45 protein-coding genes, 1 tRNA gene and 1 pseudogene (1 of these 47 running past the window's edge) are annotated in these 57,671 nt (G+C 71.2%); 36 read left to right on the top strand and 11 right to left on the bottom strand.

The genetic code is table 11. From position 1 onward, the window contains the following. Positions 1-945: 945 nt before the first annotated feature. From ACFYQA_RS30015 to ACFYQA_RS30040, 6 genes are all read left to right on the top strand, one after another. The gene (locus tag ACFYQA_RS30015) at positions 946-1,548 is read left to right on the top strand and encodes a response regulator (RefSeq protein WP_388924369.1); all 603 of its coding nucleotides are present in this window, start codon (positions 946-948) and stop codon (positions 1,546-1,548) included. Between the two features lie 214 nt (positions 1,549-1,762). Next, positions 1,763-1,945 (top strand): hypothetical protein, encoded by a 183-nt coding sequence (locus ACFYQA_RS30020; protein ID WP_388924372.1) that lies wholly within the window; start codon positions 1,763-1,765, stop codon positions 1,943-1,945. A gap of 208 nt (positions 1,946-2,153) precedes the next feature. Beyond that, the gene (locus ACFYQA_RS30025) at positions 2,154-3,122 is read left to right on the top strand and encodes a LysR family transcriptional regulator (protein ID WP_388924375.1); all 969 of its coding nucleotides are present in this window, start codon (positions 2,154-2,156) and stop codon (positions 3,120-3,122) included. Between the two features lie 179 nt (positions 3,123-3,301). Further along, complete coding sequence (locus ACFYQA_RS30030) at positions 3,302-4,687, top strand: hypothetical protein (RefSeq protein ID WP_388924378.1); 1,386 nt, start codon at positions 3,302-3,304, stop codon at positions 4,685-4,687. Beyond that, positions 4,687-6,894: a polysaccharide deacetylase family protein gene (locus ACFYQA_RS30035; protein ID WP_388924381.1), complete on the top strand. Its 2,208-nt coding sequence runs from the start codon at positions 4,687-4,689 to the stop codon at positions 6,892-6,894. Before ACFYQA_RS30030 ends, ACFYQA_RS30035 begins: the two co-directional genes overlap by 1 nt. Then, on the top strand, positions 6,891-8,222 hold the full coding sequence (locus ACFYQA_RS30040; protein ID WP_388924384.1) for an acyltransferase: 1,332 nt from the start codon (positions 6,891-6,893) through the stop codon (positions 8,220-8,222). Before ACFYQA_RS30035 ends, ACFYQA_RS30040 begins: the two co-directional genes overlap by 4 nt. A 1,013-nt stretch (positions 8,223-9,235) precedes the next feature. On the opposite strand, the gene ACFYQA_RS30045 is transcribed toward ACFYQA_RS30040, so the two are convergent. Together ACFYQA_RS30045 and ACFYQA_RS30050 are read right to left on the bottom strand one after the other, a co-directional pair. Beyond that, positions 9,236-10,261, bottom strand: coding sequence for a LacI family DNA-binding transcriptional regulator (locus ACFYQA_RS30045; RefSeq protein WP_388924386.1), 1,026 nt, complete (start codon positions 10,259-10,261; stop codon positions 9,236-9,238). A 181-nt stretch (positions 10,262-10,442) separates the two neighbouring features. After that, a complete protein-coding gene (locus ACFYQA_RS30050) occupies positions 10,443-11,831 on the bottom strand; it encodes an MFS transporter (protein WP_388924389.1) in 1,389 nt (462 codons plus the stop codon). Between the two features lie 142 nt (positions 11,832-11,973). Here ACFYQA_RS30050 and ACFYQA_RS30055 point away from each other — a divergent pair. The 4 genes and pseudogenes from ACFYQA_RS30055 to ACFYQA_RS30070 form a co-directional block, all read left to right on the top strand. Beyond that, positions 11,974-12,195 (top strand): annotated as a pseudogene (locus ACFYQA_RS30055) (LysR family transcriptional regulator); the annotation flags it as partial. 628 nt (positions 12,196-12,823) lie between these two features. After that, entirely contained in the window at positions 12,824-14,935 is a 2,112-nt protein-coding gene (locus ACFYQA_RS30060) for a transglycosylase domain-containing protein (RefSeq protein ID WP_388924392.1), read from the top strand. Positions 14,936-14,987: 52 nt separating this feature from the next. Beyond that, the gene (locus tag ACFYQA_RS30065; protein WP_388924395.1) at positions 14,988-16,271 is read left to right on the top strand and encodes a hypothetical protein; all 1,284 of its coding nucleotides are present in this window, start codon (positions 14,988-14,990) and stop codon (positions 16,269-16,271) included. 110 nt (positions 16,272-16,381) lie between these two features. Next, complete coding sequence (locus tag ACFYQA_RS30070) at positions 16,382-17,563, top strand: amidase domain-containing protein (protein ID WP_388924398.1); 1,182 nt, start codon at positions 16,382-16,384, stop codon at positions 17,561-17,563. A 159-nt stretch (positions 17,564-17,722) separates the two neighbouring features. Here the strand turns inward: ACFYQA_RS30070 and ACFYQA_RS30075 are convergent, their stop codons facing one another. After that, positions 17,723-17,893, bottom strand: a complete 171-nt coding sequence (locus ACFYQA_RS30075; protein ID WP_388924402.1) for a DUF397 domain-containing protein — start codon at positions 17,891-17,893, stop codon at positions 17,723-17,725. Between the two features lie 400 nt (positions 17,894-18,293). Here ACFYQA_RS30075 and ACFYQA_RS30080 point away from each other — a divergent pair, with 400 nt between their 5' ends. From ACFYQA_RS30080 to ACFYQA_RS30120, 9 genes are all read left to right on the top strand, one after another. Then, complete coding sequence (locus ACFYQA_RS30080; protein WP_388924405.1) at positions 18,294-18,803, top strand: DUF4157 domain-containing protein; 510 nt, start codon at positions 18,294-18,296, stop codon at positions 18,801-18,803. 300 nt (positions 18,804-19,103) lie between these two features. Continuing rightward, positions 19,104-20,459: an MFS transporter gene (locus ACFYQA_RS30085; protein WP_388924408.1), complete on the top strand. Its 1,356-nt coding sequence runs from the start codon at positions 19,104-19,106 to the stop codon at positions 20,457-20,459. Positions 20,460-20,630: 171 nt separating this feature from the next. Then, a complete protein-coding gene (locus tag ACFYQA_RS30090; RefSeq protein WP_388924411.1) occupies positions 20,631-21,893 on the top strand; it encodes a uroporphyrinogen-III synthase in 1,263 nt (420 codons plus the stop codon). Between the two features lie 183 nt (positions 21,894-22,076). Continuing rightward, a complete protein-coding gene (locus ACFYQA_RS30095; RefSeq protein WP_388924414.1) occupies positions 22,077-22,673 on the top strand; it encodes a CGNR zinc finger domain-containing protein in 597 nt (198 codons plus the stop codon). A gap of 323 nt (positions 22,674-22,996) precedes the next feature. Next, positions 22,997-23,593 carry a sigma-70 family RNA polymerase sigma factor gene (locus ACFYQA_RS30100; protein WP_388924417.1) on the top strand — a complete coding sequence of 199 codons (597 nt, stop codon included), beginning with the start codon at positions 22,997-22,999 and terminating at the stop codon, positions 23,591-23,593. Positions 23,594-23,643: 50 nt separating this feature from the next. Further along, positions 23,644-24,420: an anti-sigma factor family protein gene (locus tag ACFYQA_RS30105; RefSeq protein ID WP_388924420.1), complete on the top strand. Its 777-nt coding sequence runs from the start codon at positions 23,644-23,646 to the stop codon at positions 24,418-24,420. Between the two features lie 60 nt (positions 24,421-24,480). Continuing rightward, on the top strand, positions 24,481-26,844 hold the full coding sequence (locus tag ACFYQA_RS30110) for a HelD family protein (RefSeq protein WP_388924423.1): 2,364 nt from the start codon (positions 24,481-24,483) through the stop codon (positions 26,842-26,844). A 426-nt stretch (positions 26,845-27,270) separates the two neighbouring features. After that, a complete protein-coding gene (locus tag ACFYQA_RS30115; protein WP_388924426.1) occupies positions 27,271-28,695 on the top strand; it encodes an NAD-dependent malic enzyme in 1,425 nt (474 codons plus the stop codon). A 448-nt stretch (positions 28,696-29,143) separates the two neighbouring features. Further along, on the top strand, positions 29,144-29,425 hold the full coding sequence (locus tag ACFYQA_RS30120) for an HU family DNA-binding protein (protein ID WP_042173245.1): 282 nt from the start codon (positions 29,144-29,146) through the stop codon (positions 29,423-29,425). A gap of 316 nt (positions 29,426-29,741) precedes the next feature. Here ACFYQA_RS30120 and murA read toward each other — a convergent pair whose 3' ends face one another. Then, entirely contained in the window at positions 29,742-31,088 is a 1,347-nt protein-coding gene (gene murA / locus ACFYQA_RS30125; protein WP_388924429.1) for a UDP-N-acetylglucosamine 1-carboxyvinyltransferase, read from the bottom strand. A 319-nt stretch (positions 31,089-31,407) separates the two neighbouring features. On the opposite strand from murA, the gene ACFYQA_RS30130 reads away from it, so the two are divergent. The 10 genes from ACFYQA_RS30130 (at position 31,408) to ACFYQA_RS30175 (ending at position 44,700) form a co-directional block, all read left to right on the top strand. Further along, on the top strand, positions 31,408-31,980 hold the full coding sequence (locus tag ACFYQA_RS30130) for a YqgE/AlgH family protein (RefSeq protein ID WP_388924513.1): 573 nt from the start codon (positions 31,408-31,410) through the stop codon (positions 31,978-31,980). A gap of 29 nt (positions 31,981-32,009) precedes the next feature. Further along, positions 32,010-32,318 (top strand): DUF3039 domain-containing protein, encoded by a 309-nt coding sequence (locus tag ACFYQA_RS30135; RefSeq protein WP_388924432.1) that lies wholly within the window; start codon positions 32,010-32,012, stop codon positions 32,316-32,318. Between the two features lie 269 nt (positions 32,319-32,587). After that, positions 32,588-33,880: an extracellular solute-binding protein gene (locus ACFYQA_RS30140; protein ID WP_388924435.1), complete on the top strand. Its 1,293-nt coding sequence runs from the start codon at positions 32,588-32,590 to the stop codon at positions 33,878-33,880. A gap of 4 nt (positions 33,881-33,884) precedes the next feature. Beyond that, positions 33,885-34,862: a carbohydrate ABC transporter permease gene (locus tag ACFYQA_RS30145; RefSeq protein WP_388924438.1), complete on the top strand. Its 978-nt coding sequence runs from the start codon at positions 33,885-33,887 to the stop codon at positions 34,860-34,862. Positions 34,863-34,891: 29 nt separating this feature from the next. Beyond that, positions 34,892-35,737 carry a carbohydrate ABC transporter permease gene (locus ACFYQA_RS30150; RefSeq protein WP_388924516.1) on the top strand — a complete coding sequence of 282 codons (846 nt, stop codon included), beginning with the start codon at positions 34,892-34,894 and terminating at the stop codon, positions 35,735-35,737. Between the two features lies 1 nt (position 35,738). Then, positions 35,739-37,400 carry a beta-N-acetylhexosaminidase gene (locus ACFYQA_RS30155; protein ID WP_388924440.1) on the top strand — a complete coding sequence of 554 codons (1,662 nt, stop codon included), beginning with the start codon at positions 35,739-35,741 and terminating at the stop codon, positions 37,398-37,400. Positions 37,401-37,761: 361 nt separating this feature from the next. Continuing rightward, a complete protein-coding gene (locus ACFYQA_RS30160; protein ID WP_388924443.1) occupies positions 37,762-38,655 on the top strand; it encodes an FAD binding domain-containing protein in 894 nt (297 codons plus the stop codon). Then, entirely contained in the window at positions 38,652-40,628 is a 1,977-nt protein-coding gene (locus ACFYQA_RS30165; protein WP_388924446.1) for a 2Fe-2S iron-sulfur cluster-binding protein, read from the top strand. The genes ACFYQA_RS30160 and ACFYQA_RS30165 overlap by 4 nt, the downstream gene beginning before the upstream one ends. Further along, complete coding sequence (locus ACFYQA_RS30170; RefSeq protein ID WP_388924449.1) at positions 40,625-42,967, top strand: xanthine dehydrogenase family protein molybdopterin-binding subunit; 2,343 nt, start codon at positions 40,625-40,627, stop codon at positions 42,965-42,967. The genes ACFYQA_RS30165 and ACFYQA_RS30170 overlap by 4 nt, the downstream gene beginning before the upstream one ends. A 485-nt stretch (positions 42,968-43,452) precedes the next feature. Beyond that, entirely contained in the window at positions 43,453-44,700 is a 1,248-nt protein-coding gene (locus tag ACFYQA_RS30175) for an SUKH-4 family immunity protein (protein ID WP_388924451.1), read from the top strand. Positions 44,701-44,720: 20 nt separating this feature from the next. On the opposite strand, the gene ACFYQA_RS30180 is transcribed toward ACFYQA_RS30175, so the two are convergent. Beyond that, a tRNA-Cys gene (locus ACFYQA_RS30180) sits at positions 44,721-44,792 on the bottom strand. 231 nt (positions 44,793-45,023) lie between these two features. Between ACFYQA_RS30180 and ACFYQA_RS30185 the strand changes: the two genes are divergently transcribed. From ACFYQA_RS30185 to ACFYQA_RS30210, 6 genes are all read left to right on the top strand, one after another. Beyond that, positions 45,024-46,514 carry an MFS transporter gene (locus tag ACFYQA_RS30185; protein ID WP_388924454.1) on the top strand — a complete coding sequence of 497 codons (1,491 nt, stop codon included), beginning with the start codon at positions 45,024-45,026 and terminating at the stop codon, positions 46,512-46,514. Positions 46,515-46,562: 48 nt separating this feature from the next. Beyond that, on the top strand, positions 46,563-46,763 hold the full coding sequence (locus ACFYQA_RS30190) for a hypothetical protein (protein WP_388924457.1): 201 nt from the start codon (positions 46,563-46,565) through the stop codon (positions 46,761-46,763). After that, positions 46,760-47,170, top strand: coding sequence for a type II toxin-antitoxin system death-on-curing family toxin (locus tag ACFYQA_RS30195; protein WP_388924460.1), 411 nt, complete (start codon positions 46,760-46,762; stop codon positions 47,168-47,170). Before ACFYQA_RS30190 ends, ACFYQA_RS30195 begins: the two co-directional genes overlap by 4 nt. Positions 47,171-47,345: 175 nt before the next feature. Continuing rightward, positions 47,346-49,136, top strand: coding sequence for a DEAD/DEAH box helicase (locus ACFYQA_RS30200; protein WP_388924463.1), 1,791 nt, complete (start codon positions 47,346-47,348; stop codon positions 49,134-49,136). Positions 49,137-49,420: 284 nt separating this feature from the next. Then, positions 49,421-50,059, top strand: coding sequence for an IclR family transcriptional regulator (locus tag ACFYQA_RS30205; RefSeq protein ID WP_386402853.1), 639 nt, complete (start codon positions 49,421-49,423; stop codon positions 50,057-50,059). 78 nt (positions 50,060-50,137) lie between these two features. Continuing rightward, the gene (locus tag ACFYQA_RS30210; protein ID WP_388924465.1) at positions 50,138-50,929 is read left to right on the top strand and encodes a S16 family serine protease; all 792 of its coding nucleotides are present in this window, start codon (positions 50,138-50,140) and stop codon (positions 50,927-50,929) included. A 15-nt stretch (positions 50,930-50,944) separates the two neighbouring features. Here ACFYQA_RS30210 and ACFYQA_RS30215 read toward each other — a convergent pair whose 3' ends face one another. The 5 genes from ACFYQA_RS30215 to ACFYQA_RS30235 are packed head-to-tail and all read right to left on the bottom strand — an operon-like array spanning position 50,945 to position 55,304. Next, a complete protein-coding gene (locus ACFYQA_RS30215; protein WP_388924468.1) occupies positions 50,945-51,913 on the bottom strand; it encodes a glycine betaine ABC transporter substrate-binding protein in 969 nt (322 codons plus the stop codon). Further along, entirely contained in the window at positions 51,910-52,818 is a 909-nt protein-coding gene (locus tag ACFYQA_RS30220; RefSeq protein WP_388924471.1) for an ABC transporter permease, read from the bottom strand. The genes ACFYQA_RS30215 and ACFYQA_RS30220 overlap by 4 nt, the downstream gene beginning before the upstream one ends. Next, positions 52,815-54,119, bottom strand: a complete 1,305-nt coding sequence (locus ACFYQA_RS30225) for an ABC transporter ATP-binding protein (RefSeq protein ID WP_388924474.1) — start codon at positions 54,117-54,119, stop codon at positions 52,815-52,817. Before ACFYQA_RS30225 ends, ACFYQA_RS30220 begins: the two co-directional genes overlap by 4 nt. Then, on the bottom strand, positions 54,112-54,759 hold the full coding sequence (locus ACFYQA_RS30230) for an ABC transporter permease (RefSeq protein ID WP_388924477.1): 648 nt from the start codon (positions 54,757-54,759) through the stop codon (positions 54,112-54,114). Before ACFYQA_RS30230 ends, ACFYQA_RS30225 begins: the two co-directional genes overlap by 8 nt. A 44-nt stretch (positions 54,760-54,803) precedes the next feature. After that, positions 54,804-55,304, bottom strand: coding sequence for an Lrp/AsnC family transcriptional regulator (locus ACFYQA_RS30235; RefSeq protein WP_383811095.1), 501 nt, complete (start codon positions 55,302-55,304; stop codon positions 54,804-54,806). A 131-nt stretch (positions 55,305-55,435) separates the two neighbouring features. On the opposite strand from ACFYQA_RS30235, the gene hppD reads away from it, so the two are divergent. After that, positions 55,436-56,584: a 4-hydroxyphenylpyruvate dioxygenase gene (hppD, locus tag ACFYQA_RS30240; protein ID WP_386402836.1), complete on the top strand. Its 1,149-nt coding sequence runs from the start codon at positions 55,436-55,438 to the stop codon at positions 56,582-56,584. A gap of 90 nt (positions 56,585-56,674) precedes the next feature. On the opposite strand, the gene ACFYQA_RS30245 is transcribed toward hppD, so the two are convergent. After that, positions 56,675-57,671, bottom strand: the 3' portion of a protein-coding gene (locus ACFYQA_RS30245; protein WP_388924480.1) for a tetratricopeptide repeat protein. Its footprint extends 491 nt past the window's final position; 997 of the gene's 1,488 nt are visible here — the last part of the coding sequence; its start codon lies off the right edge, out of view — the gene reads right to left on this strand; its stop codon occupies positions 56,675-56,677.

The following is a 57,671-nucleotide window of genomic DNA, read 5'->3' on the forward strand; positions in this document are numbered from 1 at the left end:
ACCGCCGGCTTCTCCACGGACTCCTGCTCGACAACGGTCTCGGTCATCTCTGGCGTCTCCTTGATCATCAGATCCGCCGTTGATTAGACACTCCCGACGCTGGTGGCTGTCTGTACCTGTGTCCTGGGCGCAGTACTGCAGATACGCGGCAGCAAACAGCGCTGAGGGAGACCGCCAGGGGCCCGGCCGCAGCCATTGATGCTGTTGGTTAATTCGGTCCCTCGCGTGACGTCGGCTCCCAGGACCCGGTTGTGGTCTTGGGAGCCGACGTTGTCGTACGGGGAGGGTGTCGATGTCGATGCGGAGGGAGGGGCTTGGTGGGGTCCCGGTGGAGACAGTGCGGGTGGCGCGGGCGGCTTTCCCGAAGAAGAGTCCTGCGATTCCTTGTTTCGCAGGCAAGGAGATAAAAGCAGGCGTATGGCCACTGAGGGCTGATTCGGAACCGGGAATCGCCACCGTTTGTGATCGGATCTGTCACGGGCCGCACGGTCGCCGAGCCCGCCCGGGAGTTCGGGGTGAGTCCGGAGTGCCTGCGCAACTGGTGTCGGCAGGAGGAGGCGGACCGTTCTGACCGAGTTTTAGATCGAGAGGTGAAGACGTTCAAGGATAATTCGATTCTATTCTCCTCCTTGGGAGTCGTGAGTTTCGCTGCAGGCCTGGTGTTCGGCATGGTCGAGGGCAGGTGCAAAGCCATGCCGGGTTTCTCCGTTTCGGCAGCAGTTTTGCGGCGGCATGGCTTTACGAACGCCGTCGGCGAGACCTTGCCGCCCCGGTTGAGTCGCAGGAGACCACGCGGTGACAATTTTTCGCCAGTCTTCGGTGTGCTCGAGACAGCTCTGCCGTCGGCCCTCCTGGCCGGGGCGTGACACCTGGCTCCCGGCCCTCCCGTCTCCCACGCGACACGGGACCGCACCGGAAACGATCTTGGTGAGGGACAATCGGCCGGTGATCGAAGTGCTGGTGGTCGAGGACCACGCCGTGGTGCGGTCCGGGCTGGTGACGCTGCTCTCGCAAGAGCTGGGGATCCGGGTCACCGGCCAGGCCGGCGACGGCCCGGCCGCGCTGGCCGAGGCCGAACGGCTGCGGCCCGACGTCGTACTCCTCGACATCGACCTGCCTGTCATGGACGGCATCACCGTCGCCACCGCACTCACCGCGCAGGTGCCGGGCTGCCGCATCCTGATGCTCACCGCCCTGGACCGCCCCGGCCATCTGGGCCGGGCGCTCGCCGCAGGGGTCTCCGGCTACTTACTGAAAAGTGCCACCCTCGCCGAGACCGCGGACGCGATCCGCCGCATCGCCGCAGGTGGCCGACTGATCGATCCCCGCATGCGCGACCAACGGGCCGCCGAACTAACCCCCTTGACCGACAAGGAGGCCGAAGTGCTGCGGCTGGCGGCAACCGGCGCCCACGCCCGTGAGATCGCCGCCGAACTCTTCCTGAGCGTCGGCACGGTACGCAACCGTCTGTCGTCCGCCGTCGGCAAACTCCACGCCCGCACCCTCGTCGACGCGGTCCGCATCGCCGAACACCACGGCTGGCTGTGACCGGCAACACCCCTGACCGGGCGCACTCGTGAAGATTTCACTCCCCATGGCGTGCGCCGCGTGATCGGATCCATGTTGACCGATTCACGCCTGCAGTCGCTCACGGAGCGCGGCGCGGTAGGCGCGTGCAGGAGACGGGGAGCGCTCGGTTTCGATGGTGGGGCGGCGGAGTACGGTGCGGCGGGCGAGGGTGGAGTTGGCTGCGGTCTACGCCATGACCGTACTGGTGTACGGATCGGCTGTGGCGGGCGTGGTGCTCGGCGGGCCGTGGATGGTCGTGTGGTTCCTGCCCGCCATGCTGGGCTCGCTGGTGGCGATCTGGTGCGTGCGCTATGGAATCCGATGGGAAACGTCGGCGGCAAGGCGTGCGGCTGACGAGGAGGAGCGGCGGCGCTGACGTCACCTTTCTGTCCGTGCTTCCGCGCGAGGTGCGGTGCCGGCGCGTTCGGTCAGGTGGGGCGGTAGCAGGGCGGTCCGTGGTACGGGAGGGCGGGGGCGCCTTCGGAAGGTCGGTCGCGGCATGCGTTCACCGTCACCCGCGTCCTTGCCGCCGGTCCCACCCCTTCCCGGTGCCGATTCACGCACCCGCCTTGTAGGTTCGCGGGATGTCCGCCCCCGGTCATCTCGACCCCCGCATCCTGCGCGCCTTCGTCACTGTCGCCGAGGAGTTGCACTTCACCCGCGCCGCGATGCGCCTCTACATCGCACAGCAGGCGCTCAGCCGCGACGTACGGCGGCTGGAACGGGAGCTGGGCAGCGAACTGTTCGTACGGACCACCCGCCAGGTGACGCTCACCCCCGACGGCGAACGCCTGCTGCCGTACGCCCGCCGGGTCCTGGCGGCGCAGGACGACCTGCTCGCCGCCGCCGGACGGGCCCGGCCGCTGCTGGTGGACCTCAACTCCCCGGGACTGGTCACCGGGCGCCGGGTGCTGCGCCGGGCCCGTGAACTCGCCCCCGGGCACGAGCTGATGGCCCGCTACGAGAGCGGACTGACCTGGGCCGCAGGCGAGTTGACCGCCGGGCGGCTCGACGCGTCGTTCGGACGGTTCGCGGGGCTCCCCGCGACGCTGAAGGCCGGGCTCGACCAGCAGCCCGTACGGTACGAGCCGATGGCGGTGATCCTTCCCGAGGGCCACCGGCTGGCCGCACTGGCGGAGGTACCGCTCGACGCGCTGGCCGGCGAGGAGGTGTACGCCGGGGCGGGCAATCCGCGCACACCGGAGTGGACCGACCTCGCGGGGCTGTTGTTCGAGGGGCGGGGCATCGATGTCGCGTCGCCCGCGCCTCTGGCCGTCGGGGACGAGGAGTTCCAGCGGATCATGGCCCGCACGGGGAATCCGGTGCTCGCCGTGGTGGACTTCCCGCCGTTGCCCTCGATGGTGCTGCGCCCACTGGTCGACCCCGTCCCGCTGTCACCTGTATCGCTTGTGTGGAGAAAAGGGCTGATTCACCCCGCTCTGAAAGCACTTCGCAGGGCTGCGGCCGATATCGCCGCCGAGGAAGGCTGGTTGCTCCGGCCCGTGAACGGATGGGTTTCAGACAGTGATCTTGATGTCATGAGTTCTCCCTGATGTCTCATCATTGATAAGAATCACCTCCCGGCGAACACGGGACCTTCGCGTGCGCTACATTCGATGTCCGAGCACAGTGTGATAAACGGGGCGCTCGGGGAGGGTGGGCCCATTCCGGCGGCGAGTGCTCAGGCCGTACGCGCACCCGGAACAGTCCCGTGGGGGGAAGAAACGTGCGCGTGGAACAGTGGCGAGAAGACGCCCAACCTGAACGGCCCCGGACCGGGACCGAGGACGAAGCAGGCCTGGTCGAGGACGACCGGCCCGCCTCCGGAAGTTTTGCCACCGACCACGGAACGTGGTTCTCCCGAGGCGTGCCCGACCGCACCGCCGGGGCGAACGACGGCACCGTGGCGAGGACCGTATCCCGCGCGGCCGGCCCGGACGACCGGGCCGGCCTGAAGGACCGGGTCGCTCCGGACGACACGAAGGCCACGACGACCACGATGAGCGCAACGCCCCCACCGGACGGCACGGACAAGATGCCGGCACCCCTGGCGACTCCCGAGGACCCGGCGACTCCCGAGGAGACCAGGGCCCTCCGGAGCAAGCCCCATACCACCGCCACGCCCCCCTCCACCGGTTCCACCGGCTTCACCGCACGCCTCTCCACCCAGTCCCCCGGGACCCCCCGGCCGCCCCGCGCGACTCTGCGCGACCCCTGGCAGGAAGGCGACGGGACGACCGTCTTCGCCCCCGCCGCGGCCACCCTGTCCGTCCCCGCCACAGGCGCAGCCGCGGACATGGACGTGGACGCGGACGCAGGCACCACCGAGCACACCCACGACCCGCACGAGGTGACGATCCAGCTCGACGCCGTGCGGTTCGGCGACGGCGTACTGCGGGCAACGCCGGGCAAGCACCGTATCGGTGCGGGCCCCGACGTCGCCGACGGACCCGTGTTCGTCGACGAGTCCGGCCGCCGCAGCCGCCTCTACCGCCGGATCGGTCTGGCCGTGGGCCTGGCCTGCGCCGCGTACGCCATCGTGATCGTCGCCACGCTGCTGTCCGGCAACTCCAACGCCCCCTGGCTCCCCGTGCCCGGCCAGGACCAGGAGCAGCCCGCCGGAAAGGTCGAGACCTCGCCGCGGCCCGCCGAGCCGGACGCGTCGCCCGGCGCCGGTAGCGGTACCGGCCTGACCCCGGGCGCCGAGCCGGCCGTCGGTGATGCCGACACCCTTCCCTCGCCCGGCGCCAGCCTCCCCGCGGGCGGCGCGCCCGTCGCCGAGGGCGAGTCCGGCAGGACCACCGGCCCGTCGTCGACACCGACCCGGACCACCCCAGGGCCGGGCACCGGCGTCGGTGGCCCTACGACGACCGCCCCGGCCGTCCCCCCGGCCGCCTCGGCGCCCGCCGACCCGCCGGCCCCGTCCGGCAGCACCGACACCGGCACCGATCCGACCACACCGCCCGCCGGGGAGGACCCCGGCGCCGAGGAACCCGCCGGCGCCGACGACCTCGCCCACGGGCCCGCCGAAGCACCGGCTGTGGCCGCCGAGAACCCCGCCGCGCCGCCGAATCCGTCCACCGCACCCACCGCACCGTCCCCGGAGCACGTTCTCTGATGGCATCCCACTCCCGCCGCCCCGGGCCCGCGACCAGAGCCCGAGGCGGCTCCCGGCGTCGCCGTCTGCCCCTGCGTCTGCTGCTTCCGCTGCTCGTCCTCGTCGCCCTGGCGGCGATGCTCATGCTGCGCGGCTACACGCACAGCGAGATCCTCGCCGACCACCGCGTCCAGGCACCCGCCCCCACCGACAAGGTGCCGGAGAAGATCCGCGAGGGCGGTCCGGTGATCGACGCCCGGGGCGGCCGTACCGAGAGCCTGAGCGTGCCCGACCGCCGGATGGTCCTCACCTTCGACGACGGCCCGGACCCGGTCTGGACACCGCGCGTGCTGGACGTGCTGAAGAAGCACGACGCGCACGCGGTCTTCTTCGTCACCGGCACCATGGCCTCCCGCCACCCGGACCTCGTCCAGCGCATGGTCGACGAGGGCCACGAACTCGGCCTGCACACCTTCAACCACCCCGACCTCTCCCTCCAGTCCAAGGAACGCATCGACTGGGAGCTGTCGCAGAACCAGCTGGCGATCACCGGCGCGGCCGGCGTCCGCACCTCCCTCTTCCGCCCGCCGTACTCCTCCTTCTCCGGCGCCATGGACAACAATTCCTGGCCGGTCACCGAGTACATCGGCAGCCTCGGCTACATCACCGTCGTCACCAACACCGACAGCCAGGACTGGCAGCGGCCCGGCGTCGACGAGATCATCCGCCGTGCCATGCCGAAGAACGGCGAGGGCGCCGTCGTCCTGATGCACGACTCCGGCGGCGACCGCGGCCAGACCGTCGAGGCGCTGGACACGATGCTGCCCGACCTGAAGAAGGACGGCTACGAGTTCGACAACCTCACCGAGGCCCTGAACGCGCCCAGTGCGATGAGCCCGGTGACCGGCTCCGAGCTGTGGAAGGGCAAGGCATGGGTCTTCCTGGTCCAGGCCTCGGAGAAGGTCACCAGCGGTCTGGCGGTGGGTCTGGCGATCGTCGGCACCCTGGTCATCGGCCGCTTCGTGCTGATGCTCGTCCTCTCCGGCGTCCACGCCCGCCGGGTGCGCCGCCGGGGCTTCGGCTGGGGCCCACCGGTCACCGAACCGGTGACCGTGCTGGTCCCGGCCTACAACGAGGCCAAGTGCATCGAGAACACCGTCCGTTCCCTGATGGACAGCGACCATCCCATCGAGGTCCTGGTCATCGACGACGGTTCCAGCGACGGTACGGCGCGCATCGTCGAGGCCATGAGCCTGCCCAACGTCCGGGTGATCCGCCAGCTCAACGCGGGCAAACCGGCCGCGCTCAACCGGGGCCTGGCCAACGCCCGGTACGACATCGTCGTGATGATGGACGGCGACACGGTCTTCGAGCCGTCCACCGTCCGCGAACTCGTCCAGCCCTTCGGCGACCCGAAGGTGGGAGCCGTGGCGGGCAACGCGAAGGTCGGCAACAAGGACAGCCTCATCGGCGCCTGGCAGCACATCGAGTACGTGATGGGCTTCAACCTGGACCGCCGCATGTACGACATCCTCGGCTGCATGCCGACCATCCCGGGGGCCGTCGGCGCCTTCCGCCGCTCGGCACTGGTCCCGCTCGGCGGCATGAGCGACGACACGCTCGCCGAGGACACCGACGTCACCATGGCGCTGCACCGCGCCGGCTGGCGCGTGGTCTACGCCGAGAACGCCCGCGCCTGGACCGAGGCCCCGGAGACGGTCCAGCAGCTGTGGTCCCAGCGCTACCGCTGGTCGTACGGCACCATGCAGGCCATCTGGAAGCACCGCCGCGCCGTGATCGACAAGGGACCCTCGGGCCGCTTCGGCCGCGTGGGCCTGCCCTTCGTCTCCCTGTTCATGATCGTGGCCCCGCTGCTGGCCCCCCTGATCGACGTCTTCCTGCTCTACGGCATCGCCTTCGGCCCGACCCAGAAGACGATCATGGCGTGGCTGGGCGTCCTGGCCATCCAGGCGGTCTGCGCGGCCTTCGCCTTCCACCTCGACCGCGAACGCATGACCCATCTCCTCTCGCTGCCGCTGCAGCAGATCCTCTACCGCCAGCTCATGTACGTCGTGCTGCTCCAGTCCTGGATCACCGCGCTCACCGGCGGCCGCCTGCGCTGGCAGAAGCTGCGGCGCACCGGCGGAGTGTCCGCTCCGCCGGGAGGGGCGGACATCCCCGCGCAGCAGCAGCAGCCGCACGCCGTGGACGGGAGGCCGGTCGGATGACCGCTTCCCCGTACGAGCCCTGGAGCCCGGCATCGGTGCCGGTCACGCCTCCCGTATCCCAGAGGATTCCAGACATGACCGCGCCCCCGGTTCCCCCCGCAGAGGCGGACCCTGCCGGGCAGACGGCTGCCGGGCAGACCGCTGTCCAGGAAACGGCTCCCCGGCAGAAGAGCAAGGGCCCGGTCCGGGACCGCTACTTCGACCTGCTGCGGGCCGTGGCTCTCTTCCGGGTGGTTCTTTACCACTTGATGGGCTGGGCCTGGCTACCGGTCGTCTTTCCCTCCATGGGCGTGATGTTCGCCCTCGCGGGCAACCTGATGGCCCGTTCCCTCAAGCGTCCCCCCGCGCAGGTGGTGCGCAGCCGGATGCGCCGTCTGCTGCCGCCGCTGTGGTTGATGGGCGCCATCGGGGTCACCGGCATGCTGTTGCAGGGCTGGGGACCGAACGCCGACGGACACCCGGGATGGTGGTGGTTCCACCTCATCTTCTGGATCCTGCCGTTGAGCGACCCCCCGTTCGCCGAGGGACTGGCCGGCCTCCCCGGACTCCTGGGCGACAACTGGGCCGCGGACTTCGCGGGACCGTTGTGGTACATCCGCGCCTACCTCTGGTACGTCCTGCTCTCCCCGTTCCTCCTGCGTGCCCTGCGCGCCCTGCCCTGGGCGACGATCCTGGCGCCGCTCGCACTCTCGGCCGGCCTTGAGTTCGGCTACCTCAGCCTGCCCGGCGAGCGGTTCCCCTCGGCCCTCACGGACTTCAGCACCTTCGGTGCCTGCTGGGTCCTGGGCATGGCGTACCAGGAAGGCGTCCTCAAGCGTCTCCCCCGCTATGTGGTGCCCTCGGTGGCTCCCGTGATCGCAGCCCTGGGCCTCTGGTACGCGGTGAGCCAGGGCTTCAAGACCGGCTACGACCTGGACTCCATCCCCTTCGCCCAGGCCGTCTGGTCCTTCGCGACGGTATTGCTGCTCCTGCACGTCAGCCCGTCCTGGACGGAATGGCCGCGCTGGCTGCGCGGTGGGGACCGGCTGATCAACCTGCTCAATTCCCGGGCGGTGACGATCTACCTCTGGCACAACGTCTGCATCCTGATCGCGGCCACGATATGGGACCAGTTGTGGGGCGTTGACTTCATGTACCAGCACTTCTCCTGGCTCCTGGGAAGTCCGTGGCCGGTCCTGCTCTTCGCCTGGGTGCTCATCGGAAGCTGCATTGTCTGGTTCGGCTGGATGGAGGACGTGGCGGCGAAGCGCAAGCCGCAACTGTGGCCGGACGACGGGAAGCGCTCCGCCCGGAAGAATCCCCGGACCGGGGCGGCGCACCGGGGCTGACGTCCCACCCGTTCGCTTGAGCCCGGGCTGTGCGGTGACCATCGGGTCGCCGCACAGCCCGGGCTCAAGCGTCGAGGGGGCCCGAAACATTGCCATAGGCCCACCGGCCGTGGATTCCTGCCCGGCAGGTCACCCGAATCTGCCTTCGCGCACCTTCCCCGTACCGGTGCGATTGACGTGGTCATGGAATGTTCACCCGGCCTCTCCGGAAGGTTTCCGGCGCACCCGCGCGAATTCGGGTTCAATCTCGGCGACCGTCCTCAGGGTTCCGCTTGTGCGCGTACACCGGGGAAGAATCAGGACAGGGGAAGGCTCCCCTTCCGCCCACTGCTCGCCCTCAGGGCGGCGCCGGTAACATGGCTGCCGTCCGGACGCTCCGTCAGAGGGCCACGCCCGGGAACAGCCCGAACAGCCCGAACAGCCCGAACAGTGCTGGAACGGTAAAGACAACGCCGCGTTTTCTGGTGATCCCCGGTCCAGTAGTCACCGCATTAATTGTTGCGATTCATCTTGGCTTCAGCCTGCAAGGGGAGATGTTCTGGTTCCCTTTCGGATCGTTTTCAAATGGGAGTACGCCGAGGTGGAGACAATTATGGGGAAAAAGCAACGCAACCCTTTCGCGTCACGCATCACCTCAATACTCCCTCCTGTCGGAGATGCTGATCTTTTCGTGCCCCGGCAAGAGATGTTGAAGGTTCGATAAAATCGACCATTTTCACCAGATTTTCTGGCCGGTCGGCAGGATATCTTTTGTTCGTTGTGTTGTTTCGCCGGTAATCCGGCCTCTGGTCCGCCGGATAAGTCGCTATACCGTGATTCTCGCGGCGCCGGACCGCCCCGGACATCTGGGTCGTGCCATGCCCGTGCCCTCGTCGACGCGGTCCGTGTCGCCGGACGTCACGGCCGGCTGTAACCGCCGATATTCCTGAGCGGGCGCACTCGTGAAGATCTCACTCCTCGTGGAATGCGTTGCGTGATCGGATCAATGTCGACCGTTTCGCGCCCGCAGTCGCTCACAGGGTGCGGCGCGGCGTGGCGCGGCGTGGTGCGGTGCTGGTGCGTTCGGTCAGGCGGGGCGGTAGCAGGGTGGTCTGTGGTACGGGGATGCCGGACAGTTTCCGTACCAGCAGGTGTACCGCGCGGGTGCCCAGTTCGGTGGAGGGCACGGTGACCGAGGTGAGCGGGATACGGGCCGAGACGGCGACCGGCGTCGGGCAGACGGCGGTGAGGGAGAGGTCGTCGGGGATGCGTACCCCGAGCTCCTCGAAGGCGTCGATCAGCGGGTCGAGCAGCGGCTCGTTGTGCACCACCACCCCGGTCAGCGCGGGCTGGTCGCGCAGCAGCCGTTCGGCGAGCGTGCGGGCCGCGCCCCGGTCCGTTCCGCACGGGTACACGGCGGAGGCGAGCCGGTGCCGGTCCGCGGCGGCCGTGAAGCCCTGCACGAGCCGGCGGGCGAACGCCGTGCGCCGGACGTACACCTCCGGCGGCGAGCCGACCAGCGCCACCGTCCGGTGTCCGAGCCGCGCCAGATGGTCCACGCACAGCTCGCCCGCCGCGCCGAAGTCCAGGTCCACACAGGTCAGCCCGTCCGGTTCGGCCGGGACGCCGATCAGTACGGACGGCAGGGGCAGTGAGCGCAGTATCGGCAGCCGGGGGTCCTGGAGCTGTACGTCCATCACCACCAGCGCGTCCGCCAGTCCCGTCTCGGCGATCCGTCCGATGCCCTCCTCGCCCTCTCCCTGGGTGAGCAGCAGCACGTCGTGGCCGTGGGTGCGGGCGGCGGTGACCACCGACACGGCGAACTGCGTCACCACCGGCACATGGACGCCGGAGCGCATCGGCACCGCCAGTGCCAGCACCCGCGATCCGGCCCCGGCCGCGCCGTGAGCACGCCCGTGCGTGCGGTAGCCCAGCTCGCGGACGGCGGCCTGGACGCGGCGCCGGGTCTCGTCGGAGATCGGCCGCTTGCCGCTGAGCGCGTACGAGACCGTGCTGGGGGAGACCCCGGCGTGCCGGGCCACATCCGTGATCTTCACCATCGGGGGGTCCTCCACTGACACGGTTCGCGGGGGAGGTAACGGGAGGGGGAAGCGTGTCGAAGCGCTTCGACGGGTGAAGGTATGTGCGGGCAGCGGGGCCGTCAATGGTGCGGGCGGGATTCGGCGGAGTGGTTCGACGGCCCGAACGGACGGCGGTTCGATGCCTCGGACGGACGGCATCTCACCGGCCCGGACTTGCTGAACCCGCCATCCCGGGCCGGCGGGAGCCCAGCGGCCCGAACAGGACGAGTGCGGTCAGCAGGGCCGTCGCGGCCGCCGTCACCGGGACTCCGTACCCGGCCGCGGCCGAGGCGTGTTCCACGACCCAGCCGCCTGCCGCGCTGCCGCAGGCGATCCCGCCGAGCAGGCCGGTCACCGCGAGGGTCATGCCCTCGTTCAGCCGGCCCTCGGGCGTGAGGCGCTGGACCAGCGTCATCGTCGTGACCATCGTCGGCGCCGTGGCCATGCCGGCGAGCAGGAGCGCGCCCGCCAGCAGCAGGAGCGAGCCGGTGAGGGACGCCGCGAGCAGCGGCAGCACCATCAGCGCGGTCATGGCGGCCAGGCACCACGGCAGCCGGGACCACGCGGACCCCGCCGGGCGCATCGCCCCGTACGCGAGCCCCGCCGCGAAGGAGCCGGCGGCCTGGAGGGCGAGCACCCCGCCGGCCGCCGGACGGTGCCCCTGGGTGTCCGCGAACGCGATGGTGACGACCTCCATCGCACCGAACACCGCGCCGGTAGCGAGGCAGACGGCGAGCAGCGGGCGCATCCCGGGCGCCCGGAAGGGAGCCCGGCCGCCCGGCGCGTGGCGTCCGGCCGGCGGCTCGGTGGAACGCTGGGCGGTGAACAGCGTCACGCCCGTCAGCAGCAGCACCGCCCCCACCAGCGTGCCCGCCTCCGGGAAGAGCGCGGTGCACAGGAAGGCCGCGAGGACCGGGCCGAGCATGAAGCAGAACTCGTCCGCCGCCTGCTCGAAGGAGTTCGCGGTGTGCAGGGCCTCGGCGGCGGCCTTCGGGTCGCCTCCCGGCCCCCCGGTGCGGGAGTTCAGCAGGTACGCCCAGCGGGCCCGGGACATCCCGCCGGTGTTCGGTGTCGTGGCGGTGGCGGCGTAGGCGGCGAACAGGGTCCAGTCGGGGGCGTCATGGCGTACGCAGAGCAGCAGCGCGAGGGAGCCCAGCACGGCGAACACCGTGGCGGGCAGCGCGATCCGGGCCTGTCCGTACCGGTCGACCAGCCGCGCGGTCCACGGGGCGATCACCGCGGTCACCGCGAGTCCGGTCGCGACGACCGTGCCGGCCAGGGCGTACGACCCCCGGGTCACGGCGATCATCATGACCGCGCTCACGCTGAACATGCCCATCGGCAGCCGGGCGAGAAGGTTCCAGGTGGTGAACGCGCGGGCACCGGGCAGTGCGAAGAGGCGGCGGTACGGGCCCGGATCCTGGCCGCGGGCGCCGTCCGTCCGCCCGCGTGGCGAGAAGTCGACGGCGACCAGGGTGTCGGCGGTGACGGTGAGCAGAGGGGTGTTCCGGGAGGCCGGAGGGCGCCTGTGGAAGGTCGGTTGCGGCATGGACCCACCGTCGCCCGCGCCCGCGGCACCGGTCCAACACCTTCCCGGTGCCGATTCACGCATCCCCGTTGTAGGTTCACGGGACGCCCCCGCCCCCGGTCATCTCGACCCCCGTCTCCTGCGCGCCTTCGTCACCGTCGCCGAGGAGTTCGAGCGGCTCATGGCCAGGACGGGATGCCCGGTACTCGTCGTGGTGGACTTCCCGGCTGTGCCCGCGACCGTACGACGGCCCCTCGTCGACCCCGTCCCGCTGTCACCTGTGTCGCTGGTGTGGCGCCGGGGTCCGGCCCACCCGGCGCTGGACGCGCCGGGGCGGGCCGAGGTGGCGGCGGAGGAGGGGTGGCTGCGCGTGCCCGCCGGGGGCCCCGGCCCTCGACCGGAACCCGTGGAGTGCCGGTGCCGGTGCCTGTGCCGGTCCGTGAGTCATCACGTCGAAGTGCCTCACCGCGGAAACGCGAGTGGAGCGCGGAAAGCGGCAATGGAGTATCGCGCGCGCCGGTGAAGCGGTTCGACGAATCGAACGGCCTGCCGCCGACTCCTCCTGAGTGGGTGTCACCAACCGTGCCCTGGAGTGCTCTTCATCACCAGCTGTGCCTCATTATGCGCGTTTTTCATGTGTGGAGGTGTTGTGTAGGACGCTAGTATTTTCCAGTGTCTTGAACTGTGAGGTCGGCAGTCGGTCCGCAGTCGTGTCAACCACAACCAAGCCGTACGCTCGTACGTCTTGGTTGCGTGACTGGCGCCGAATGCAAGGGAGGGACATGGTGTCGCCGGAGGGGCGGGGGGGAGAGCCCGACGCCACTATGCAGTTGAAAGCGCTGGGCTCGTTCAAGGCGGAAGAGACCGTGCAGTTGCGCATGCCCGCGCAGCGCGCAGCCGGCACGGGGAACGAAAAATCCGAGACATCCGAGACATCCGAGACATCCGAGATATCAGGGATAGCCGGGATAGCCGGGATATCCGAGACGGCTGGAAAATCCGCCTCTTCAGCGGTGACCTCCGCGGAGCGAATACGCGGCGGTGAGAAAACCGGCCGATCGCCCCGCCCCAGAAACCGGAACCCCCGCAAGGCCCCACGCCCCTCCCTCCGCTCCCGCCTCGCCGCCGACCCCCGCCTGGCGTCCCTGCTGAACCTCCTCGCCGCGCAGGCCGCCCGCCTCGCGCCCTACGCCCGCCGCGTGAAGCCGGAATACCCCCGGCCCGGACGCACCGGCTGGCGCCGGTGGCTGCCCTCCTGGCGGCATTGGCTCGGCGGCACGTTCGCCGGTATCGGTCTCAGCAGCTTCTTCCTCGTCGTCGCCTACGCGGCCACCGACATCCCGGAAAACCTCAACTCGTACGCCACCCAGCAGGACAACGTGTACTTCTGGTCCGACGGGACGCCCATGGCCCGTACCGGCTGGGTGCAGCGGCAGGCGATGCCGCTGCAGGACATTCCCGAGGACGTCCGCTGGGCGGTCCTCGCCGCCGAGAACGAGAGCTTCTACAGCGACCCCGGCATCTCCATAAAGGGCATCACCCGTGCCGCGCTCCGCACGTTCGGTCAGGGGGACACCCAGGGCGGCTCGACCATCACCCAGCAGTACGTCAAGAACGTCTACCTGAACCAGGACCAGACGGTCCGCCGCAAGCTCACCGAGGCGATGATCGCCCTCAAGCTCGACAACCGGATGAGCAAGGAGGAGATCCTCGAGAGCTACCTCAACACCAGCTGGTTCGGCCGCGGCACCTACGGCATCCAGCGCGCCGCCCAGGCCTACTACGGCAAGGACGTCAACGAACTCAACGCCAGCGAAGCCGCGTTCCTGGCCTCCCTGCTCAAGGGCGCCGGCCTGTACGACCCGACCCTGAGCGGCGCCAACCGCGACCGGGCCGAGGAGCGCTGGACCTGGACCCTCGACCGGATGGTCGACATCGGCAAGCTCTCGCCGGCCGAGCGGGCCACGTACAAGAAGTTCCCCGATCCGCTGAAGAGCAACCCGCTGTACTCCACCGGTGAGCAGAGCGACTACCTGGTCGAACTCGTCTCCCAGTACGCCAAGAAGTCCGGGAAGATCTCCGAAAAACAGTTCGATCTCGGCGGCTACCAGATTTACACGACCTTCGACAAGAAGCGGGAAAAGCGGCTCACCGACGCCATCACCGAGGCGCGCAAGAAGGCGCTGAAGGACGACCCGAAGACCGCGAAGACCGTGCACTACGGGGCGGCCTCGGTGGCCGCCGACGGCCGGATCCTCGCCGTCTACGGCGGCCCCGACCACCGCAAGCAGGGCTACAACGAGTCCAACGCCACGACCGTCCCGGCCGGTACGGCCTTCACCCCGTTCGTGTACGCGGCGGGACTGGAGCACGGCGTCCGCACCACCCGTGACGGAGAGCCGACGCCCGTCACCGGCGAATCCCTCTACAACGGCGACGACGACGTGCCGGTGACCACGCCGGAGGGGCCGTACTGGGACCGCAGCGGCCGCAAGGCCGCCGCCAGCAACGACGGGGACAGATCCTACGGGCAGATCTCCCTGCGCCGGGCGATGGCACTCTCGGTGAACACGCCGTTCATGCAGCTCGGCATGGACGCCGGCCTGGACAAGGTGCGCGCCACCGCCGTGGCCTCCGGACTGCTGCCCTCCAGCATCGGAGCCCGGGTGCCCGCGCTGTCGATGGGCAGCTCCACGCCCAGCGCCATCCGCATGGCCGGCGGCTACTCGACGTTCGCCGCGGCCGGCGAGCACACCGAGCCGTACTCGGTGAGCCGGATCACCCTCAACGGCGCCAAGATCCCCCTGGACCTGCCCGAGCCGCGCCGGGCGGTCCGCGCCGACGTGGCCGAGGAGGTCACCTCCGCGCTCACGGACTCCTTCCGCACCGCCCACCCCGACGGTGCCCCCGCCACCGCGAAGGTGGCCGGGAAGTCCGGGACGACGGAGAAGGACACCGCCGCCTGGTACGCCGGCACGTACGAGTCCGTCTCCACGGCGGTCGTCGTCTACCGCATCGACCTCGCCAAGAGCCTCGAACCACTGCCGCTGGAGGGCATCGCCGGCACCGCCGACGACGGTGTCCCCTACGGCATCTGGTCCGGTGCCCTGGGCCTCCTCGGGTGACCACCGACCGGGCACCACAGTCCCCCCACCGACTCTGGAGAATGAGCCGCACATGAAGCCATCGTCGGGGCGCCGCCGCAAGGCCCGGGCACCGCGTCGCACCGCCCCCCTCCGCCCCGCGGTCCTGGCGCCGGCGGCGCTTCTCGTCGTCGCGGCGCTGACGGCGGGCTACCTGGTGCTGAACAGCACGGACAACACCGCGCCGACCGCTTCCTCGGGGGACCGGAAGAAGGCGGCGGACGCCGCCACCGAGGAGCCGGAATGGGACGGCAGGACCAAGGTCCTGGGGGACGGCTCCACCTCCTACACCGGCCCGCAGAAGGACCGGTTGAAGCCGGAGCCGCTCAAGCCGGGCCAGAAGCCGCCCCAGTTCGTCGTCTTCTCCTGGGACGGCGCACTGCAGGGCGACGACGGGCTCTTCTCACACTTCCTGGACGTGGCCGAGAAGAACGACGCCCACATGACGTTCTTCCTCACGGGGATCTACCTGCTGCCGCAGACCAAGAAGGCACTGTACGACCCGCCCCAGCACGACAGGGGATCCGCGGCGATCAGCTACCCCACCGACGAGCACATCCGCACCACGCTGGAGCAGTTGGGCAGGGCCTGGGAGAAGGGGAACGAGATCGGCACCCACTTCAACGGGCACTTCTGCGGCGAGAAGGGCGGCGACGACTGGAGCGTCGCGGAGTGGAAGAGCGAGATCGACCAGTTCAACTCCTTCGTGAAGAACTGGAAGACCAACACCGGCGCCACGGACCTGCCCGCGCTGCCCTTCGACGTCGACAAGGAGGTCACCGGCGGACGCGCCCCCTGCCTGGAGGGCCAGGAGAACCTGCTGAAGGCCATCAAGGACTACGGCTACCGCTACGACTCCAGCTCTTCGGGAGACTTCCAGATATGGCCGGTCAAGAAGGACGGCGTCTGGGACTTCCCGCTGCAGATGCTCCCGTACGAGGGCGGCAAGTACCAGGGCCTGTCCATGGACTTCAACTTCCTCTACAACCAGTCCGACGGCAAGACCGAGGGCGATCCGGCCATGTACCCCCAGTGGGAGGAGGAGACCGTCGACACCTACATGGCCGGATTCAACCGCGTCTACCACGGCAGCCGGGCGCCCCTGTTCATCGGCAACCACTTCGAGGAATGGAACGGCGGCATCTACATGCGGGCCGTGGAACGGACCATCGAGAGCGTGTGCACCAAGAAGGACGTCAAGTGCGTGTCCTTCAAGGAACTGGCCGACTGGATGGACGTGCAGACCCCCGCGACGCTGGAGCGGTTGCGCACCCTCGACCCGGCCCAGTCACCGGACTGGTCGAGCGTCGTGAAGTGATGCTCCGTCACCACTTGGCCAACAGGCCCTACCCTCTTCGCAGTAGCCACACATCTCATGCGAGGATGCGCCTCCCCGGTATCCCCCGCCGGGGCAAGAGGGGAACACCAGTGAAGTCAAGAAGAATAAGCCGCACGCGGCGTCGAGCCACCATATTCGGGGCGGCCACCGTCTCCGTCGTCGCCGGAGCGGCGATGCTGCCCACCTGGAACGCGGGCGCCGCGGTCACCAACGACCCGACGGTGAACGCCAAAACCAAGGCCACCTTCCAGCGGCTCGCGGACGCGGTCTTCACCGACCGCACGGAGGCCCTGGTCGGCAGCGGCCGGAAGGACCGGAACAAGCCGCTGACCGACGGCTTCTCCGGAGACGTCCGGCTGTCCTCCGGTACGGCCCGCAGCGAGGACGCCGCACTGTCGAAGCTGGACCGGCGCCGAAGCGAACTCGCGAAGCTGGGCGAGAAGTACAGCAAGGGCAACACGACCGTCACGCTGGGCGCCACGAACGTGAAGGGCCGCAAGGCGAAGGCCGAGGTCACCGAGACCACGACCCTCACCTACAAGAAGGTCCGCGGCAGCGAGCCGGGCACCACGGGGTTCCAGGCCCGCCACGAGCTGACGTTCACCGCGGACCGGCGCGGGAACTGGCAGCTGACCGGAATCCGCCCGGCCGACGAGGACAACCTCGCCGTGAACGAGACGGCCGCGCCGCCGGCCACCGCTTCCGTGTCCGTGAAGGCGGGCACCACCACGCCTTCGGCGCCCAAGGCCTCGATCGCGTACCCCGGCCCGGCGAACCCGAAGAACCTCACCGCCAGCGGTCTGGACTACAAGGCGATGGCCACCTACGCCAAGCAGTACTGGTCCGCCTACAACCCGGCCTACCCGAACTACAACGGGGCGGGCGCGGGCGGCGACTGCACCAACTTCGTCAGCCAGGCCCTGAAGGAGGGCGGCTGGAAGCACGTCCCCGGCTACGTGTACGACTACACCCGGTGGTTCGGCAACGCCGACATCCAGTCGCACTCGTTCGTCGGTGTCAACGAGTGGTCCTGGTTCGCCCAGAACTCGGAGCGGACGACCAGCCTCGCCAACGTCCACCAGATGGACATCGGCGACGTGCTCCAGATCGACTTCGACAAGGACGGTTCGAAGGACCACACCATGATCGTCACGTCCCGCAGCCAGGGCGTGCCGTATCTGACGTATCACTCCACCAACACCTACAGCAGGTCGGTGGCGAGCATCATCGCGTCGTACCCGAACGCGTCGTACTACGCGTACCGCACCTGATCGATCCGCTCCGGTCGTAGTGCGGCGGCCTCGCCCGCGCACGGGCGAGGCGTGGCCGTGCGAAACGGCCCGAGGGCCGTCGGACAACGGTTCCGACGGCCCTCGGCCGCTCACGGGGTGCCGTACTGGCGGCCGGTGGCCACGGAAGAGCCGGGGGGCTCAGGAATCAGGCCCTGGGGCCCCGGTCTCGTCGACGTACGCGACGAGGGCGGCCCACGCGGGGCGGGAGAAGCCGAGTCGGAGTCCGGCCGCGTCCTTCGAGTCGCGTATGAGGACGGTGGTCGCGGTGGCGGTTGTTTCAACGCAGTTGGAGATGTCCGGCTGCCGCAAGGGTGGTACCGCCTCGCAGGAGAGAGCGGTTGATGGCGAGCGGTGAGCCGGTGGAGCTCACCAGCCTGCCGGCAGCCCCGGCCCCCGCAAGGCTGACGGCGCCGCCCGGCACCTCGCCGTAGTCGCACCGGTCACGGATTTCTACCCGGCAGGTCACCCGGCTCTGCCCTCGCGTACCTTCCCCGTACCGGCGCGATCGACGTAATCATGGAACGTTCACCCCGCCCTTGCTGGAAGGTTTCTGGTGCACCCGCGCGAATCCGAGCTCAACGTCGGTGACAGTTCTCACGGTTCCGCTCGCGCACGTACACCGGGGAAGAAGCCGCCGGACAGGGACAGGCTCCCCTCGCACCCGCTGCTCGCTTTTCAGAGCAGCGCCGGCAACGCCGCTGTCGTCCAGATGCTCCGTCAGGAGGGCCACGCCTGGGCGCAGCCCGAACAGCACCGGCACGACGCCGGCTGCGGGCACCAGCAGGCCGGGCAGCCCCAGGTGCAGCGTTCCGCCGTCCACGACGTCCTGCGCGCCGGCGGCACACCCATGAACAGTGGGCTCCGGAAGGAAATGGAAGCCCGGCTCGGCGCCGACTTCTCCCAGGTACGCATTCACGACGACGGCGCTGCCCGGGCCTCCGCCGCCGAGGTCGGCGCCCGCGCCTACACCTCCGGCCATCACGTGGTCATCGGCGACGGCGGGGGCGACAAGCACACCCTCGCCCACGAACTGACCCACGTCATCCAGCAACGGCAGGGCCCCGTCTCCGGCACCGACACCGGCGCGGGTCTGAAGGTGTCCGACCCCTCGGACACGTACGAACAGGCCGCGGAACAAAACGCCCGCCAGGTCATGTCGGCGCCGGTCCCGGTACAGAAGAGGGTTTCCGGAGACCGGGAGGACCCCGAAGCGGGATAGTCCTCGACCGCGGAGACGCCTGGCCGGCGCGCCGACCGGAAGAACAATCCGACCGAGAGCGCCTTGGCCGCTCTGCGACCGTACGCCCCCTCGGCGTTCACCACGAACCGGACGGCCCGGTGCGGAAAAGCGGCCACGCGGACCCAGCACCGGAACGGGGCAGGGCGGGGCGGACCTCTCACCCCGCCGCCCCGCAGGGTGAGAGCAACGTTCCCTGGCGGTCACCCGCAGCCCCACCAGCCCGAAACGCGCCCTTCCTACCGTCGGTGCCATCGAGTTCCTGAGCACGGTGGAGGCGTCATGACAGTCCCTGGCGGCCGCTGGATCCAGTACTGGGATCCGGAGGACGAGGCCTTCTGGAACGAGACCGGGGAGAAGGTCGCCCGCCGGAACCTCCTCTTCTCGGTGCTGTCCGAGCACATCGGGTTCTCGGTGTGGACGATGTGGTCCGTGCTGGTGCTCTTCATGGGCCCGGAGTACGGGCTGAGCCCCGCCGACAAGTTCCTGCTGACGTCCGTGGTGACGCTGGTCGGCGCCGTGGTCCGGGTCCCGTACACCTTCGCCGTCGCGGTGTTCGGCGGGCGGAACTGGACGATCGTCTCCGCCGCGCTGCTGCTCGTCCCCACGGTCGCCGCGTTCGCCGTGATGGAGCCCGGGACGTCCTTCTCCACGTTCCTGCTGGTCGGACTGCTGGCGGGCATCGGCGGCGGCAACTTCGCCTCGTCCATGACCAACATCAACGCCTTCTTCCCGCTGCGGAAGAAAGGCTGGGCGCTCGGTCTGAACGCCGGCGGCGGCAATATCGGGGTGCCGGTGATCCAGCTCGTCGCCCTCGCGATCATCGGGGCGAGCGGCGGGCCCCGGGTGCTGCTCGGCCTCTACGTCCCGCTGATCGTCGTGGCCGCCGTGCTCGCCGCGCGGTACATGGACAACCTCGCCACCGCGCGCAACGACACCGGCGCCGCCAGGGACGCCGCGCGGGACCCGCACACCTGGATCATGTCCTTCCTCTACGTCGGCACGTTCGGCTCGTTCATCGGCTACAGCTTCGCCTTCGGGACGGTGCTCCAGAACGAGTTCGGCCGGACCCCGCTGCAGGCCGCCTACGTCACCTTCATCGGCCCGCTGCTCGGCTCCCTGATCCGTCCCGTGGGGGGCAGGCTCGCCGACCGGTACGGCGGCTCGCGGATCACGCTGTGGAACTTCGTCGGCATGGGCGCGGCGACCGGGGTGCTGATCGTCGCCTCCACGCAGAAGTCGCCGGCGCTGTTCACCGGTGCCTTCGTGGTGCTGTTCGTGCTCACCGGCCTGGGCAACGGCTCGACGTACAAGATGATCCCGGGGATCTTCCAGGCCAAGGCGCTGGCCCGGGGGCTGAGCGGCGAGGAGGCGGCCGCGTACGGGCGTCGGCTGTCCGGGGCCTCCATGGGGCTGATCGGCGCGGTGGGCGCGCTGGGCGGCGTCGGCATCAACCTGGCCCTCCGCCAGTCCTTCCTCTCCTATGGCTCCGGCACCGGCGCGTTCGCCGCCTTCCTGGCCTTCTACGCGGTCTGCCTGGTGGTCACCCGGGCCGTATACCTTCGCCGCCCGGCGCGGCCGGCCGTCGCGACGGCCGTCGCGGAGGAGGAGCACCGGCTCAGCCATGCCCGGGTGTGACGTAACACTGGTGACATGGAGCCGAACCGAGCCTGTCATGGAGCATTGACAGGCTCGGTCCGCATGAGGACGAGCCGTGCCTCACGCAGCACAGTGAACGCAACACAGTGAACGCAGCACCGTGGACGCAGCACACCGACTCGAGTGCGGGACGAGAGCGGGACGAGAACCATGTACGACGCACAGCAGAACCCGGACCAGCCGGACCAGCTGGACCAGCCGGGTCAGCCGGGTCAGCCGGGTCAGCCGGGTCAGCCGGACGGACCGACAGAGAGGAACCCCGGGCAGGCACCGGAGCACGGGCCGCTCGCGGGCTTCACCGTGGGCGTGACCGCCGCGCGCCGGGCCGACGAACTGGGCACACTGCTCCAGCGGCGCGGCGCCGCCGTCCTGCACGCACCCGCGCTGCGGATCGTGCAGCTCGCCGACGACAGCGAGCTGCTGGCCGCCACCAAGGAGATCATCGGGCAGGCCCCGGACATCGCGGTCGCCACGACGGCGATCGGCTTCCGCGGCTGGGTCGAGGCCGCCGACGGCTGGGGGCTCGGCGACGATCTGCTGGCGCGGCTGCGCGGGGTGCGGATCCTGGCCCGCGGCCCGAAGGTCAAGGGCGCGGTCCGGGCCGCCGGGCTGGCGGAGGAGTGGTCGCCGGCGTCGGAGTCGATGGCCGAGGTCCTCGAGCGGCTGCTGGAGGAGGGCGTCGGCGGACTGCGGATCGCCCTCCAGCTGCACGGCGAACCGCTGTCCGGGTTCGTGGAGTCGTTGCGGGCCGCGGGAGCGGACGTGGTGGAGGTGCCCGTCTACCGGTGGATGCCGCCGGAGGACATCGCCCCCGTCGACCGGCTGCTGGACGCCGTCGTCGCCCGGGCCCTGGACGCGGTCACCTTCACCAGCGCGCCCGCCGCCGTGTCCCTGCTGTCCCGGGCCGGTGAGCGCGGCCTGCTCGACGACGTCCTCGCCGCCCTCGGACACGACGTCCTGCCCGCCTGCGTCGGCCCGGTCACCGCGCTGCCGTTGCAGGCCCGGGGCATCGACACCGTCCAGCCGGAGCGCTTCCGGCTCGGGCCCCTCGTCCAGCTGCTCTGCCGGGAACTGCCCGGCCGGGCCCGCTCGCTGCCGGTCGCCGGGCACCGGGTGGAGATCCGCGGGCACGCCGTCGTGGTGGACGGCGAGCTGCGCCCCGTACCGCCCGCGGGCATGTCGCTGCTGCGGGCGCTGGCCCGCCGTCCCGGCTGGGTCGTCGCCCGCGCGGAGCTGCTGCGCGCGCTGCCGGGCACCGGCCGCGACGAACACGCGGTGGAGACCGCGATGGCCCGCCTGCGTGCCGCCCTCGGCGCGACCGGGCTGATCCAGACGGTCGTCAAGCGCGGCTACCGCCTGGCCCTGGACCCGCAGGCGGACGCGAAGTACGGGGACGGGGACGAGGGCGCCTGAACACGACCGGCGCCGGGCCGGGACGTCCAGGCCCGGGGCCCCGGGTGAGGGGTTACGGCCGAGGGGTTCCGGCCGGGGGAGCGGGCAGGCACTGTAGGGAGAGCGGATTCCCGGAACGGATTCCTCACTCGCATCGCCCCGGCCCCCACGCGACCGGAGTGAACCCTAGGCGGTGACAGGCACATGGCACTGGGTACGGTCACGGCGCCCCACGAGCTGCGGTTCGACACCGGGCGGATCTGTCTGGATCTCCTCGCGACCACGCATCCCGAGGAACGGCTCGGCTCCGTCGACGTGCTGAGCGCCTGGATCACCGGCTCCGGACTCGTCCCGGCCGGCACCCCGCTGGCCCACGCCGACGGCGCCTGGCCGGTCGCCTTCCGGGAACTGCGCGGCCACCTCGCCCGTCTGGTGCACGTCCGGCCGGCGCCCGGCAACGCCGCGTACGACCTCGCGCTCACCCGCGTCAACGAGATCGCCCGCGCCGCGCCCCCCACGCCGCGCGCGGTCCCCGGGGACGACGGGGCGCTGGTGCGGCGGCTGGAGACGCCGCCCGGCTGCGCCGCGCTGCTCGCGGCGATCGCCCGGGACGCCGTGGACCTGCTCACCGACCCGCACGCGCGCGCGTGCCTGCGGCAGTGCGAGGGCGACAACTGCCCGATCGTCTACCTGGACACCTCGCGGGGCCGCCGCAGGCGCTGGTGCTCCAGCGAGGTCTGCGGAAACCGCGAGCGTGTGGCACGCCACCGCCGCAGGGCCGCCGCCCTCACCCGCGCCTGACCCGGCCTCACTTCACGGACACCCCGAACTCCGCTGCCCCGTATGCGGCTTGCGCACCCTCTTCTGCCATTTCGTGATGCTTCCCGCTCCTCAAATCGTGAAGTGACTTCGCTCACGCCCGGTTTGACTTCCCGATGGCGCGGGCAACCCGGCCTGTCATCGGCATGTGGGGGGAATGTGAAGGAGAGGCGGGGGGAATGTGCTCTCATGTCCTGGTCTCCGCCCCGTCTTCCGGGAAACTGTCACCTCACGTTGAACACCCCACGCACCGCGTCCGTACCCGATGTCGAGCGACCGACGGGGGGATCCCCGGGACACCGGAGGTGGGCGTGCGCAAGGATGCGGCCGTGGCCAATGAACGTGGAGCGAGGGCCCGACATCGCATGTCTGCGTCCTCATCGTCTTCGTCGAACGAACCCGACGAGGAGTTGATGCGTGCGCTGTATCGAGAGCACGCCGGGCCTTTGCTCGCCTACGTCCTCCGGCTGGTCGCGGGCGACCGGCAGCGAGCCGAGGACGTGGTGCAGGAGACGCTCATCCGTGCCTGGAAGAACGCCGGTCAGCTCAATCGGGCGACCGGATCGGTACGCCCCTGGCTGGTGACGGTCGCCCGGCGCATCGTCATCGACGGCCACCGCAGCCGGCAGGCCCGGCCGCAGGAGGTCGATCCGTCGCCGCTGGAGGTCATCCCCGCGGAGGACGAGATCGACAAGGCGCTGTGGCTGATGACGCTGTCGGACGCACTCGACGACCTGACCCCTGCCCACCGGGAGGTTCTCGTCGAGACGTACTTCAAGGGACGTACCGTGAACGAGGCGGCCGAGACCCTCGGAATACCCAGCGGCACGGTGCGCTCCAGGGTGTTCTACGCCCTGCGTTCGATGAAGCTGGCGCTGGAGGAGCGGGGGGTGACGGCGTGATGAGCGTGTACGGGGGATTCGGAGCGGGCGGTACGGGTATGTCTGGTGCCATGCAGGAATCACCGGCGCCGAACGAGCACGAGACCGTCGGTGCCTACGCTCTCGGCATTCTCGACGATGCCGAGGCGACCGCGTTCGAGGGGCACCTCGCCGGCTGCGAGTGGTGCGCCCAGCAGCTCGACGAACTCGCCGGTATGGAACCGATGCTGGCCGCCCTCGCGGACCTGCCCGGCACCGGCACACCGTCGCTCGGCGAGTCGCTGTCGGCCAAGCCGGCGCCGCGCGTGGTGGAGAAGCTGGTCGACGAGGTCGCCGAGCGCCGCGCCAAGAAGCGCCGCCGCAACTTCTACATGGTCGCCGCCGCGGGCGCCCTGATCGTCAGCGGCCCCTTCGTCGCCGTCGCGGCGAACGGCGGGGGTGACAGCGGCAGCGGGGGCGGCGGCACCAACCGCACCCTGTCCGCCGACCCCGCGAAGGACGTCTTCGACCAGATCCCCGACAAGCTCACGGCCACCGACCCGGACAGCAAGGTCTCCGTGACCGTGGCATCCCAGGAGAAGGACTGGGGCACCGGCCTCGCCGCGCAGATCTCCAACATCAAGGGCCGTGAGAAGTGCGCCCTGATCGTCGTCGGCAAGAACGGCGAGCGGGAGACCGCGACCTCCTGGACCGTCCCGGAGTGGGGCTACGGCCTGCCGGACGCCACGACGGACAAGGCCAAGCAGCCGCTCCACGTCCAGGGCGGCGTCTCGTTCGATCCCGACGAGATCGACAGCTACGAGGTCGTGACGTTCGACGGCGAGAAGCTCGTCGAAATCGACGCGTAGCAGGACGGGCCCCCTTCGCGTACGGTTGACGGCTGCCCAGCACGTCAAGAAGGGGGCCCGGTGGCCGCTCAGGCTCAGCAGGAAACCGCGGTCGATCCGGTTCACGATTCCGTTCGCGACCGGGAGATCAGCGGCGAACAGGAACACCTCGACCGGGTGTACCGGCGGCTCGAGGAAAAAATCCACGAGGCCGAGTTCCTCATGCACGACGCCGCCCGGCGCGGCCAGGTCGGCACGCCCGGCGCACTCGCCGAACGGGACGCCCAGGTCTTCCGGGCCGGCGTCCACCTCAACCGGCTGAACAACGAGTTCGAGGACTTCCTCTTCGGCCGGATCGATCTGCTCCTCGGCGAGGACGGCAAGAAGGGGCCCGACGGTGCCTACACCGCCGTCGAGCCCGCCGAGGGCGCCGTCCGCCCCGACCACACCGCGGACATCGCCGAGACGCTGCACATCGGCCGGATCGGCGTCCTCGACGAGAGCTACACCCCGCTGGTCATCGACTGGCGGGCACCCGCCGCCGCCCCGTTCTACCGGTCCACCCCGGTCGACCCGGGCCGGGTGGTGCGCCGGCGGGTCATCCGCTCCAAGGGCCGCAGGGTCCTCGGCGTCGAGGACGACCTCATGCGCCCCGAGCTGACGGCCTCCCTGGACGGCCGCGAACTGCCCGTCATCGGCGACGGCGCGCTGATGGCCGCGCTCGGCCAGGCCCGGACGCACAGCATGCGGGACATCGTCGCCTCCATCCAGGCCGAGCAGGACCTGGTGATCCGCGCCCCCGCCGCCTCCGTGACCTATGTCGAGGGCGGCCCCGGCACAGGCAAGACCGCCGTCGCCCTGCACCGCGCGGCCTACCTGCTCTACCAGGACCGGCGCCGGTACGCGGGCGGCATCCTGATCGTCTCGCCCACCCCGCTCCTGGTCGCCTACACCGAGGGCGTCCTGCCCTCCCTCGGCGAGGAGGGGCAGGTGGCCATCCGCGCCATCGGCTCCCTGGTCGACGGCGCCGAGGCCACTCTGTACGACAGCCCGGCGGTGGCCCGTGCCAAGGGCTCGTCCCGCATGCTCAGGGTGATCCGGAAGGCCGCGCGCGGCGCCCTGGAGAGCGCCGGTACGCCGACCCGGCTGCGCGTCGTCGCCTTCGGCCGGCGGATCGAACTGGACGCCGACGAGCTGTCGGCCGTCCGCCACGCCGCCCTCGGCGGCACCGCCCCGGTGAACCTGCTGCGCCCCCGCGCCCGCAGGCTGCTCCTGGACGCCCTGTGGAAGCGCTCCGGCGCGGGCGGCCGGCACACCGACCCGGAGCTGGCCGCCGAACTGCGCTCCTCCTTCGACGACGACATCACCACCGAGGACGACTTCCTCGCCTTCTTCGAGGCCTGGTGGCCCGAGCTGACCCCGGCCGCCGTGCTGGACGCCATGGCCGACGAACGGCGCCTCGGCCGCTGGGCCCGGCACATCCTCAACACGGGCGAGATCCGCAAGGTCGCCCGCTCGCTGCGGCGCGGCGGCCGGTCGGTGCACGACATCGCGCTGCTCGACGAACTCCAGGCCGTCCTCGGCGCCCCCGCCCGCCCCCGGCGCAGGCGGGAGCTGGATCCGCTGGACCAGCTCACCGGTCTTGAGGAACTGATGCCGGTGCGCGAGGAGTCACAGCGCGAGCGGGCCGAACGCCTCGCCCAGGAACGCACCGAGTACGCCCACGTCATCGTCGACGAGGCCCAGGACCTCACCCCCATGCAGTGGCGCATGGTCGGCCGGCGCGGCCGGCACGCCACCTGGACGGTCGTCGGCGACCCCGCCCAGTCGTCCTGGTCCGACCCCGACGAGGCCGCACAGGCCCGCGACGAGGCCCTCGGCAGCAGGCCCCGCCGCCGCTTCGAGCTCACCGTGAACTACCGCAACCCGGCCGAGATCGCCGAACTCGCCGCCAAGGTGCTCGCGCTCGCCATGCCCGGCTCCGTGTCGCCGAGGGCGGTGCGCTCCACCGGCGTCGAACCGCGCTTCGTGACCACGGGCAGGGGGCAGGGGCAAGGTCAGGTGCCGGGTCAGGTGCAGGTGCAGGGGAACGGCGTCGGTGCGGGGTCGTCGCTCGCCGAGACCGTGCGCGCGGAGACGGCCCGGCTGCTGGAGCGGGTGGACGGCACGGTCGGTGTGGTGGTCGCCATGCAGCGCCGCGAGGAGGCGCGGCGCTGGCTGGACGGGCTCGGAGACCGGGCGGTGGCCCTCGGCAGCCTGGAGGCCAAGGGCCTGGAGTACGACGCGACGATCGTGGTCTCCCCGGCCGAGATCGCCGACGAGTCCCCGGCCGGCCTGCGGGTCCTGTACGTCGCCCTGACCCGTGCCACCCAGCAGCTCACCGTCGTCTCGACCGAACGCGACGAACCGGACGCGTCCGGCGCCCCGGACCTGCTGCGGGACTGATCCGACGGTTGACCGCCGGTCGGCCGGCGCCGATCGGCGTCCGTCGGTAAATGGCCCGCTCGCGGGAATGGTTCTACGCCATCCGTTTGTTAACCTGGCAAGTGACACCGGCCCGATCCAAGCCCCCGGGCCCAACCTTCGTCGCTACGAGCGACCACTTGCCGCGAGGCGAGCATGGCGGGTCGGTGTCACTGAACGACCGAGAGGCCCATGTCACTTCCGGGTGGCGTGGGCCTCTCGCGTTGACTTACGAACGGCCCCCGACTTCTCGTATGGTGGAACAGTCTTTCCGGAAGTTTTCGCAGTTACCCGCTTTCGCCGTGACCAAAACGTTCGCAATCGGATGCGGCTACCACGTACTCGGCGGTAGGTGCGACGATCAGACGGCACAAAGCAGCTACACGGTAAAAGCAGAGGAAGTCGGCCATGGCAACGGCGCCCAGCGTCTCCTACTCGATGACCATCCGGCTGGAGGTGCCGGCGAGCGGAGCCTCCGTCTCTCAGCTCACCACCGCCGTGGAGTCCTCCGGCGGCACGGTCACCGGCCTCGACGTCACCGCGTCCGGCCACGAGAAGCTCCGTATCGACGTCACCATCGCGGCCACCTCCACCGGGCACGCCGAGGAGATCGTGGAGAAGCTCCGCGAGGTCGAGGGTGTCAGCCTGGGCAAGGTCTCGGACCGTACGTTCCTGATGCACCTCGGCGGCAAGATCGAGATGGCGTCCAAGCACCCCATCCGCAACCGCGACGACCTCTCGATGATCTACACGCCGGGCGTGGCCCGCGTCTGCATGGCCATCGCCGAGAACCCCGAGGACGCCCGCCGCCTCACCATCAAACGCAACTCCGTTGCGGTCGTGACGGACGGTTCCGCCGTGCTGGGCCTGGGGAACATCGGCCCGAAGGCGGCCCTGCCCGTGATGGAGGGCAAAGCGGCCCTGTTCAAGCGGTTCGCCGGCATCGACGCCTGGCCGCTCTGCCTGGACACGCAGGACACCGACGCGATCGTCGAGGTCGTCAAGGCGATCGCCCCGGGCTTCGCCGGCATCAACCTGGAGGACATCTCCGCGCCGCGCTGCTTCGAGATCGAGGCCCGGCTGCGCGAGGCCCTCGACATCCCCGTCTTCCACGACGACCAGCACGGCACCGCGATCGTCGTCCTCGCGGCCCTGACCAACGCGCTGCGGGTCACCGGCAAGGCGATCGAGGACATCCGGGTCGTCATGTCCGGCGCCGGCGCGGCCGGCACGGCCATCCTCAAGCTGCTCATCGCGGCCGGAGTGAAGAACGCCGTCGTGGCCGACATCCACGGTGTGGTGCACGCGGGCCGCACGGATCTGGTGGACGCCCCCGCCGACTCCCCGCTGTGCTGGATCGGCCACCACACCAACCCGGAGAACCTGACCGGCACGCTGAAGGAGGCCGTGCGCGGCGCGGACGTCTTCATCGGTGTCTCCGCCCCGAACGTCCTCGACGGCGACGACATCGCCGCGATGGCCGACGACGCGATCGTCTTCGCGCTCGCGAACCCCGACCCCGAGGTGGACCCGGGCGTCGCCCGCCAGACCGCGGCCGTGGTGGCCACCGGCCGCTCCGACTTCCCGAACCAGATCAACAACGTGCTGGTGTTCCCGGGTGTGTTCCGCGGACTGCTGGACGCCCAGTCCCGGACCGTCAACACCGAGATGATGCTCGCCGCCGCGCAGGCCCTGGCCGACGTGGTCACCGAGGACGAGCTGAACGCGAACTACATCATCCCGAGCGTGTTCAACGACAAGGTCGCGGGCGCGGTCGCCGACGCCGTACGGGAAGCCGCGAAGAGTACGGAGACCCCGGCCACGGCCGTCTAGCGAGAGCCCCCATCGGGGGCGCCGCGGCTGTGACCATCACCACGGTAGGTGTGCGCTCGGCGCGTCGTGGAACCCGTGACCCACGGCCGCCCTTTAGGGTGGCGGCCGTGACTCGGACCCCCGGTATCCGCGGTCCGCTGCCGGCAGCGGACGCAGCGTCACCGTGGATCGGGCCGTGGGAGCCCCCCGGGTGACTCCCACGGGTGACTCCATAGGTGGTATCGCTGCTCCTGCGGGTGCCGGATTGGCGTTACCGCCGCAGGTAGAGGCAGGATGCTCCACCGGGACCACGTTCAGGGGGCAGCACTCCAGGGGCGTGCGGACCCGAATAAGTACCCGGGTCCGGGGGACTCACCGAGGACCCTGGCAGCATCGGCTTGGTCGTGCCCCAAGTGCGGCCCCGCCGCGTGGCACGCCTCAACGGCAAGAAGAACACGGGAGTAACAACATGAACCGCAGTGAGCTGGTGGCCGCGCTGGCCGACCGCGCCGAGGTGACCCGCAAGGACGCCGACGCCGTGCTGGCCGCGTTCGCCGACATCGTCGGCGACATCGTCTCCAAGGGGGACGAGAAGGTCACCATCCCCGGTTTCCTGACCTTCGAGCGCACCCACCGTGCCGCTCGCACCGCGCGCAACCCGCAGACCGGTGAGCCGATCCAGATTCCGGCCGGCTACAGCGTGAAGGTCTCCGCGGGCTCGAAGCTCAAGGAAGCCGCCAAGGGCAAGTAAATCCTGCTGTTCGTACGTCCCGGGACGGCGTACGACGCATAGTGACGCCAAAGGGGCGGCCACCCATCAGGTGGCCGCCCCTTTGGCAAGGCTGTTTCCGGCCGGTCGAGCGCCCTGCCCGGAAGCTCGACCGGCCGGGTGGGTGGTGCCGGTGCCGGGGTCGTGGGGTTCCGTCCGTCAGCCGAGTGCCTTGCCGGGGAGTTCGACCTTCGCCCCCAGCTCCACCAGCTTGTCCATGCTGTGTCTGCCCGGGGGCGACCCCCGGACCCCCGGCCGGGTGGGTGGTGCCGGTGCCGGGGTCGTGGGGTTCCGTCCGTCAGCCGAGTGCCTTGCCGGGAAGTTCGACCTTCGCCCCCAGCTCCACCAGCTTGTCCATGAAGTTCTCGTAGCCGCGGTTGATCAGGCCGATGCCGTGGACGCGGGACGTGCCCTGGGCGGCGAGGGCGGCGATCAGGTAGGAGAAGCCGCCGCGCAGGTCGGGGATGACCAGGTCGGCGCCCTGGAGCTGGGTCGGGCCCGAGACGACGGCCGAGTGGAGGAAGTTGCGCTGGCCGAAGCGGCAGCGGGAGCCGCCCAGGCATTCGCGGTAGAGCTGGATGTGCGCACCCATCTGGTTGAGCGCCGAGGTGAAGCCGAGGCGGGACTCGTAGACCGTCTCGTGGACGATCGACAGCCCCGTCGCCTGGGTCAGGGCGACCACCAGCGGCTGCTGCCAGTCGGTCTGGAAGCCCGGGTGGACGTCCGTCTCCAGGGCGATCGACTTGAGCCGGCCGCCCGGGTGCCAGAACCGGATGCCCTCCTCGTCGATCTCGAAGGCGCCGCCCACCTTCCGGTAGGTGTTCAGGAACGTCATCATCGAGCGCTGCTGGGCGCCGCGGACGTAGATGTTGCCCTCGGTGGCCAGCGCCGCGGACGCCCAGGAGGCGGCCTCCAGGCGGTCGGGGAGGGCGCGGTGGTTGTAGCCGCCGAGTTTGTCCACACCGGTGATGCGGATGGTCCGGTCGGTGTCCATCGCGATGATCGCGCCCATTTTCTGCAGGACGCAGATCAGGTCCTCGATCTCCGGCTCCACCGCCGCGTTGGACAGCTCGGTGACGCCCTCCGCGAGGACCGCCGTCAGCAGCACCTGTTCCGTCGTGCCGACGGACGGGTACGGCAGCTCGATCTTCGTGCCGCGCAGCCGCTGCGGGGCCTCCAGGTACTGGCCGTCCGCCCGCTTCTCGATCGTCGCGCCGAACTGGCGCAGCACGTCGAAGTGGAAGTCGATCGGCCGGCCGCCGATGTCGCAGCCGCCCAGTCCCGGGATGAACGCGTGCCCGAGCCGGTGCAGCAGCGGGCCGCAGAACAGGATCGGAATGCGGGACGAACCCGCGTGGGCATCGATGTCGGCGACGTTGGCGCTCTCCACGTGCGTGGGGTCGAGCACCAGTTCACCGGGCTCCTCGCCCGGACGGACCGTCACCCCGTGCAACTGGAGCAGCCCTCGTACGACTCGGACGTCACGGATGTCCGGAACATTGCCCAGCCGGCTCGGCTCACTGCCCAGCAGAGCGGCGACCATGGCCTTAGGTACGAGGTTCTTCGCACCGCGGACACGTATCTCCCCCTCCAGCGGGGTTCCGCCGTGGACAAGCAGTACGTCTTCAGCGCCGTTGACGGTCATGGATCTCGCGTTCCGTGGAGGGGGCAGGGGCCAGAAGGGCAAGGGTAGTCGCCCCCCATGCCCGTTCCACCAGCCCGTGTACGGCCCGGCCCGTTCCCGTGGCCACCGGGACACGAGCGGTTTCCCTCCGGCCACTCCGGGTGACCGTCGTCACCGTGCGCCGCAGGTGCTTCCGTACGCCCGCCGGGCGCCCGCGGCCCCACTCCGGCCGCCCCCGACCGGCGCCCCCGCCAGGCCGCTCGCGTGCCGGCCGGCCGTGTTCGCCCCCGTACCCCGATTGCCTCCCCACGGAAAGGGAAGATGCGGAATCATGTCTGGCATGACCGAGGTGTCCTCGCTCACAGGGCGGCTGCTCGTGGCCACGCCCGCCCTGGCGGACCCGAACTTCGACCGTGCGGTCGTGCTTCTCCTCGACCACGACGAGGAGGGCTCCCTCGGTGTTGTGCTCAACCGCCCGACCCCGGTGGGCGTGGGGGACATCCTGGAGGGCTGGGCGGGCCTGGCCGGTGAACCCGGGGTCGTCTTCCAGGGCGGCCCGGTGTCGCTGGACTCGGCCCTCGGCGTCGCCGTCGTCCCCGGCGGGACGGGGGGCGAGGCCGCCCCGCTGGGCTGGCGCCGGGTGTACGGGGCGATCGGGCTGGTCGACCTGGAGGCGCCGCCGGAGCTGCTCGCGGCCGCTCTCGGCTCGCTGCGGATCTTCGCCGGCTACGCGGGGTGGGGCCCCGGCCAGCTGGAGGACGAGCTGCTGGAGGGCGCCTGGTACGTCGTGGAGTCGGAGCCCGGCGACATCGCGTACCCGGTGCCGGAGCGGCTCTGGCGTGAGGTGCTGCGCCGCCAGCGCGGCGAGCTGGCGATGGTGGCCACCTATCCGGACGACCCTTCGCTCAACTGATGCGTGTGAGCTTCAGTACCCTTTAATCCATGAGCACTCTTGAGCCCGAGCGCGGGACTGGTACGGGGACCCTTGTAGAGCCGACGCCGCAGACCTCCCACGGCGACGGTGACCACGAGCGCTACGCCCACTACGTCCAGAAGGACAAGATCATGGCGAGCGCTCTCGACGGCACACCCGTCGTGGCGCTGTGCGGCAAGGTGTGGGTGCCGGGCCGGGACCCGAAGAAGTACCCCGTCTGCCCCATGTGCAAGGAGATCTACGAGTCCATGAGCGGCGGCGACGACGACAAGGACAAGAGCGGCAAGGGCGGCAAGGGCGGCAAGGGCGCCAAGTAGCCGCGCCCGCCTCGCCCTCGAGGCCGTTCCCGTCCCTGTTCCCGTCTCCGTCCTCGGCTCCGAGGCCGGGGGACTCCGGCCCCCGGGCGCGTTTTGCGCGACCTGGGGGCCTTTGTGATGCCCGCGCGTTGCGCGGAGTGCGTCAGCCGGTCACAGAGTGGTGGAGACCTCTTGTGGGCTCGTTCACCTAGTCCCTAGCCTCCGGTGTGGTTGTGCACAGCGAAATCAGCGTTGCGCATGTTGCAACACCTCATCGGAGGATGCAGTCCATGAAGTTGTCCGTCCGCCTGGTGGCCCTCGCGGCCGTCCTCGCCACCGCCGCCTGCGCGCCCCAGACTTCGGGGGACTCCTCCTCCGACAAGGACGAGAAGACCGGGACCTTACGGGTCTGGCTCTTCCAGGAGGTCAACAACGCACCCAAGGAAAAGGTCGTCGAGTCCGTCGTCGCCGGATTCGAGAAGGCGCACGACGGCACCGAGGTCACCGTCGAGTACATCCCGGTCGAGACCCGCGCCGAGCGCATCAAGGCCGCCTTCAACGACCCGAAGTCCGCGCCCGACCTCGTCGAGTACGGCAACACCGACACCGCCGGCTATGTGAAGGACGGCGGACTCGCCGACGTCACCGAGGAGTTCGGCGACTGGGACGAGGCCAAGGAAACCGACCCGACCGCCCGGCAGTCGGTCACCGTCGACGGCAAGGTCTACGGGACGCCGTACTTCGTGGGCGTCCGCGCCCTCTACTACCGCACGGACGTCTTCGACGAACTCGGGCTCGAACCCCCCACCTCCCAGACCGAACTGATCTCCACCGCGCAGGAGATCCGCGCCGCGAAGCCGGACCTGTACGGCATCGCCGTCGGCGGCGCCTACACCTACGGCGCGATGCCGTTCATCTGGGCCCACGGCGGTGAACTCGCCACCGGCAAGGGCGGCTCGTACGCCTCCGCGATCGACACGCCCGCCGCCCGCAAGGGCATCGAGGCGTACGCCTCCCTCTTCGGCGACGACAACTGCCCGGCCGCCAAGTGCGCCGGCATGGGCGGCAACGACACGGTGACCGCCTTCGCCTCGGGCAAGGCCGCCATGGCGATCGGCGGCGACTTCAGCCATGCGGCGATCGAGGCCGGGGCCGTGAAGGGCAAGTACGCCGTCGTGCCGCTGCCGGGCGTGAAGTCCGGGTCCATCGCCCCCGCCTTCGCGGGCGGGAACAACCTCGGAGTCCTGAAGTCGACCTCGCACCGCACCCTCGCCGTCGACCTGATGCGGCGGCTCGCCTCGAAGAAGGCGCAGGGCGAACTGTTCGACGCGATGGGCTTCCTGCCGACCTTCTCGGACGTGCGGCAGCAGGTGGCCGCCAAGGAACCGTTCCTGAAGCCGTTCGTCGAGACCCTCGCCGCCGACACCAAGTTCGTGCCGGCCTCGCCCGCCTGGGCGCAGATCGACGCCTCGCTGGTACTGCCGACCATGTTCCAGGAGGTCGTCAGCGGCAAGAAGGACGTGGCGTCCGCGTCCGGGAACGCCGCGAAGAAGATGAACGAGGCATTCGGCTCGGTGGGCTGACCCGGTGGCCGCACCGGACACGGTGGCCGTGCGCAAGCGTCCCGCGCTCCGCACGGCCACCCCACCCCCCAGGCCGCGGGGACCGCAGGGCCCACGGGGCCGGGGCCGCGGGGCCGGCCTCACCCCCTGGTTCTACCTCGCCCCCGCCCTCGTCGTCCTCGGCGGGCTGCTCGCCTACCCCGTCCACCAACTCGGCCTGATCTCGCTCTTCCACTACACCCAGGCGCAGGTCAGCGGCGGTGAACCGACCACCTTCCAGGGCCTGGGCAACTACAGCGAACTCTTCGCCGACGAGCAGTTCTGGCAGGTGCTGCTCACCACCGTCCTGTTCGCGGCGGCCTGTGTGGTCTCCACCCTGGCCGTGGGCTGCGCGCTCGCCGTGCTGCTCACCCGGGTGCGCGCCGTGCCCCGGCTCGCGCTGATGCTGGCCGCGCTCGGCGCCTGGGCGACCCCGGCCGTCACCGGCTCCACGGTGTGGCTGCTCCTCTTCGACGCCGACTTCGGCCCGGTGAACCGGATCCTGGGACTCGGCGACCATTCATGGACGTACGGGAGGTACAGCGCCTTCTTCCTCGTCCTGCTCGAAGTCGTCTGGTGCTCCTTCCCGTTCGTGATGGTCACCGTCTACGCCGGCATCCGGGCCGTGCCCGCCGAGGTGCTGGAGGCCGCCTCCCTGGACGGCGCCTCGCAGTGGCGCGTCTGGCGCTCGGTGCTCGCCCCGATGCTCCGGCCGATCCTGGTCGTCGTCACCATCCAGTCGGTGATCTGGGACTTCAAGGTCTTCACCCAGATCTACGTCATGACGGGCGGGGGCGGCATCGCCGGCCAGAACCTGGTCCTCAACGTCTACGCGTACCAGAAGGCGTTCGCGTCCTCGCAGTACAGCCTGGGCGCCGCGATCGGCGTGGTGATGCTGCTGATCCTGCTCGCCGTCACGCTGGTGTACCTGCGGATGCTGCGCCGCCAGGGGGAGGAACTGTGACCGTCGTGAGCCGGGACGCGGTGCGCCGGGTGAATCCTGTGCGCGGGTTCGTACGGCGTCCGTGGCGGCTGGCCGCCGAGGCGACCGCGCTGGCGGTCGCGGTGGTGGTGGCCTTCCCGCTGTACTGGATGGTGCTGAGCGCCTTCAAACCGGCCGGCGATATCGAGTCGGACCGGCCGCGGCCGTGGACCCTGACCCCCACCCTGGATTCCTTCCGACGGGTGTTCGGGCAGGAGGAATTCGGCCGGTACTTCCTCAACAGCGTGGTCGTCGCGGTCGCCGTGGTGCTTGCCTCCGCGCTCATCGCCTTTCTCGCGGCGACCGCCGTGACGCGATTCCGGTTCCGTATGCGGACCACCCTGCTGATCATGTTTCTGGTGGCCCAGATGGTGCCCGTGGAGGCGCTGACGATCCCGCTGTTCTTCCTCATGCGGGACGCGGGGCAGTTGAACACGCTGTGGTCGCTGATCCTGCCGCACATCGCGTTCTCGCTGCCGTTCGCGATCTGGATGCTGCGGGGGTTCGTGAAAGCCGTTCCCGACGCGCTGGAGGAGGCCGCCTACATCGACGGCGCGAGCCGCGCGCGGTTCCTGTGGCAGATCCTTTTCCCGCTCGTTCTGCCGGGGCTGGTGGCCACCAGCGTTTTTTCCTTCATCTCCACCTGGAACGACTTCCTGTTCGCCAAGTCCTTCATCATCAGCGACATCTCGCAGTCGACACTACCGATGGCCCTGCTGGTCTTCTACAAGCCGGACGATCCCGACTGGGGCGGCGTGATGGCGGCGTCCACGGTGATGACGATTCCGGTGCTGGTCTTCTTCGTACTCGTACAGCGGCGCCTGGTCTCCGGACTGGGCGGCGCGGTGAAGGACTGACATGACATCACCGACGGAACTGATTCCCGCGCCCCGCAGCGTCGTCGCCGGTCCCGGAGAGGTACGGCTGACGGAGTACTCCCGGCTCTACGCCGGCCCCGCGACGGAGGGCGTCGGCCACTGGCTGCGCACCGTCCTCCGGCAGGCCACCGGCCTGCCGCTGCACGAGGGACGGGAGCTCGACGACACCGACGGCGACGGCATCGGGCTCCGGCTCGACCCCGGGCTCGGTCCCGAGGAGTACCGCCTCGTCAGCGACTGGACCGGCGTCCTCATCGAGGGCGGCAGCGCGGCCGGTGTCTTCCGGGGAGCCCAGACGCTGCGGCAGCTCCTGGGCCCCGACGCGTACCGCAGGGCTCCGCTCGGCCGCGACCGGGTCCGGGCCGTGCCGCACGTCACGATCGAGGACGCACCCCGCTTCCGCTGGCGCGGCCTCATGCTCGACGTCGCCCGGCACTTCACGCCCAAGGAAGGCGTACTGCGCTATCTCGATCTGATGGCCGCGCACAAACTCAATGTCCTGCACTTCCACCTGACGGACGACCAGGGCTGGCGCATCGAGATCGAGCGGTACCCGCGGCTGACGGAGGTCGGATCCTGGCGCGCCCGGACGAAACTCGGCCACCGCGCCTCACCCCTGTGGAACGACACACCGCACGGCGGCCACTACACCCAGGACGACATCCGGGAGATCGTCGCCTACGCGGCCGAACGGCATATCGCCGTCGTCCCCGAAATCGACGTGCCCGGCCACTCGCAGGCCGCCATCGCCGCGTATCCGGAACTCGGCAACACCGACGTCGTCGACACCTCCTCGCTGACCGTCTGGGACACCTGGGGGATCAATCCGAACGTACTCGCCCCCACCGACACCACCCTGCGCTTCTACGAAGGAGTGCTCGAGGAAGTCCTGGAACTGTTTCCCGCCGACGCCACGGGCGCCCCGGGGTATTCGTCGTTCGTCCACATCGGCGGCGACGAATGCCCGAAGAACCAGTGGCGTGCGTCGGACATCGCGCAGAAACGGATCGCCGATCTCGGACTGGCCGACGAGGACGCCCTCCAGTCCTGGTTCATCGGGCACTTCGCCGGCTGGCTCGCCGAACGGGGCCGCCGGCTGATCGGCTGGGACGAGATCCTCCAGGGCGGCCTCGCCCCGGGCGCCGCCGTGTCCTCCTGGCGCGGCTACGCCGGCGGGGTCGCCGCCGCCCGCGCGGGGCACGACGTGGTCATGTGCCCCGAGCAGCACGTGTACCTGGACCACCGCCAGGACGCGGGCCCCGAGGAGCCGGTACCGATCGGGTACGTGCGCACCCTGGAGGACGTCTACCGGTTCGAACCCGTGCCGGCGGAGCTGACGCCCGAGGAGGCCGGGCGGGTGCTCGGCACCCAGGCCAACGCCTGGTCCGAGGTGACGGAGAACCAGGCGAGGGTGGACTACCAGGTCTTTCCCCGGCTCGCCGCCCTCGCCGAGGTCGCCTGGAGCACGCTGCCCACCCCCGCGGAACGGGACTTCGCAGACTTCGAGCGCCGGATGGCCGCCCACTACCGGCGACTCGACGCCCTCGGCGTCGCCTACCGCCCGCCCACCGGCCCGCTGCCCTGGCAGCGGCGCCCCGGCGTACTGGGCCGCCCCATCGACGGCACACCCCCGAACCGGTAACCCCCGAACCGGCGCACCCCGGCCCGGCACACCTCGAACCGGCACACCCCGAACCGGTGGCGTGTGCCGGGCCGGTAGCGCGTACCGCGTCCGGAACCGGCCACGGCAGAAGCCTGCCCCACCCCGAACAGGCCACACGAAAAAGCCGTAAGAATCACCGAACGGTGCCAATTCGAGCACACGGGCGATGGGGTGCGAAAACGGGTCAAGTGGCCCGTGAGGTGGGTGAACGTCTTCTAGCGGACCCCTGTCTTCGGCGCTCGCGAAGATGTGCCAAAGTTGCCACGTCCGCCCTGTCAGGTCGTACCGTACGGCTGCAACAGGTGGGACCAGGTGGGGCCGCGGGAAGGGGCAGCCGGTTTTGAGCACGCACGCACCGCAGGCGGCGCAGGCTGTGACGCTGCCCACGACGCTGGATGAGGCCGTGGCGGCGCTCACCGTCATGCCCGCCGCCGTGCCCGTCGCGGGCGGCACCGATCTGATGGCCGCCGTCAACTCCGGGCAGCTCAGGCCGACGGCACTGGTCGGCCTCGGCAGGATCAGCGAGATCCGCGGCTGGCAGTACCAGGACGGCCACGCGCTGCTCGGCGCCGGCCTCACCCACGCCCGTATGGGCCGCCCCGACTTCGCCGCCCTCATCCCGGCGCTCGCCGCCTCCGCGCGCGCCGCCGGACCGCCGCACATCCGCAACGCGGGCACCCTGGGCGGCAACATCGCCTCCGCCGCCCCGACCGGTGACGCGCTGCCCGTGCTGGCCGCGCTCGAGGCGACGCTGATCATCGCGGGCCAGGGCGGAGCCCGCCGGGAGATCCCGGTGTCGCACCTGCTGGCCGGGATGGACATGCTGCGGGCCGGTGAACTCATCGGCTACGTGCGGGTGCCGCTGCTGCACGCCCCGCAGGTCTTCCTGAAGGCCACCGGCCGCACCGGCCCCGGCCGCGCGGTCGCCTCCGTCGCCCTGGTGCTGGACCCCGCCCGGCGCGGGGTCCGCTGCGCGGTGGGCGCCATAGCGCCGATGGCGCTGCGGCCCCTGGAGGCCGAGCAGTGGGTCGCCCAGCTCATCGACTGGGACAACAACCGCGCGCTCGTGCCGGAGGCGCTGAACGCGTTCGGGGAGTACGTCGCCGCGGCCTGCATCCCCGATCCGGCCCCCGACGGGGACGGCTCCGTCCCGTCGCTGCCGCCCGCGGTACTGCACCTGCGGCGCACCGTCGCCGCACTGGCCCGACGAGCACTGGGGAGGGCGCTGTCGTGACCGACGACCAGCAAGGAGAGGGCACGTCCGGCACGTCCCAGGGCGGCGGCAGCCGCTGGGACCCGCTGCCCCAGGGGGACTACGACGACGGCGCCACGGCCTTCGTGAAGCTCCCCGAGGGGGGCATCGACGCGCTGCTGGACTCGATGGAGAGCCCGCTCGCCGCGCCCGGCCACGGCTATGTGCCGCCGCCCATCACGGTCACCCCCACCACCGCGGGCACCGACCCCGCGGCCACCGGCAGCTGGGCGGTGCCGGGCGCCGGAACGCCGGGCGCCCCCGTCGACGGTGTCCAGTGGCACGACCCGCAGGCGGGCCGGCCCGGGGAGGACCCCGGGGCGCACGCGGCGCAGCGGCACGGCGGCCAGGACCGGTTCACGTACGACCCCGGGGCCTCCGGACAGTGGCACTTCGAAGACACGCCCGGCGCCGGCGACCCGGCACCCGGTGCCGACGTGACCGGCCAGTGGTCGATCCCCGTCGCGGGCGGCGACCTCCCGGACGAGTCCGGCGAGTTCACCACCTCCGCGCTGGCCGAGCAGTGGGGAGCCACCCCGCCGGTCACCCCGCCCCCCACCCTCCCGGGCGGCGCCCCCGCGCCCTGGGCCACACAGGCCATCGGGCAGCCGTGGGGACCGGGCGTACCGGGCGTGGACCCGGCTCACCCCGACTCCGCTCCCGGCCGGGAGCAGAACCGGGGGCAGAGCGGCCCGGAACCCGACTGGCGCGCGGACGACGGCCGGGGAGCCCCCGCGCACGGCCATGCGGGCACCGCCGACCCCGTCCGGGGGCGGCCCGACGCGCGGCCCGCCCCCGGCCACGACTCCCCGCCCCTGTCGAGCGGGGTGCCACAGCCGGCCCCCGCCGAGCCCCACTGGCGGTCCGGCACCGAGACCTATCCGGAGGCGGCCGGCGGTCCGTCCGCCCCGGAGCTCCGTGAGCACCCGCAGCCGGGCCCGGAGGGCGCCGCAGGACCCGTCGGCGGGCCCGGGGAGGCTCCGGGGGTCGCCGAGGCCGCCAGGGGCTCCCAGAGGCCCCAGGACGCGCACGGCGCGCACGGCGCGCACGGTGCCCAGGAGGGAGCGGCGGCACCGGAAGGCATAACGGCCCCGGAGGGCGCGAGGGACCACGCCGAGAGGTCCCCGGCCGGGGACGCCGGGCCGGAACCCGCGGGCACCGGCCCCGCGTCCGCCGCCGGCCCCGGGACCGGCACCGGTCCCGACATCGGCCCGGAAGCCCCCGACGGCACGTCACACGGGTCCGAACCGCTGCCCGGTGCCGCGCACGACGACCACCCCCTCGCCTCCTACGTGCTGCGCGTCAACGGCACCGACCGGCCCGTCACCGACGCCTGGATCGGCGAGTCGCTGCTCTACGTGCTGCGCGAGCGCCTCGGCCTCGCCGGCGCCAAGGACGGCTGCTCACAGGGCGAGTGCGGGGCCTGCAACGTGCAGGTCGACGGCCGGCTCGTCGCGTCCTGCCTGGTCCCGGCCGTCACCGCGGCCGGCAGCGAGGTCCGTACCGTCGAGGGCCTCGCCCAGGACGGCCGGCCGTCGGACGTGCAGCGCGCGCTCGCGCGGTGCGGCGCGGTGCAGTGCGGCTTCTGCGTACCGGGCATGGCGATGACCGTGCACGACCTGCTGGAGGGCAACCCGGCGCCCACCCGGCTGGAGACCCGCCAGGCCCTGTGCGGCAACCTGTGCCGCTGCTCCGGCTACCGGGGTGTGGTGGAAGCCGTCCAGGAGGTCGTCACCGAACGGGAGACCCTCGCCGAGGCCGTCCTGGCCGACCAGGCCGACCAGGACAACGCCCGGGGCGCGGACCGTGGCACGGTCCGGGGCTCCGGCGGCGAAACGGGCGAGTTCCGCATTCCGCACCAGGCAGGACCGGGCGCCGGCGGCGTCGGCCCCGCCGCCTTCCCGGACCCCGGACCGCATGACCGGCTCTACGGCCGGGACGGAGGCCAGGCATGAACAACGAGGCCACCACCGTGCAGAGCGCACAGGCCACGGAGGACACCGCCGGGACGGAATCGCCCCCGCGCGGACTCGGTGTCTCCCTGCCGGCCGCCGACACCCGCGCCAAGACCGAGGGCACCTTCCCGTACGCCGCCGACCTGTGGGCCGAGGGCCTGCTGTGGGCGGCCGTGCTGCGCTCCCCGCACCCGCACGCGCGGATCACGTCCATCGACACCACCCACGCGCGCGAGATGCCCGGCGTGCAGGCCGTCGTCACCCACGAGGACGTCCCCGGCACCCCGGTGTACGAGCGCGGCCGGTCCGACCGCCCGGTCTTCGCCTCCGACGTCGTACGTCACCACGGCGAGGCCATCGCCGCCGTCGCCGCCGACCACCCGGACACCGCGCGGATGGCCGCCGCCGCCGTCATCGTCGAGTACGAGGTGCTCGACCCGGTGATCGACCCCGAACAGGCCTTCGAGGCCGAGCCGCTGCACCCCGACGGCAACCTGATCCGGCACATCCCGCTGCGGCACGGCGACCCCGACGCGGCCGGTGACCTCGTCGTCGACGGCCTGTACCGCATCGGCCGCCAGGACCCCGCACCCATAGGGGCCGAGGCCGGACTCGCCGTCCCCCGCCCGGACGGCGGCGTCGAGCTGTACCTGGCCTCCACCGACCCGCACGGCGACCGGGACGAGGCCGCCGCCGCGTTCGGCCTGGAACCCGACCGCGTGAAGATCGTCGTCACCGGAGTGCCCGGCGCGACCGCCGACCGCGAGGACCAGAGCTTCCGGCTGCCGCTCGGCCTGCTGGCGCTGAAGACCGGCTGCCCGGTCAAACTCACCGCCACGCGCGAGGAGTCCTTCCTCGGCCACGCCCACCGGCACCCCACCCTGCTGCGCTACCGCCACCACGCCGACGCCGAGGGCAGGCTGGTGAAGGTCGAGGCGCAGATCCTGCTCGACGCGGGCGCCTACGCCGACACGTCGTCGGACGTGCTGGCCGCCGCCGTCGCCTTCGCCTGCGGCCCCTACGTCGTCCCGAACGCCTTCATCGAGGGCTGGGCGGTCCGCACCAACAACCCGCCCTCCGGCCATGTGCGCGGCGAGGGCGCCCTGCAGGTGTGCGCCGCCTACGAGGCGCAGATGGACAAGCTCGCCAAGAAGCTCGGTCTCGACCCGGCCGAACTGCGCATGCGCAACGTCATGGCGACCGGCGACGTCCTGCCCACCGGCCAGACCGTGACCTGCCCGGCCCCGGTCGCCGAACTCCTCGAGGCGGTGCGGGACCACCCGCTGCCGCCGCTGCCCAAGGACAGCCCCGAGGACGAGTGGCTGCTGCCCGGCGGCCCCGAGGGCGCGGGCGAACCGGGCGCGGTACGCCGCGGGGTGGGCTACGGCCTGGGCATGGTGCACATGCTCGGCGGCGAGGGCGCCGACGAGGTGTCCACGGCCACCGTGAAGGTCCAGGACGGGGTGGCGACGGTGCTGTGCGCGGCCGTCGAGACCGGCCAGGGCTTCACCACGCTGGCCCGGCAGATCGTCCAGGAGATCCTGGGCGTCGACGAGGTGCGTGTGGCACCCGTGGACACCGACCAGCCCGCCGCGGGCGCGGGCAGCCGAGGCCGGCACACCTGGGTGTCGGGCGGCGCGGTGGAACGCGCGGCGAAGATGGTCCGCACCCAGCTCCTGGCGCCCCTGGCCCACAAGTTCGGCATGTCCACCGAGCTGCTCCAGATCGCCGACGGCCGGATCACCTCGTACGACGGCGTGCTGTCGACGCCCGTCACCGAGGAACTGGCGGGCAAGGAACTGTGGGCCACCGCCCAGTGCCGCCCGCATCCCACCGAGCCCCTGGACGCGTCGGGCCAGGGCGACGCCTACGTCGGAATGGCCTTCTGCGCGATCCGCGCGGTGGTCGACGTCGACATCGAGATCGGCTCCGTACGGGTCGTGGAACTGGCCGTCGCCCAGGACGTGGGGCGGATACTGAACCCGGCCCAGCTGGCCGCCCGGATCGAGGCGGGCGTGACCCAGGGTGTGGGCGCCGCGCTCACCGAGAACCTGCGCACACCGCGCGGTCTGGTCCGCCACCCCGACCTCACCGGCTACGCCCTGCCGACCGCCCTGGACGCGCCCGACATCGAGATCGTGAAGCTGGTCGAGGAACGGGACGTGGTCGCGCCGTTCGGTGCGAAGTCGGTCAGCGCGGTGCCGGTGGTGACCTCGCCGGCGGCCATCGCCGCCGCCGTCCGGGCGGCCACCGGCCGCCCGGTCAACCGCCTGCCGATCCGCCCGCAGGCCGCGGTGGTGACCAGCGGCCGCGACCGCCTGGTCAGGTCCACCGACTGACGGCCGGCGGCTGACGCCCGCCGGCTGACTGCCACCGGTTGATGCCCACCGGTTGACGGTCGGCGGCGGCTGTCGTCCGGTCGGGACGTGCCAACGCCCTTGGTGTGGGGCCGACGTCCGGTTGCCGGCGTCGGGCCGGGAGCCGCTGCGACGCGGGACCGACGGCCGGCAGGGGCCGGCACCGGCTGTCGAGGCCGGGAGGCCGGGAAGTCGTCGTAGAACGTTCACGTCGATTTCCGTGCGAAGGCAACGCACAGGGGGTGTTCGGGCGTCTTGTGGGGCGGGGCGTCCGTATCCGTGTTCCGGCCGGTCGCCCGCCCGTTCCCGCTCCGGGGCGTTGTCAGTGGTGGCGCGTAGTGTTCCAAGTGGTGCGGACGGCTGCCGGGTTCGGAGGGTCGGGGTCCGTCCTGTCCGGGCGGGACGGTGCGGTCCGGAGTGACGAAGCACGGGACACGCGACTGAGCGCACGTATGCACGGGGGAGCCATGAGCACGACCGACACCGCTGTCACGGATGCCATGAACGTCACGGGCACCGCGGCGGCGATCACCCTGACCGAGGACGACCTCGATCCGTTCATCACGCACGCGTCCACGCGTCGCTGGCTGACCGGCCCCGGACTGCCCTGCGACAGCGGCCTGTTCAACTTCACGCGGCTGCGGGGCGAGGGCCTGCGCACGGTCGCCGGCTCGACCGGTGACCCGGGCGAGGGGCTCTCCGCGGAGCTGCGGGACCAGCTGGTCATCGGCGGACTGCTCGGCCCTGCCGGCCTGGAGACGGAGTCGGTCCTGCTCGACGGCGCCACCGGCGAGGTGTCGACGACGTACTTCTTCCACGACCGGCCCGATCGGCCCGACCTGATGGACCGTCGCCCGCTCGCCCCGTCGCTGCCGACCCTGGTGCGGTTCGCCGCCGCCACGGACGAACTGGCGGGGCTGCGCGGCCAGTTCGCCGCCTACGCGGGCCGCTGGGGCACGAAGGCGGTGGCGGAGGCCTCCCGGCAACTGCTCGCCGTGTTCGAGGAGGGCGCGGACGGCGAGCCGGCGCCGCTGTGGCGGATGGCCGCGCTGATCCGCCCGCTGGCCCTGGTGGCCGGTCCGGGCACGGTCTCGGGGCTCGCCCTGGACCTCCCGGTCCGCCTCCTCGACCAGGAGTTCGGCCGGCGGGGCGTGGTCCGTTTCGAGGAGTTCGACTTCCCCGCGACGCTGACGCACGAGCCGACCCGCCGCTTCCTGCGCGAGACGGGTCTGCCCGAGAACGGCTTCCTGTTCCAGCTGGACACCGACCTGCCGCTGCGGACCCTCGCCGAGTACCACGGCGAGGGCTGCGCCGAGTACCACGGCGAGGGTTGCGGCGACGGCCCCGGCGCGTTCCCGGCCGGCCGTCTCCCCGCCCACGCCGACCGGCTCGTCCGCCTCGGTCATCTGGTCGAGGACAACAGTCTGGTCGTCGACGGCGCCACCGGCGCGGTCCTGAACTGGAGCGTGCCGGACGGCGTCCTGTATCCGCTGAACACGGACATCTCGACTCTCGCCTTCACCCTCTGGCTGCTGCACCGCGAGCACACCATCGACGAGGGGTCGGGCCACGCGCTGACCAGCGAGACGTACGACCAGCTGGCCATGACGATGATCCAGGTCCTGTCCTCCGTCGACCCGACGGGCGCCACGACCGACGCCGACTGGCACTACTGGACGGAGCTGTTCCGGGACGAAGCGGGCGGGGTGCTCTGAGAGCACCCCGCCCGCAGCAGAGGCCGTGGCGGGAATCGAACCCGCGTCATTCGCTTTGCAGGCGAATCCCTGAGCCACTCGGGCACACGGCCAAGACAGGGGGCGAGGTGTGGTCTTCACCACCCCGCCGCCGTGAACTCGGTACGCCGACCGTACGGCGGGGCGGGAGCGGGGCTCAAGGGATTCCGGTGCGGTGCAACGGGACTGCCACACGCCGTTCATGAACGACGGGGCGGGCGGCCGGGGGAGTACGACCAAGGTCCCGGTGCCGGTCCGACCCCCGACAGGCGTCAAAGCGCCCTGTGGCCCTTACTCTGGCGCCCATGGCCGCCCCGAACCCGCGCGACACCTCTGTCGCCAAGACCTCCGACGCCCCGCCCGGGTCCACCACTCCGCCCCTGCCCCCCGCCCCCGCCCCCGGCGGCGAGCGGGACGAGGGCGTGCTGAGCGGCCCCTACCGGGCGCTGAGCATCGGCATCGTCTCCGTGGTGCTGCTGATCGCCTTCGAGGCGACGGCGGTGGGCACGGCCATGCCGGTCGCGGCGCGCGAGCTGGACGGGGTGTCGCTGTACGCCTTCGCGTTCTCGGCGTTCTTCACGACCAGCCTGTTCGCGATGGTGCTCTCCGGCCAGTGGTCGGACCGGCGCGGGCCGCTCGCGCCGCTGACCACGGGCATCGCCGCCTTCGCCGCGGGGCTGCTGCTGGGCGGGACGGCGGGCTCGATGTGGCTGTTCATCCTGGGGCGGGCCGTGCAGGGCCTCGGCGGCGGGATGGTGATCGTCGCGCTGTACGTCGTCGTCGGCCGGGCCTACCCGGAGCGGCTGCGTCCGGCGATCATGGCAGCGTTCGCGGCGAGCTGGGTGGTGCCGTCGATCGTCGGCCCGCTCGCCTCCGGAGCGGTGACCGAACACATCGGCTGGCGGTGGGTGTTCCTCGGCATCCCGGTCCTCGTCGTGTTCCCCCTCGCCCTCGCCCTCCCGCAGATACGCCGCAGGGCGTCGGGCCCGGCGGGCGACGGCGCGGACGCACCGGCCTCCTCGGGCGGCCGCCGCATCCGTCTCGCCCTCGCGATCTCCTTCGGCGCCGCGCTGCTCCAGTACGCCGCCCAGGACCTGCGCTGGATCTCCCTGTTGCCCGGCGCGGCGGGCCTGGCGCTCCTGGTGCCCGCTGTACGGGGACTGCTCCCGCGCGGCACCTGGCGGGCGGCGCGCGGCCTGCCCTCGGTGGTGCTGCTGCGCGGCGTCGCCGCCGGGTCCTTCATCGCCGCCGAGTCCTTCGTCCCGCTGATGCTGGTCACCCAGCGCGGCCTCAGCCCGACCCTCGCCGGGTTCTCCCTCGCGGCGGGCGGCGTGACCTGGGCGCTGGGCTCCTGGATCCAGTCGCGGCCCCGCCTGGAACCGCACCGGGAGCGGCTGACGACCCTCGGGATGCTCCTGGTGGCGGTGGCCATCGCGGCGGCCCCGAGCGTGCTGATCGAGGCGGTCCCCGCCTGGACCCTGGCCGTCGCCTGGGCGTTCGGCTGCCTCGGGATGGGTCTGGTGATCTCCTCCACCAGTGTCCTGCTGCTCCAACTCTCCGCACCCGAGGAGGCGGGCACCAACTCCGCCGCCCTCCAGATCTCCGACGGCCTCTCCAACGTCCTCCTGCTGGCCGCCGGGGGTGCCGCCTTCGGGGCCCTCGGCGGCGGCACGGTCGCCCACGGGGCCACGCAGGCCTCCGGCTCCCACCCGGCCGCCTTCGTCGCCGTGTTCCTGCCGATGGCGGCGGTGGCCCTGGCGGGGGTGTGGGTGACGACGCGGCTGCGGGAGCGGTGAGCCGTAAACCCTTCGCGTGCGAATGGTCGCGGAAGGTAACTTCCGGGTATGTCCGAACTCGTTCTTCACCTGGACCCCGCCGTCCGGCAGGCGCTCCACGACCTCGCGGACGCGCAGGACCGCACACCGGAAGACGTCGCACGGGAGGCCGTACGCAAGCACCTGCACGAAGAGGGCCGGCTGGTGCGCGCCGTCGCCGAGCACATCGCGCGTGAGCACGCCGATCTGCTGAGGAGGCTCGGCGAATGACCGCACACCGGCAGCCGGCCGCTCCGCGGGGAGCGACCCGGCACCTCACCGTCGACGAGGTCACCGCCCTCGCGGAGATCGCCTTCGGCGGCCGTCCGCCCGGGACACGGGAGCCCGGACTGCTGGCCTCGGCCGTGCACCGCCCCCGCGCCCGCATGTTCGGCACGGCCGCCTACCCCGACCTGTACGACCAGGCAGCCGCCCTCCTCCACGCCATCGCCACCAACCACCCCCTCGTCGACGGGAACAAGCGCACCGCCTGGCTGAGCACCGCGACCTTCCTCGCCCTCAACGGCGTCGATCTCGCCGCCGTCGACCAGGACGCGGCGTATGTGCTGGTCATCGAGGTGGCCTCAGGGGTGGAGGCGGACGTGGGAAGCATCGCGGGGCGGTTGCGGAGGTTGTGACGTCGGTCCCACCCCCGGGTGCCCCCGCCCGGCCCGGGCGTCGTCCGGACCGGGGCGCGGATAGGGTGGCCCGGTTGCCGTACGCCGACCGCCGAGTGCGGCCGGCTGCCCCTGCGGCCGGGTTCCCGGCGCGGCCGAGCCGCCCGAACCCGCCCCCGTCCCCACAACGGAGACCGTGACTACCACCGCCGCTTCCGCCTCGCACCACCTGTCCCCCGCCTTTCCCGGCCGTGCCCCCTGGGGCACCGCCGGCAAGCTCCGGGCCTGGCAGCAGGGGGCGATGGAGAGGTACCTCCAGACGCAGCCGCGCGACTTCCTGGCGGTCGCCACCCCCGGCGCCGGCAAGACCACCTTCGCGCTGACGCTGGCCTCCTGGCTGCTGCACCACCACGTCGTGCAGCAGGTGACCGTCGTCGCGCCCACCGAGCATCTGAAGAAGCAGTGGGCCGACGCCGCCGCCCGGATAGGGATCAAGCTGGACCCCGAGTACAGCGCGGGCCCGGTCGGCAAGGACTACCACGGGGTCGCCGTCACCTACGCCGGTGTCGGTGTGCGCCCCATGCTGCACCGCAACCGGTCCGAGCAGCGCAAGACCCTCGTCATCCTCGACGAGATCCACCACGCCGGTGACAGCAAGTCCTGGGGCGAGGCCTGCCTGGAGGCGTTCGAGCCGGCCACCCGCAGGCTCACGCTGACCGGTACGCCGTTCCGGTCCGACACCAACCCCATCCCGTTCGTGACGTACGAGGAGGGCAACGACGGCATCCGCCGGTCGGCCGCCGACTACACCTACGGGTACGGCTCCGCGCTCGCCGACGGCGTCGTGCGTCCCGTCATCTTCCTCGCCTACAGCGGCAACATGCGCTGGCGCACCAAGGCCGGCGACGAGATCGAGGCCCGCCTCGGCGAGCCCATGACCAAGGACGCGATCAGCCAGGCCTGGCGCACCGCTCTCGACCCGCGCGGTGAGTGGATGCCGTCCGTGCTGCGCGCCGCGGACCAGCGGCTGACCGAGGTCAGGAAGTCCGTCCCGGACGCCGGTGCCCTCGTCATCGCCACCGATCAGGACTCCGCCCGCGCCTACGCCAAGCTGATCCGCGAGATCACCGGCAGCAAGCCCACCGTCGTCCTGTCCGACGACACCGGAGCCTCGAAACGGATCGACGACTTCAGTGGCGGCGACGACCGGTGGATGGTCGCCGTCCGCATGGTGTCCGAGGGTGTCGACGTCCCGCGCCTGGCCGTCGGCGTGTACGCGACCACCATCTCCACCCCGCTGTTCTTCGCCCAGGCCGTCGGCCGTTTCGTGCGGTCGAGGCGGCGCGGTGAGACCGCGTCCGTGTTCCTGCCGACCATCCCGAACCTGCTCACCTTCGCCAACGAGATGGAACGCGAACGCGACCACGTCCTCGACAAGCCCAAGAAGGAGGGCGAGGAGGACCCGTACGCCGAGTCCGAGAAGGAGATGGACGAGGCGAACCGGGAGGAGGACGAGGACACCGGCGAGGAGATGCTGCCCTTCGAGGCGCTGGAGTCCGACGCCGTCTTCGACCGGGTCACCTACAACGGCGCCGACTTCGGCATGCAGGCCCACCCCGGCAGTGAGGAGGAGCAGGACTACCTGGGCATCCCGGGGCTCCTCGAACCCGACCAGGTGGAGATGCTGCTGCAGAAGCGGCAGGCCCGGCAGATCGCGCACAGCCGCAAGAAGCCGGACACCGAGGCCGATCTGCTCGAACTGCCCGCCGAGCGGCGCCCCGTGGTCTCCCACAAGGAGATGATGGAACTGCGCCGGCAGCTCAACAACATGGTCGGCGCCTACGTCCACCAGAGCGGCAAGCCGCACGGCGCCATCCACACCGAGCTGCGCCGCGTCTGCGGGGGGCCGCCCGCCGCCGAGGCCACACCGGGACAGTTGCGTCAGCGGATCGCCAAGGTGCAGGAGTGGGCCACCCGCATGCGGTGAAATCCATTCACCCTCTGTGCGTATCGCGTCAAATGCTGTCACTTCACGGTCATTGATGCCCGGATTCTGGACGGAGCCTTCCGCTGACCGGACCGGCTCGCTACTGTCCCGCTACGCACACGCCCCGTGGCAGCGCCGCCGCGGAGCGCAGCCGTGAAGCGACTGCGCCCGGGACACCGCCGGGCCGCCGGCCGATCGGCGGCTCTGGAGCGCGTCACCGACGGGACTCGGTGACGCACACGCCGTGAGAGGGCCGCCGACCTGACCCCGAAGGAGTGGGCGTCGTGACCGCGGAGACCTCTCAGACGCTCGACCGGGGACTGCGGGTCCTCAAACTGCTGGCCGACACGGACCACGGTCTGACCGTCACCGAGCTTTCCCACAAACTGGGCGTGAACCGGACTGTCGTGTACCGGTTGCTCGCCACCCTGGAGCAGCACGCGCTCATCCGCCGGGACCTCGGCGGGCGGGCCCGGGTCGGACTCGGGGTGCTGCGGCTGGGCCGCCAGGTGCACCCGCTGGTACGCGAGGCCGCGATGCCGGCCCTGCGGTCACTGGCGGAGGACATCGGCGCGACCGCGCACCTCACGCTGGTGGACGGGGCCGAAGCGCTGGCCGTCGCCGTGGTGGAACCGTCGTGGACGGACTACCACGTGGCCTACCGGGCGGGGTTCCGGCATCCGCTGGAACGGGGCGCCGCCGGCCGGGCGATCATCGCGGCCCGGCAGCGGCCGCGCGACCCCGGATACACCCTCACCCACGGCGAACTGGAAGCCGGCGCGTGCGGAGCGGCGGCGCCCCTGATCGGGGTCACCGGCGTCGAGGGCAGCGTCGGCGTGGTGATGCTGGCCGACGTGGTCCCCGAACGGGTCGGCCCCCGCGTCATGGACGCGGCCCGCGAGGTCGCGGAAGCGCTGCGCTGACGGCCGACGCCGGAGGGGCGGCCGCGGGGGCCGAGGCGCGGCGGAGGCGGGGCCGGGGCGTCGCGTTAGATTGATCCCGTGCTCTCTCGCCTCACGCGTCCCCAGGCCCTGGCCGTCTGTGCCGTTCCCGTCGTCGCCCTGCTGGCCACGGCGGTATTCGTGCCGCTGCCGTTCTCGGTGGCGCAGCCGGGACTGACGGCCGACGTGCTCGGCGAGAACAAGGGCACGCAGGTCATCACCATCTCCGGCGCGAAGACCCGCGAGACCACCGGCCAGCTGCGGATGACGACGATCGAGGCGACCTCTCCCGACACCCGGGTCGACCTCCCCGACGTGCTCGGCGGCTGGTTCGACACCGACCGGGCGGTCATGCCCCGCGACTCGGTCTACCCCTCAGGGGGCGACGTCAAGGAGATCGAGCGGTACAACGAGAAGCAGATGAAGATGTCGCAGGACGAGGCGACCCGGGCCGCGCTGGGCTACCTGGACCTGGACGGCAAGGGCGTCAAGGTCGAGCTGAAGCTCGCCGACGTCGGCGGTCCCAGCGCCGGCCTGCTGTTCTCCCTCGGCATCGTCGACAAACTGAACGGCGACAACAGCGGCGGCGACCTCACCGGCGGCCGGATCATCGCCGGTACGGGGACGATCGACGCGGACGGCACGGTCGGTGCCGTGGGCGGCGTGCCGCTGAAGACGCAGGCCGCCCGGCGGGACGGCGCCACCGTCTTCCTGGTGCCCGAGGCGGAATGCGCCCAGGCCCGGACCGAACTCCCCGAGGGGCTGCGCCTGATCCCGGTCACCACCCTCAAGGGCACCGTGGACGCCCTGGTCTCCCTGGAGAAGGGCACCGGCAAGGTCCCCAGCTGCTGACCGCGGTCCGCCGGCTCAGCGTTTCCTGACGAACCCCTCGTCCACCATCCAGTCCAGCGCCACCTGGTGGGGGTCCTCGCCGTCCACGTCCACCTTGGCGTTCAGGGTCCGCGCCACCTCGTTGTCCAGCTTCGCGGTGACCGGGTCGAGGACCCCGGCGATCGCCGGCCACTTCTTCAGGGCGACGGTGTTGACCATCGGTGCCGCGTTGTAGTTGGGGAAGAACTTCCTGTCGTCCTCCATCACCACCAGGTTCATGGACTTGATCCGGCCGTCGGTGGTGAAGACCTCGCCATAGGTGCAGGCGCCCTTGGCCGTCTGGGTGTAGATGATCCCGGTGTCCATCTGCGTGATGTTCCCCGTGGCCACGTTCATGCCGTACGCCTCCTCCATGCCCCGCAGCCCGTCCGTCCGGTTGGCGAACTCGCCCTCCACGCACAGGGTCACCGCCGGCGGGTCGGACTTCGCCAGCGAGGCCACCTCCGACAGCGTCCGCGTGCCGTACTTCTTGTAGTTCGCCTGGTTCATGGCCAAGGCGTAGGTGTTGTTCAGCGCCGACGGCTCCAGCCAGGTCACCCCGTTCTTCAGGTCGGCCTCGCGCACCGCCTCCCACTGCTTGCGCGGGTCGGGGAGGGGCTTGCTGTTGCCCTGGTACGTGATCCACGCCGTGCCGGTGTACTCGTACGAGGCATCCGCGTCCCCCTTGACGACCGCCTCCCGGGCGCCGATGGAGCCCTGGATGCCGGTGCGGTCGACGACCTCGGCGCCGGCCGCCTGGAAGGCGATGCCCATGATCGCGCCCAGGATCAGCTGCTCGGTGAACTCCTTGGAGGTGACGGTGAGCTTCGCGCCCTCGAGCGGCTTGCCCCGCCCGATCGAACCCGGTCCCACGTCGTCGACCATGGGGGACCCGCTGGTCAGCCCGCAGGAGGAGAGCCCCGCCAGCAGCACCCCGGCGAGCAGCAGACACCCGCACCGCCTCATGTGCCGGCCTCCAGCCCCCGCGGCCGCAGCAGCAGTTCGGCCAGCGAGGCCATCCAGTCCACCAGCAGGGCCAGGGCGACCGTGAGGATCGAGCCCAGGATCAGCACCGGCATCCGCTGACTGGTGATCCCGGTGGTGATCAGCACGCCCAGACCGCCGCCCCCGCCGAAGGTCGCCAGGGTGGCCGTGCCGACGTTCAGGACCAGGGCCGTACGCACCCCGGCGAGGATGAGCGGGACGGCCAGGGGCAGTTCCACGCGGGCCAGGACGCCCAGCGGGGACATGCCGATGCCGCGCGCCGCCTCCAGCAGGGTCGGGTCGTTGGCCCGCAGGCCCGCGGTGGTGTTGGAGAGCACCGGCAGCACGGCGTAGGCGATGATGCCGATGAGGGCGGCCCTGCGGCCGATGCCGAGCCAGATCACCAGCAGCGCGAGCAGACCGATCGCGGGCGTCGCCTGGCCCATGTTGGCGAACGCCATCACGACCGGGGCGGCTCTGCGGAGGGCCGGCCTGGTCAGCAGGATCCCCAGTGGGATCGCGATGATCAGCACGAAGAAGGTCGAGACCACGGTCAGCCCGATGTGCTGCCACAGCGCCTTGGACACCTGCCCGTCGGAGAGCGCGTTCTGGGAGAGCGCGTCCAGGTCGGCCTGGGTGAACCACAGCCAGGTCGCGAGGAGCAGGACGATCAGTGCCACGGGCAGGAACGTCAGCTTCTGCCACGTCACGAGCGAGGCGTCCGCGGCCGAGGACGCGGATCCGGCCGCCCCCCTCGTGGCCCCGCCCCCGCCGTCGCCCTCGTCCCGGTCCTGCTCCTCGTCCTCGTCATGGAAGGCGAGCCCTCCGGCCTCGTGCTCGCCGGGGGGCCGCTCGCCGGGCGTCCGCCGCCGGGAGGAGCCGCTCACGCGTCCGCCTCCCCGTCCGTACCCTCCTGCTCGGCGTGCGTCCGGCCGGCCCGCTGCCCCTCCAGTTCGTGCTGGGCCTCCATCGCCTCCAGCCGGTCGGCCTCCAGCAGTTCGTGGACGGAGTTCATCAGCGTCTCCACGTCGACGACGCCCTCGTACACGCCGCGCCCGCCGGTGACCGCCACCCGCCCGGAACTGTCGGTGAGCACCGCCTCCAGCGCGTCCCGCAGGGTGGCGTCCCGGGTCACCGTGTCGTGCACCAGGGTGCCCGCGCGGGCCAGGGATCCCTTGGCCCGCATCAGGTCGCCGCGCCGGAGCCACTTGTAGGGGCGGCGGTGCCGGTCGAGCAGCAGGATCTCGTTGGAGCCGCTGGAGCGGAGCAGGTCGAAGATCCGCTGGAGCGGGTCGTCGACGGTCACCGTCGGGTAGTCGGTGATCCCCACGTCCCGTACGCGGGTGAGGTTCAGCCGCTTCAGCGCGGCTCCGGCGCCGACGAAGCCGGACACGAAGTCGTCCGCCGGGTTGGTGAGGATCGCCTCCGGGGTGTCGAACTGGGCGATGTGCGAGCGCTCACGCAGGACCGCGATCCGGTCGCCGAGCTTGATCGCCTCGTCGAAGTCGTGGGTGACGAAGACGATCGTCTTGTGCAGCTCGTGCTGCAGCCGGATCAGCTCGTCCTGGAGGTGGTCGCGGGTGATGGGGTCCACCGCCCCGAACGGCTCGTCCATCAGCAGCACCGGCGGATCCGCCGCCAGCGCCCGCGCCACGCCCACCCGCTGCTGCTGCCCGCCGGAGAGCCGGCGCGGATAGCGGCCGTGGAACTCGCCCGGGTCCAGCCCGACCAGGTCCAGCATCTCCTCCACCCGCGCCCGCACCCGGGCCGCCGGCCAGCGCAGCATCTTCGGCACCAGCGCGATGTTCTGGGCAACCGTCATGTGCGGGAACAGTCCGCTGGACTGGATCGCGTACCCGACCTGGCGGCGCAGCTTCACCGGGTCCATGTCGGTGACGTCCTCGCCGCCGATACGGATCCGGCCGCCGCTCGGCTCGATCAGCCGGTTGATCATCTTCAGCGTGGTCGACTTCCCGCAGCCGGACGGGCCGACGAGGATGACCGTCTCGCCCGCCCTGATCTCCATGTCGACGTTGTCCACGGCCGGCTGCGGATTGCCCGGGTACCGCTTGGTGAGGCTTTCCAGCTCGATGGTCGCGCCGATGGTGCCGGTGGTGCCGGTGGATTCGCCGGATCCGGTGGCGTCGTCGGGTGCGTCGGGCGTCCTCGGGGCGGGTGACTCAGGCACGGATCCCCCTGGAGATGGTCAGCCGCCCGATCAGGACGTACGCGGCGTCGAACAGCAGCGCGAGGAGGACGATCAGGATCGTGCCCGCGAGCACCTGGTTGAGCGCGTTGCTACTGCCCAGTGAGGCGAGCCCGCGGAAGATCAGGTTGCCGAGACCGGGGCCGGAGGCGTACGCGGCGATGGCGGCGATGCCCATCAGCATCTGCGTGGAGACCCGGATCCCGGTGAGGATCGGCGGCCAGGCCAGCGGCAGCTCCACCCGGGCCAGCCGGGCCAGCCGCGACATGCCGATACCGGTGGCCGCGTCCACCAGCGCGGGGTCGACCCCGCGCAGGCCGACGATCGAGTTCCGCACGATCGGCAGCAGCCCGTACAGCGTCAGCGCGATCACCGTCGGCGGCACCCCGAGTCCCACGATCGGGATCAGCAGACCGATCATGGCCAGCGACGGAATGGTCAGCAGGGTGGAGGTGGCGGTCGTGGCCAGGCTGCCCGCCCAGTCGCTGCGGTACGTCGTCACCCCGATCAGCACGCCGATCACGGTCGCCGCCACCATGCACTGGAAGACCACGCTCGCGTGCTGGTACGTGTCGATGAGCAGCTGCTGGTGGCGGTTGCCCAGGTACTCCCAGAAGTCCACGTCGGCTCACCCCGCCTCGGCCACACCCGTCCGGTCGGTCCGGCTCAGTCCGGTCCGTCCGGGTCCCCGCCCGGCGGTTCGAGGAGCGCGGCCTGCTCCACCAGCGGGATGATCCGCAGCGGAACGGGGTTCTCCATCACGATCGCCGTGGCGGCCCGGACGATGCCATCAAAACCGACGACACGGTCGATCACCCGTTGGAGATCGGCGTTGGAGCGGGCCACGAGCCGGCACAGCATGTCCCCGCTGCCGGTCGTGGTGTGCAGTTCCAGGACCTCCGGAACGGTCGCCAAGTGCGCCCGGACGTCCGCCCCTTGACCCTGCCGGATCTCCAGCGTCGCGAACGCGGTGACCGGGTAGCCGAGGGCCGCCGGATCCACCTGGGGACCGAAGCCGCGGATGACTCCGTTCGACTGAAGACGGTCCAGCCGCGCCTGCACCGTCCCCCGCGCCACCCCCAGCCGCCGGGACATCTCCAGCACCCCGATCCGCGGCTCCCGAGCGAGGAGCAGGATGATCCGGCCGTCCAGCCGATCGATCGCCATACCGGCCTCCGCACCTGGTCGTCTGGTCATCCTGTACAGAAAGCCCGCCGATCACGGCAGGTCACTGGACATCATGCCCAGTGAACAAGCGAACTATTGCGCACCTTGCAGAGCTGGCCCACCCTGCACCTATGACGCAGACCACACACCACGCTCCCGACCCGACCGCCCGGCAGGCCGATCCCTTCCCGGTCAAGGGAATGGACGCGGTCGTCTTCGCCGTGGGCAACGCCAAGCAGGCGGCGCACTACTACTCCACCGCCTTCGGCATGAAGCTGGTCGCCTACTCCGGACCGGAGAACGGCAGCCGCGAGACCGCGAGCTACGTCCTGGAGAGCGGCTCCGCCCGCTTCGTCCTCACCTCGGTGATCAAGCAGTCCACCGAACAGGGCGCCTTCCTCGCCGAACACGTGGCCGCCCACGGCGACGGTGTCGTCGACCTCGCCCTCGAGGTCCCGGACGCGCGCGCCGCGTTCGCCTACGCCGTCGAGCACGGCGCCCACCCGCTCACCGAGCCGTACGAGCTGAAGGACGAGCACGGCACCGTCGTCCTCGCCGCGATCGCCACGTACGGCGAGACCCGGCACACCTTCGTCGAACGCACCGGCTACGACGGGCCCTACCTGCCCGGCTTCGTCGCCGCCGACCCGATCGTGGAACCGCCCGCCCAGCGCTTCTTCCAGGCCATCGACCACTGTGTCGGCAACGTCGAACTCGGTCGGATGAACGAGTGGGTCGCGTTCTACAACAAGGTCATGGGCTTCACGAACATGAAGGAGTTCGTGGGCGACGACATCGCCACCGAGTACAGCGCGCTGATGTCGAAGGTGGTCGCCGACGGCACCCTCAAGGTCAAGTTCCCGATCAACGAGCCCGCCGTCGCCAAGAAGAAGTCCCAGATCGACGAGTACCTCGAGTTCTACGGCGGCGCCGGCGTCCAGCACATCGCGCTCAACACCAACGACATCGTGCAGACGGTCCGCCGTATGCGCGCGGCCGGTGTGCGGTTCCTGGACACCCCGGACTCGTACTACGACACCCTCGGCGAGTGGGCCGGCGAGACCCGGGTGCCGGTCGACACCCTGCGCGAGCTGAAGATCCTCGTCGACCGGGACGAGGACGGCTACCTGCTGCAGATCTTCACCAAGCCGGTCCAGGACCGGCCGACCGTGTTCTTCGAGATCATCGAGCGGCACGGCTCCATGGGCTTCGGCAAGGGCAATTTCAAGGCCCTCTTCGAGGCGATCGAGCGGGAGCAGGAACGCCGCGGCAACCTGTGACCGGATGATCGCGGTACCGATGCCGGCAGTACCGATGCCGGCGAGGGCCGGACACGGGGCACCCCCGTGTCCGGCCCTCGCCGGCTCTCCTCACGACCAGTCAGGCGGCCCGTCCCCGACCGGCGGCTCGCCCAGCCGTTCCAGTGCCGCCTTCGCCTGCGGCACCCGCAGCGGGGAGAAGTACGGATTGATGCTCAGCGCTTCCCGCAGATGCCGCCGCGCGGGCCCGTGCCCATCGAGTTCGAGCTCGATCATGCCCCGGTGGAAGGCGTGCAGCGCGCTGCGCACCCCGCCGCCGTGCGTCCCCTCCGTGGCCCGCTCCGCGAACTCCAGCGCTTCCCCGGACCGTCCCGACCGATGCAGCGCCCAGCCCAGCGCGTCGGCCACCGCCGCCGACGGCTGCCGCTCCCATTCCGTCCGCAGCCGCCGTACCGCCGCCTGCGGGTCCCCGTGGTCCGCCTCGAACCGGCCCAGGACCAGATTCCCGTCGGCCCCGTGGGCGGCCGCCTCCCGTACCCGGGAGCGCAGCAGGTCGTAGTGGACCCGGGCGGCCTGCCGCAGCCCCAGGGACTCGTACAGCTCGCCCAGTTCCCTCGCGTACTCCGGCAGGGGCTGCCGGGCCAGCGCCGCCCGGTAGGCGCCGAGCGCCTCCGTGGTACGGCCGAGCGAGGCCAGCACCCTGCCCTGCCCCGCCTGTGCCGCCCGCTGGTCCGGGTCGATCCGCAGCGCCTCCTGGAAATGCCCCAGGGCGTCCTCCCGGTCGCCGCGTTCCCAGGCCAGCTGCCCGGCCTGCTCCAGGTACGACGCCCGCTCGGCCGGTTCCCCGGCCGCTGCGGCGGCGGCGAAGAGCTGGGCCGCCGCGTCCTCCCGCAGGCCCTTGTCCCGGTACACGGCCGCCGCCCGCGCCATCACGGCCGGATCCGACCGCAACGTCTTCAGCCGGTCCAGCATCCTCCCCGCCGACTCGCCGTCACCGAGCCCGGCGTACGCCTCGACCAGCGGGGGATACGTCGTCCACCGCTTCGGCTCCAGCTTCCGCGCACGCTCGCCCCACTCGAGGGCGGCGGGATGGTCGTGGCGCGCGTTC

It is taken from the genome of Streptomyces sp. NPDC005774, assembly GCF_042871645.1.
In the GTDB taxonomy this organism is placed as follows: domain Bacteria; phylum Actinomycetota; class Actinomycetes; order Streptomycetales; family Streptomycetaceae; genus Streptomyces; species Streptomyces pratens.

Excerpts from the sequence above, each read along its gene's own strand:
- ACFYQA_RS30130 (WP_388924513.1), top strand. The coding sequence starts at position 31,408 with ATGACCGAGGTGTCCTCGCTCACAGGGCGGCTGCTCGTGGCCACGCCC.
- ACFYQA_RS30170 (WP_388924449.1), top strand. The coding sequence starts at position 40,625 with ATGAACAACGAGGCCACCACCGTGCAGAGCGCACAGGCCACGGAGGAC.
- ACFYQA_RS30020 (WP_388924372.1), top strand. The coding sequence starts at position 1,763 with ATGACCGTACTGGTGTACGGATCGGCTGTGGCGGGCGTGGTGCTCGGC.
- ACFYQA_RS30115 (WP_388924426.1), top strand. The coding sequence starts at position 27,271 with ATGGCAACGGCGCCCAGCGTCTCCTACTCGATGACCATCCGGCTGGAG.
- ACFYQA_RS30025 (WP_388924375.1), top strand. The coding sequence starts at position 2,154 with ATGTCCGCCCCCGGTCATCTCGACCCCCGCATCCTGCGCGCCTTCGTC.
- ACFYQA_RS30065 (WP_388924395.1), top strand. The coding sequence starts at position 14,988 with ATGAAGCCATCGTCGGGGCGCCGCCGCAAGGCCCGGGCACCGCGTCGC.
- ACFYQA_RS30185 (WP_388924454.1), top strand. The coding sequence starts at position 45,024 with ATGGCCGCCCCGAACCCGCGCGACACCTCTGTCGCCAAGACCTCCGAC.
- ACFYQA_RS30080 (WP_388924405.1), top strand. The coding sequence starts at position 18,294 with ATGCTCCGTCAGGAGGGCCACGCCTGGGCGCAGCCCGAACAGCACCGG.
- ACFYQA_RS30045 (WP_388924386.1), bottom strand. The coding sequence starts at position 10,261 with ATGGTGAAGATCACGGATGTGGCCCGGCACGCCGGGGTCTCCCCCAGC.
- hppD (WP_386402836.1), top strand. The coding sequence starts at position 55,436 with ATGACGCAGACCACACACCACGCTCCCGACCCGACCGCCCGGCAGGCC.
- ACFYQA_RS30035 (WP_388924381.1), top strand. The coding sequence starts at position 4,687 with ATGGCATCCCACTCCCGCCGCCCCGGGCCCGCGACCAGAGCCCGAGGC.
- ACFYQA_RS30120 (WP_042173245.1), top strand. The coding sequence starts at position 29,144 with ATGAACCGCAGTGAGCTGGTGGCCGCGCTGGCCGACCGCGCCGAGGTG.
- ACFYQA_RS30105 (WP_388924420.1), top strand. The coding sequence starts at position 23,644 with ATGCAGGAATCACCGGCGCCGAACGAGCACGAGACCGTCGGTGCCTAC.
- ACFYQA_RS30085 (WP_388924408.1), top strand. The coding sequence starts at position 19,104 with ATGACAGTCCCTGGCGGCCGCTGGATCCAGTACTGGGATCCGGAGGAC.
- ACFYQA_RS30195 (WP_388924460.1), top strand. The coding sequence starts at position 46,760 with ATGACCGCACACCGGCAGCCGGCCGCTCCGCGGGGAGCGACCCGGCAC.
- ACFYQA_RS30140 (WP_388924435.1), top strand. The coding sequence starts at position 32,588 with ATGAAGTTGTCCGTCCGCCTGGTGGCCCTCGCGGCCGTCCTCGCCACC.
- ACFYQA_RS30235 (WP_383811095.1), bottom strand. The coding sequence starts at position 55,304 with ATGGCGATCGATCGGCTGGACGGCCGGATCATCCTGCTCCTCGCTCGG.
- ACFYQA_RS30135 (WP_388924432.1), top strand. The coding sequence starts at position 32,010 with ATGAGCACTCTTGAGCCCGAGCGCGGGACTGGTACGGGGACCCTTGTA.
- ACFYQA_RS30050 (WP_388924389.1), bottom strand. The coding sequence starts at position 11,831 with ATGCCGCAACCGACCTTCCACAGGCGCCCTCCGGCCTCCCGGAACACC.
- ACFYQA_RS30215 (WP_388924468.1), bottom strand. The coding sequence starts at position 51,913 with ATGAGGCGGTGCGGGTGTCTGCTGCTCGCCGGGGTGCTGCTGGCGGGG.
- ACFYQA_RS30090 (WP_388924411.1), top strand. The coding sequence starts at position 20,631 with ATGTACGACGCACAGCAGAACCCGGACCAGCCGGACCAGCTGGACCAG.
- ACFYQA_RS30175 (WP_388924451.1), top strand. The coding sequence starts at position 43,453 with ATGAGCACGACCGACACCGCTGTCACGGATGCCATGAACGTCACGGGC.
- ACFYQA_RS30095 (WP_388924414.1), top strand. The coding sequence starts at position 22,077 with ATGGCACTGGGTACGGTCACGGCGCCCCACGAGCTGCGGTTCGACACC.
- murA (WP_388924429.1), bottom strand. The coding sequence starts at position 31,088 with ATGACCGTCAACGGCGCTGAAGACGTACTGCTTGTCCACGGCGGAACC.
- ACFYQA_RS30040 (WP_388924384.1), top strand. The coding sequence starts at position 6,891 with ATGACCGCTTCCCCGTACGAGCCCTGGAGCCCGGCATCGGTGCCGGTC.
- ACFYQA_RS30155 (WP_388924440.1), top strand. The coding sequence starts at position 35,739 with ATGACATCACCGACGGAACTGATTCCCGCGCCCCGCAGCGTCGTCGCC.
- ACFYQA_RS30190 (WP_388924457.1), top strand. The coding sequence starts at position 46,563 with ATGTCCGAACTCGTTCTTCACCTGGACCCCGCCGTCCGGCAGGCGCTC.